This window comes from Sphingomonas sp. KRR8, from assembly GCF_023559245.1.
Classification (GTDB): domain Bacteria; phylum Pseudomonadota; class Alphaproteobacteria; order Sphingomonadales; family Sphingomonadaceae; genus Sphingomicrobium.
In genome coordinates this window covers 2,813,230-2,870,900 of the sequence record NZ_CP097462.1, presented here as the reverse complement: position 1 = coordinate 2,870,900, position 57,671 = coordinate 2,813,230, and the positions used below count along the sequence as shown (strand labels likewise).

Annotated in this window: 44 protein-coding genes, 2 tRNA genes and 1 pseudogene (2 of these 47 only partly in view); 28 read left to right on the top strand and 19 right to left on the bottom strand. The window is 66.9% G+C overall.

Going from position 1 to position 57,671, the window contains the following annotated elements; genetic code table 11:
• The 5 genes and pseudogenes from M8312_RS14380 to M8312_RS14360 all read right to left on the bottom strand — a co-directional run.
• Positions 1–283: pseudogene (locus tag M8312_RS14380) on the bottom strand (glycoside hydrolase family 97 N-terminal domain-containing protein); its annotated part reaches 845 nt to the left of the window's first position; the annotation flags it as partial.
• Complete coding sequence (locus M8312_RS14375) at positions 280–1,899, bottom strand: alpha-glucosidase (RefSeq protein ID WP_250118366.1); 1,620 nt, start codon at positions 1,897–1,899, stop codon at positions 280–282. The pseudogene M8312_RS14380 and the gene M8312_RS14375, both read right to left, overlap by 4 nt.
• A complete protein-coding gene (locus tag M8312_RS14370; RefSeq protein ID WP_502957463.1) occupies positions 1,886–3,703 on the bottom strand; it encodes an alpha-amylase family glycosyl hydrolase in 1,818 nt (605 codons plus the stop codon). The genes M8312_RS14375 and M8312_RS14370 overlap by 14 nt, the downstream gene beginning before the upstream one ends.
• Positions 3,703–5,211, bottom strand: coding sequence for a tryptophan halogenase family protein (locus M8312_RS14365; RefSeq protein WP_250118364.1), 1,509 nt, complete (start codon positions 5,209–5,211; stop codon positions 3,703–3,705). Before M8312_RS14365 ends, M8312_RS14370 begins: the two co-directional genes overlap by 1 nt.
• Before the next feature lie 63 nt (positions 5,212–5,274).
• Positions 5,275–8,043, bottom strand: a complete 2,769-nt coding sequence (locus M8312_RS14360; protein ID WP_250118363.1) for a TonB-dependent receptor — start codon at positions 8,041–8,043, stop codon at positions 5,275–5,277.
• Positions 8,044–8,208: 165 nt separating this feature from the next.
• Between M8312_RS14360 and M8312_RS14355 the strand changes: the two genes are divergently transcribed.
• On the top strand, positions 8,209–9,234 hold the full coding sequence (locus M8312_RS14355) for a LacI family DNA-binding transcriptional regulator (RefSeq protein ID WP_250118362.1): 1,026 nt from the start codon (positions 8,209–8,211) through the stop codon (positions 9,232–9,234).
• Here the strand turns inward: M8312_RS14355 and M8312_RS14350 are convergent.
• Positions 9,231–10,526, bottom strand: coding sequence for a sugar MFS transporter (locus tag M8312_RS14350; protein ID WP_250118361.1), 1,296 nt, complete (start codon positions 10,524–10,526; stop codon positions 9,231–9,233). The two genes, M8312_RS14355 and M8312_RS14350, sit on opposite strands and share 4 nt — an antisense overlap.
• Positions 10,527–10,692: 166 nt before the next feature.
• Between M8312_RS14350 and M8312_RS14345 the strand changes: the two genes are divergently transcribed.
• From M8312_RS14345 to M8312_RS14330, 4 genes are all read left to right on the top strand, one after another.
• A complete protein-coding gene (locus M8312_RS14345; protein ID WP_250119794.1) occupies positions 10,693–12,204 on the top strand; it encodes an MFS transporter in 1,512 nt (503 codons plus the stop codon).
• 193 nt (positions 12,205–12,397) lie between these two features.
• On the top strand, positions 12,398–13,678 hold the full coding sequence (locus M8312_RS14340) for an efflux RND transporter periplasmic adaptor subunit (protein ID WP_250118360.1): 1,281 nt from the start codon (positions 12,398–12,400) through the stop codon (positions 13,676–13,678).
• 3 nt (positions 13,679–13,681) lie between these two features.
• A complete protein-coding gene (locus tag M8312_RS14335; RefSeq protein WP_250118359.1) occupies positions 13,682–16,891 on the top strand; it encodes an efflux RND transporter permease subunit in 3,210 nt (1,069 codons plus the stop codon).
• A complete protein-coding gene (locus tag M8312_RS14330) occupies positions 16,888–18,279 on the top strand; it encodes an efflux transporter outer membrane subunit (protein ID WP_250118358.1) in 1,392 nt (463 codons plus the stop codon). Before M8312_RS14335 ends, M8312_RS14330 begins: the two co-directional genes overlap by 4 nt.
• Positions 18,280–18,291: 12 nt before the next feature.
• Here M8312_RS14330 and M8312_RS14325 read toward each other — a convergent pair whose 3' ends face one another.
• On the bottom strand, positions 18,292–20,007 hold the full coding sequence (locus tag M8312_RS14325) for a M28 family metallopeptidase (RefSeq protein ID WP_250118357.1): 1,716 nt from the start codon (positions 20,005–20,007) through the stop codon (positions 18,292–18,294).
• Between the two features lie 160 nt (positions 20,008–20,167).
• On the opposite strand from M8312_RS14325, the gene M8312_RS14320 reads away from it, so the two are divergent.
• A complete protein-coding gene (locus M8312_RS14320) occupies positions 20,168–20,281 on the top strand; it encodes a tryptophan 7-halogenase (protein WP_250118356.1) in 114 nt (37 codons plus the stop codon).
• A 109-nt stretch (positions 20,282–20,390) separates the two neighbouring features.
• On the opposite strand, the gene M8312_RS14315 is transcribed toward M8312_RS14320, so the two are convergent.
• A complete protein-coding gene (locus M8312_RS14315) occupies positions 20,391–22,850 on the bottom strand; it encodes a glycoside hydrolase family 31 protein (RefSeq protein WP_250118355.1) in 2,460 nt (819 codons plus the stop codon).
• A 15-nt stretch (positions 22,851–22,865) separates the two neighbouring features.
• Between M8312_RS14315 and M8312_RS14310 the strand changes: the two genes are divergently transcribed.
• The 4 genes from M8312_RS14310 to M8312_RS14300 all read left to right on the top strand — a co-directional run bounded on the left by M8312_RS14310 (position 22,866) and on the right by M8312_RS14300 (position 23,977).
• Entirely contained in the window at positions 22,866–23,276 is a 411-nt protein-coding gene (locus M8312_RS14310; protein ID WP_250118354.1) for a reverse transcriptase-like protein, read from the top strand.
• 218 nt (positions 23,277–23,494) lie between these two features.
• Positions 23,495–23,629 carry a hypothetical protein gene (locus M8312_RS14470; protein WP_284070184.1) on the top strand — a complete coding sequence of 45 codons (135 nt, stop codon included), beginning with the start codon at positions 23,495–23,497 and terminating at the stop codon, positions 23,627–23,629.
• Positions 23,622–23,804 carry a hypothetical protein gene (locus tag M8312_RS14305; protein ID WP_250118353.1) on the top strand — a complete coding sequence of 61 codons (183 nt, stop codon included), beginning with the start codon at positions 23,622–23,624 and terminating at the stop codon, positions 23,802–23,804. Before M8312_RS14470 ends, M8312_RS14305 begins: the two co-directional genes overlap by 8 nt.
• The gene (locus M8312_RS14300; RefSeq protein ID WP_250118352.1) at positions 23,801–23,977 is read left to right on the top strand and encodes a hypothetical protein; all 177 of its coding nucleotides are present in this window, start codon (positions 23,801–23,803) and stop codon (positions 23,975–23,977) included. Before M8312_RS14305 ends, M8312_RS14300 begins: the two co-directional genes overlap by 4 nt.
• Before the next feature lie 72 nt (positions 23,978–24,049).
• Here the strand turns inward: M8312_RS14300 and M8312_RS14295 are convergent.
• Positions 24,050–24,125 (bottom strand) — tRNA-Ala (locus tag M8312_RS14295).
• A 196-nt stretch (positions 24,126–24,321) separates the two neighbouring features.
• On the opposite strand from M8312_RS14295, the gene M8312_RS14290 reads away from it, so the two are divergent.
• The gene (locus M8312_RS14290; RefSeq protein ID WP_250118351.1) at positions 24,322–25,848 is read left to right on the top strand and encodes a DUF2171 domain-containing protein; all 1,527 of its coding nucleotides are present in this window, start codon (positions 24,322–24,324) and stop codon (positions 25,846–25,848) included.
• Positions 25,849–25,922: 74 nt separating this feature from the next.
• On the top strand, positions 25,923–26,915 hold the full coding sequence (locus M8312_RS14285) for an NADP-dependent oxidoreductase (protein WP_250118350.1): 993 nt from the start codon (positions 25,923–25,925) through the stop codon (positions 26,913–26,915).
• A gap of 40 nt (positions 26,916–26,955) precedes the next feature.
• On the opposite strand, the gene ypfJ is transcribed toward M8312_RS14285, so the two are convergent.
• Entirely contained in the window at positions 26,956–27,861 is a 906-nt protein-coding gene (ypfJ, locus tag M8312_RS14280; RefSeq protein WP_250118349.1) for a KPN_02809 family neutral zinc metallopeptidase, read from the bottom strand.
• A gap of 98 nt (positions 27,862–27,959) precedes the next feature.
• On the opposite strand from ypfJ, the gene M8312_RS14275 reads away from it, so the two are divergent.
• From M8312_RS14275 to prsR, 5 genes are all read left to right on the top strand, one after another.
• On the top strand, positions 27,960–28,745 hold the full coding sequence (locus tag M8312_RS14275; protein WP_250118348.1) for a 3-hydroxybutyrate dehydrogenase: 786 nt from the start codon (positions 27,960–27,962) through the stop codon (positions 28,743–28,745).
• A gap of 83 nt (positions 28,746–28,828) precedes the next feature.
• The gene (locus M8312_RS14270; protein WP_250118347.1) at positions 28,829–29,449 is read left to right on the top strand and encodes a DUF4893 domain-containing protein; all 621 of its coding nucleotides are present in this window, start codon (positions 28,829–28,831) and stop codon (positions 29,447–29,449) included.
• A gap of 75 nt (positions 29,450–29,524) precedes the next feature.
• Positions 29,525–30,841: an amidohydrolase gene (locus M8312_RS14265; RefSeq protein ID WP_250118346.1), complete on the top strand. Its 1,317-nt coding sequence runs from the start codon at positions 29,525–29,527 to the stop codon at positions 30,839–30,841.
• A gap of 94 nt (positions 30,842–30,935) precedes the next feature.
• Positions 30,936–32,999, top strand: coding sequence for an XrtA/PEP-CTERM system histidine kinase PrsK (prsK, locus tag M8312_RS14260; protein ID WP_250118345.1), 2,064 nt, complete (start codon positions 30,936–30,938; stop codon positions 32,997–32,999).
• Positions 32,996–34,372, top strand: coding sequence for a PEP-CTERM-box response regulator transcription factor (prsR, locus tag M8312_RS14255; protein ID WP_250118344.1), 1,377 nt, complete (start codon positions 32,996–32,998; stop codon positions 34,370–34,372). The genes prsK and prsR overlap by 4 nt, the downstream gene beginning before the upstream one ends.
• A 19-nt stretch (positions 34,373–34,391) precedes the next feature.
• On the opposite strand, the gene M8312_RS14250 is transcribed toward prsR, so the two are convergent.
• Positions 34,392–35,501 carry a phosphatase PAP2 family protein gene (locus tag M8312_RS14250; RefSeq protein WP_250118343.1) on the bottom strand — a complete coding sequence of 370 codons (1,110 nt, stop codon included), beginning with the start codon at positions 35,499–35,501 and terminating at the stop codon, positions 34,392–34,394.
• A 182-nt stretch (positions 35,502–35,683) separates the two neighbouring features.
• On the opposite strand from M8312_RS14250, the gene M8312_RS14245 reads away from it, so the two are divergent.
• Both M8312_RS14245 and M8312_RS14240 read left to right on the top strand, forming a co-directional pair.
• Positions 35,684–37,501: a DUF885 domain-containing protein gene (locus M8312_RS14245; RefSeq protein WP_250118342.1), complete on the top strand. Its 1,818-nt coding sequence runs from the start codon at positions 35,684–35,686 to the stop codon at positions 37,499–37,501.
• Positions 37,502–37,506: 5 nt separating this feature from the next.
• On the top strand, positions 37,507–39,279 hold the full coding sequence (locus M8312_RS14240) for a DUF885 domain-containing protein (RefSeq protein ID WP_250118341.1): 1,773 nt from the start codon (positions 37,507–37,509) through the stop codon (positions 39,277–39,279).
• Here the strand turns inward: M8312_RS14240 and M8312_RS14235 are convergent.
• Genes M8312_RS14235 through M8312_RS14225 form a run of 3 tightly spaced genes read right to left on the bottom strand, consistent with a single transcriptional unit; the run spans position 39,276 to position 43,644 of the window.
• Positions 39,276–40,058 carry a transporter gene (locus tag M8312_RS14235; protein ID WP_250118340.1) on the bottom strand — a complete coding sequence of 261 codons (783 nt, stop codon included), beginning with the start codon at positions 40,056–40,058 and terminating at the stop codon, positions 39,276–39,278. The genes M8312_RS14240 and M8312_RS14235 overlap by 4 nt on opposite strands.
• 54 nt (positions 40,059–40,112) lie before the next feature.
• Positions 40,113–41,795, bottom strand: coding sequence for a DEAD/DEAH box helicase (locus M8312_RS14230; protein WP_250118339.1), 1,683 nt, complete (start codon positions 41,793–41,795; stop codon positions 40,113–40,115).
• A 46-nt stretch (positions 41,796–41,841) separates the two neighbouring features.
• Positions 41,842–43,644, bottom strand: a complete 1,803-nt coding sequence (locus M8312_RS14225; protein WP_250118338.1) for an ABC-F family ATP-binding cassette domain-containing protein — start codon at positions 43,642–43,644, stop codon at positions 41,842–41,844.
• A gap of 117 nt (positions 43,645–43,761) precedes the next feature.
• Here M8312_RS14225 and M8312_RS14220 point away from each other — a divergent pair, with 117 nt between their 5' ends.
• The 5 genes from M8312_RS14220 (at position 43,762) to M8312_RS14200 (ending at position 49,447) form a co-directional block, all read left to right on the top strand.
• Positions 43,762–44,058: a hypothetical protein gene (locus tag M8312_RS14220; RefSeq protein ID WP_250118337.1), complete on the top strand. Its 297-nt coding sequence runs from the start codon at positions 43,762–43,764 to the stop codon at positions 44,056–44,058.
• Positions 44,059–44,196: 138 nt separating this feature from the next.
• The gene (locus M8312_RS14215; protein WP_114226766.1) at positions 44,197–44,862 is read left to right on the top strand and encodes a response regulator transcription factor; all 666 of its coding nucleotides are present in this window, start codon (positions 44,197–44,199) and stop codon (positions 44,860–44,862) included.
• Positions 44,863–44,924: 62 nt separating this feature from the next.
• Complete coding sequence (locus M8312_RS14210; RefSeq protein WP_250119793.1) at positions 44,925–46,262, top strand: sensor histidine kinase; 1,338 nt, start codon at positions 44,925–44,927, stop codon at positions 46,260–46,262.
• A gap of 91 nt (positions 46,263–46,353) precedes the next feature.
• On the top strand, positions 46,354–48,375 hold the full coding sequence (locus M8312_RS14205; protein WP_250118336.1) for a M13 family metallopeptidase: 2,022 nt from the start codon (positions 46,354–46,356) through the stop codon (positions 48,373–48,375).
• A gap of 58 nt (positions 48,376–48,433) precedes the next feature.
• Positions 48,434–49,447, top strand: coding sequence for a polyprenyl synthetase family protein (locus tag M8312_RS14200; protein WP_250118335.1), 1,014 nt, complete (start codon positions 48,434–48,436; stop codon positions 49,445–49,447).
• 23 nt (positions 49,448–49,470) lie between these two features.
• Here M8312_RS14200 and M8312_RS14195 read toward each other — a convergent pair whose 3' ends face one another.
• A complete protein-coding gene (locus tag M8312_RS14195) occupies positions 49,471–50,028 on the bottom strand; it encodes a hypothetical protein (RefSeq protein ID WP_250118334.1) in 558 nt (185 codons plus the stop codon).
• Between the two features lie 91 nt (positions 50,029–50,119).
• Here M8312_RS14195 and hrpB point away from each other — a divergent pair, with 91 nt between their 5' ends.
• Both hrpB and M8312_RS14185 read left to right on the top strand, forming a co-directional pair.
• Complete coding sequence (gene hrpB, locus M8312_RS14190; RefSeq protein ID WP_250118333.1) at positions 50,120–52,588, top strand: ATP-dependent helicase HrpB; 2,469 nt, start codon at positions 50,120–50,122, stop codon at positions 52,586–52,588.
• Positions 52,589–52,620: 32 nt separating this feature from the next.
• Complete coding sequence (locus M8312_RS14185) at positions 52,621–52,902, top strand: ETC complex I subunit (protein WP_250118332.1); 282 nt, start codon at positions 52,621–52,623, stop codon at positions 52,900–52,902.
• 3 nt (positions 52,903–52,905) lie between these two features.
• Here M8312_RS14185 and M8312_RS14180 read toward each other — a convergent pair whose 3' ends face one another.
• Positions 52,906–53,763: a phosphodiesterase gene (locus M8312_RS14180; RefSeq protein ID WP_250118331.1), complete on the bottom strand. Its 858-nt coding sequence runs from the start codon at positions 53,761–53,763 to the stop codon at positions 52,906–52,908.
• A gap of 155 nt (positions 53,764–53,918) precedes the next feature.
• On the opposite strand from M8312_RS14180, the gene wecB reads away from it, so the two are divergent.
• Together wecB and M8312_RS14170 are read left to right on the top strand one after the other, a co-directional pair.
• Positions 53,919–55,037 (top strand): non-hydrolyzing UDP-N-acetylglucosamine 2-epimerase, encoded by a 1,119-nt coding sequence (wecB, locus tag M8312_RS14175; protein ID WP_250118330.1) that lies wholly within the window; start codon positions 53,919–53,921, stop codon positions 55,035–55,037.
• A gap of 83 nt (positions 55,038–55,120) precedes the next feature.
• Positions 55,121–55,196: transfer RNA gene (locus tag M8312_RS14170), tRNA-Glu, on the top strand.
• Between the two features lie 51 nt (positions 55,197–55,247).
• Here M8312_RS14170 and M8312_RS14165 read toward each other — a convergent pair.
• The 3 genes in view from M8312_RS14165 to M8312_RS14155 are tightly spaced (at most 15 nt apart) and all read right to left on the bottom strand, a layout consistent with a single transcriptional unit that may run on beyond the window.
• Positions 55,248–56,303, bottom strand: a complete 1,056-nt coding sequence (locus tag M8312_RS14165; RefSeq protein WP_250118329.1) for a LacI family DNA-binding transcriptional regulator — start codon at positions 56,301–56,303, stop codon at positions 55,248–55,250.
• Positions 56,304–56,318: 15 nt separating this feature from the next.
• Positions 56,319–57,197, bottom strand: coding sequence for a glycoside hydrolase family 16 protein (locus tag M8312_RS14160; protein WP_250118328.1), 879 nt, complete (start codon positions 57,195–57,197; stop codon positions 56,319–56,321).
• On the bottom strand, positions 57,194–57,671 hold the final stretch of the coding sequence (locus M8312_RS14155; protein ID WP_250118327.1) for a tryptophan halogenase family protein. 1,028 nt of this gene lie beyond the right edge of the window; the window shows 478 of its 1,506 coding nt (coding positions 1,029–1,506); the start codon falls outside the window, past its right edge; its stop codon occupies positions 57,194–57,196. Before M8312_RS14155 ends, M8312_RS14160 begins: the two co-directional genes overlap by 4 nt.

Here is a 57,671-nt window from a genome sequence, read left to right as displayed (position 1 = left end):
CGTCCTTGCTGCCCTTTTCGGCGGAGACGAAGGTGAAGTTGCGCAGCATCTGCGGCGCGTCAGCGACGAGGAAACCGAGGTGACTTTCGGTGATCACCGGCTGGTCGCCGCGGGTGACCTGGTATCCGATCCGGCCTTCGCCGTTGAGCACCAGCTGGAGCTTGATGCGGCCGTCGGGCGAGCTTGCCTCGGCAACGGAGGCGTTCACGACGTGATCCTGCGCAACTTGCGCGGCAGCGGGAACGGCGAACAGGAGCGCAACCAGCGCCAGCCAAGACTTCATCGGATTTCCTCGATCAGGGCGGCGTATGGGCCGAGCGCGTCGGCCAGCACCGGGCCGGTTTCGATCATCGCGCCATCGTGGCGGCGGAGCGGGACCTCGTCCGGCGACAGGTTGAAGGTGCAGCGGAGACGCTGGCCGTCGTGGACCCGCTCGAAACACAAGGTTCGATCGTCGGCGGTGATGGGCACGAACTCACCCCAGCGCAGCGCGGGCGAACCGTTGCGGAGCGCGAGAACACTGCGGGTGAAGGCGAGCATGCTGGCGGGATCGCCGTTCTGCCGGTCAACCGCAAGCCCGGCATGGTCGGGACCGAGCGGAAGCCAGGGCTCGCCAGTCGAGAAGCCATTCGCGTCATTCGCTTCGGCCCGCCACGGCATGGGCGTGCGCGCGCCGTCCCGGCTGAGTGTCTGCGGCCAGTTGGCGATCGCTTCGGGATCGCGCAGCCGCTCAAACGGGACGTCGACCTGGGTCAGGCCAAGCTCCTCCCCCTGGTAGAGGATGATGGTGCCGCGCAGGGAGGCGAGCAGCAGCATCTTCAGCCGCGTGAACTGGTCGCGGTGGTCGGGTGCGACCCAGCGCGACACGGCGCGAGGCGCGTCGTGGTTCTCGAAGGCCCAGCTGGGCCAGCCCGTGTCGGGCGCGGCCGGCCAGGCGGCGGCCGTGGCGGCGACGAGGCCGGGAGTGAGCGCGGGGGCGTAGAGGAAGTCGAACCCGTAGGCACTGTGCAGCCGGTCATCGCCGACGGTATATTCGTGCATCTCCGCCGCGGCGCGCTCGCCGCCAACCTCCGCCAGGGCGAAGCGGTCGCCATAGCTGTCGATCAGGTCGCGCAGCCGCTCGATGAAGCCGATCAGCGCCGGGTGCGACTGGTTGTGGATGTGCTGCTGGAAATCGAACGGACGAGTGCGCTTGGCCGGATTGGGAACCGGCGGATTATCGGTGAGCGCCGGGTCGTGCATCGCGAAGTTGATCGCGTCGAAGCGGAAGCCGTCGACGCCGCGGTCGAGCCAGAAGCGGGTGACGTCCAGCAACGCCTGCTGAACCTCCGGCAGGTGGCAATTGAGCTGCGGCTGCTCCTTGAGGAAGCTGTGGTGATAATATTGCTCGCGACGAGCATCCCAGGTCCACGATGGTCCGCCGAACACCGACTGCCAGTTGTTGGGGGGCGAGCCATCGGCCTTGGCATCGGCCCAGACGTACCAGTCGGCCTTGGGATTGGTGCGGCTGGAGCGGCTTTCCCGGAACCAGGGATGCTCGTCGCTGCTGTGCGAATAGACCTGGTCGATGATGACCTTCAGGCCCAGCTGGTGCGCCCGGGCAAGCAGTGCGTCGAAGTCGGCGAGACTTCCGAACAGCGGATCGACGGCGCGGTAATCGGCGACGTCATAGCCATAGTCCTTCATCGGCGAGGTGAAGAAGGGCGAAATCCAGATGCAGTCGACGCCGAGGCTGGCGACATGGTCGAGGTGGGCGGTGATGCCCTTCAAGTCCCCTACCCCGTCGCCGTTCGTATCGGCGAAGCTGCGCGGGTAGATCTGATAGATGGACGCGCCCTTCCACCAAGGCTCGGCAGCCTTTGTCGCCACCTTGGGCGCGGCGAGGTCAGCGGTTCGCATGGCAGATCGCAAAGCCGAGCGCCGGCAGGGTGATGCGCGCGCTGCCCGGCGCCTGGACGGCAGCGGGGCACTCGCCGGCGAGCTTAGTGAAGCCGCGCGTGGCGGTATCAAGCGCGACATTCCGGGTGATCGGCTGGTTCGCAGTGTTGACGAGGACGAGCACCTCGTCGTTGCCCGCCACGCGCGAGAAAGCGAGCAGGCCGGGCTTGTCCTCGGTCGCGCGAACGACGGTGACGCCCCGGCGCAGCGCCGGCTCCGAGGTGCGGATGGCGCTGAGCTGCGCGATCAGGCGATAGAGCGGGTGATCCGGCAGGAAGTTCTCCTGTGCGGTGCTGCGGTTCGAGCCGAGCAGCTTGTCCTCATTGTAGGTCGCGACCTTGGAGGCGAACAGCGGCTGGCGTGAGTCCTGGTCGCCGCCCTTGCCGACAAAGCCCTGTTCATCGCCGTAGTAGATGGTCGGAACGCCGCGGGCGGTGAGCATCAGGACGTGGCCCAGCATCACGCGCTTGAGCAGCTCGGCGTCGCTTGCCTGCGGCAGGGCGCGCTTGATGAACATGGCGAAGCGGCCGGCATCGTGATTGCCGATGAAGGTCGGCAATTGCTGCGCGCTGACGGGGCCGCCGTCGTAGAGGATGTCTTCCGCGAAGAAGTCGCGCCAGGCCTCGGTCCCGGCGGCTCCGGAGAGGGTCTTCACCGCTGTCACCCCGAATGCGAAATCGAGCACGGCGGGGAGCTTGTCGTCGCGGGTGTAGCGGGCGAGGCGCCCGGGCTCGCCACGGTCGTCGGCCACTTCGCCGAAGATGTGAAAGTTGGGAATGCCACGGGCCTTCGCGCGGGCAATCATGGCCGGCACGAACTGCCGCCAGAACTCCGGATTCACATGGCGGGCGGTGTCGATGCGGAACCCGTCGATGTCATAGCGGTCGATCCACGCGCCATAGATGTCGATGAACCCGGCGACCACGCGCGGGTGCTCGGTCATCAGGTCGTCGAGCCCGACGAAATCGCCAAGCCGCGAGGACTCGCCGGTGAAGGTCGAATTGCCGCGATTGTGATAGTAGATGGGGTCGTTCAGCCAGGCCGGAACCTTGACGTTCTTCTCGGCGGCGGGGACTTCGACCGTGTAGGCGTAGTTGGGGTCGGTCAGGCGCGCAAAATTGGCGGCGCTGCCGTCCTCTGTGCCAGCGAAACCGGAATTGATGGCGGCACCGGAAGGTCCGCCGCGGCGCTGGTATGGAAAGTCAGCGACGCTTCGGTACGGGCATTCCTGCTTGCCCTGGCATTCCTTGAACTGGATCACGTCCGCCGTGTGGTTGGCGATGATGTCCATGTAGACCTTCATGCCCCGTGCGTGAGCGGCGGCGACCAGCTCGGCGAAGTCCTGATTGGTACCGAGGTGCGGGTCGACCCGGGTGAAGTCAGTGATCCAGTAACCGTGATAGCCCGCGCTCTCCTGGCCGGGACCGCCCTGCACTGGCTTGTTCTGGAAGATCGGGCCGACCCAGATGGCGGTGACGCCCATGCCCTTTATGTAGTCGAGCCGCCGGATCAATCCCTTGAGGTCCCCGCCTTCGTAAAAGCCCTTGGCGGACGGGTCGAAGCCGGTGTGCAGGCGGTCGCCCTTGAGCCCGCCACGGTCGTTCCGCGGATCGGCGTTGTCGAACCGGTCGGGCAGCAGGAAATAGATGATCTCATCCTGCGGCAGCCGCGCGCGATAGTCGGCGGCGGCGGGCGCGGCAGGCTGTGCCGCCTGGACACCCGTGGCGAGGAGAGCGGCGGCGGCGGCAAGAAGCGCGCGAAGGATCAAGAGGTCGTCTCCGATGTGGTGCCGAGCATCGCCTTGATGAAAGCGCCGTGCGGCGGAAGGGCTTGCGCCTTGACCCGAGCCGACTTGGCGATGCTGCCGAGAAAGGGGCCGATATCCTCGCCGGGCACGTTATCGGCGAGCGGGGACCAGCCCGACGGTTCGATGCCCTGCCCCAGCATCACCTGGCCCCAACTGTCGTCAAGGAAGAGGTCGTCGGCTTCGCGCATGACCAGGCCGGACTGGCGGAACAGCGCGATCTTCTCGGCCAGCGAGTCCGGGATGGCCATCGCTCGGCAGTGATCCCAGAAGGGCTCTCCGTGGCGTCCGTTGGCGACATAATGGAGGACGAGGAAATCGCGGATCTGCTGCCACTCGACGTTGGTCAGGCGGTTGAACATGGCGCGCGGGGTAGCAAGGTCGGAAAAGTCGTTCGGAAGCAGGTTGAGCAGGCGGCCAAGGCCTGACTGGACGAGGTGGATACTGGTGGACTCCAGCGGCTCCATGAAGCCGGCGGAGAGGCCGAGCGCGACACAATTGTGCGCCCATGGCTGGCGGCGGTGCCCGGTCGTGAAGCGGATCGGGCGCGGGTCGCCGAGCGCCTTGCCCTCGAGGTTGGCGAGCAGGAGGTCGGCGGCGTCGTCCTGGCCCATGAAGGCGGAGCAGAAGACGTGGCCGTTTCCGGTACGAGACTGCAGCGGAATGCGCCATTGCCAGCCGGCAGGCCGCGCGATCGACTGGGTGTAGGGACGCAATGTGGCGCCGTTCTCGCACGGCACGGCCAGAGCGCTGTCGCAGGGAAGCCAGTGCGACCAATCGTCGAACTCGACCGCGAGCGACTTGCCGAGCAGCAGGCTGACGAAGCCGGTGCAGTCGATGAACAGGTCGCCCGGGACGGTCCGCTCGTCGCTGATGCGGAGGGCATTGATGTCGCCGGTCTCGCCGTTACGGACGACCTCTTCGATCTTGCCTTCGACACGGGTGACGCCGCGTTCCTCGGCGTAGCGGCGGAGCAGCTTGGCCAGCAGGCTGGCGTCGAAATGGTAGGCGTAGGGGAGCGGTTCGGCCCGGTCGTTAGCCTGCGATAGCGAGAAGCCGCCAGAGCGCGCGGCCTGCACGTTGGCGCTGTAGGCGCCGAAGTCCTCCACTTGGCCAAGCGCCCTGCCGCGCAGCCACAGCTGTCGGAAGGGGATGAGGCCGACGCCGCGTCCGGTGGAGCCGAAGGAATGAATGTAGCTGTGCGCCGGATCGCGCCAGCCGACAAATTCGATCCCAAGCTTGAAGGAGGCGTTGGTTTCGCGAACGAACTCGGCCTGGTCGAGACCGAGGCCGACCAACAGATTGTGGATCTGCGGAATGGTGGCTTCGCCGACCCCGACCGTACCGATGGCGTCGGATTCGACCAGCGTGATCGAGCAGGCGTCACCAAGGAAGCGCGCGAAGGTCGCGGCCGCCATCCAGCCGGCCGTTCCCCCGCCGGCAATCACGATCTCGGCAGGTTTACGCACCGGCAAGTCCTCCAGCGTTCGACGGTCCCGGCCCGAGGATAGGCCGGGACCGTCGCTTAGCCATCAGAACTTGTACGTGAAACCGGCCAGGAACCGGCGCCCGTAGGTCTGATACTTGAGCCAGGCGTTGGGAACGGCAAGGCCGTTGATTTGCGCCAGGGTCGCCTGCCGCTCGTCCGTCAGGTTCTGGCCCTGCAGATAGAGCGAAAGGCCGTGCAGGCTCGAGTTCGCCGGGAAGTCATAGCCGACCTGCGCGTCATAGACGGTCTCCGCCAGCACCGCCTGACGATCGAGGCCACCGCTGAACAGCGAGAAGTCGCCCAGGAAGCTCGAGCGATAACGCATCGAGCCGCGGAGGTTGAAGCCGTACCGCTCATAGAAAGCGGTAAGGCTGCCGACCCACTTCGAGTAGCCCGGAATGGCCTGCTCCTGCCCAGCTGCGTTCATCGCCTTGGTCTTGGAATAACCAAGGCCGCCGGTGATGCCGAAGCCTTCCAGCGCCGGGGTGAAGACGTCGAACGGCAAGGTCGCCGCCAGCTCCGCACCCGCGATGTGACCACCCTTGGTGTTCACCGGGCCGCTGAACACGCCGATCGGCGAGCTCGGCACCAGACCCGGCGGCTTGGGGAAGCCCGAATAGTCGAAGTTGGTGACGTTGGCGCTCGGATCGATGTAGTCGATCAGGTGCTTGTAATAGAGCTGCAGGGCGACATAGCCCTTGGTCGCGAAATACTTCTCGAACGAGAGGTCAACCGCAGCGGCCTTGTAGGGGCGAAGCAGCGGGTTGCCGCCGCCGCCGGTGTAGATCGGCGGGTTGTAGGCCGGATTGTAGCTGAAACCGACGATGTTGTTCATGTCAGGCAGGCGCGGACGCATCATCTGCTCGGACGCCGCGAAGCGCACGACCAAGCCATCGGCCGAACGGAAGTTTAGGTTGAGGCTCGGCAGGACCATCCAGAAGCTGTTCTTGATGGTCGGGTTGATCGCGCCCTGCGAGGTGATTCCGGTGTGGATCGCCTGAACACCCAGGTTGCCGGTCAGCGTGTTGCCGTTGCCCAGGTCATGGTCGAAGTTCGCCATGGCGTAGGGCGACCAGACGTTCTCGCTGATGTTGTACGCCTGCGAGTTGCCGAAAGTGTTGGCGTTGTAGACCAGGATGCCGCCAGGCACGAGCGTGCGCGGATCGTAGGACAGGATCGGGCCAAAGCCGCGATCGAGCTGCACCGGGGTCAGCAGCAGGTTGCTTGGGATAGCGATCGAGCTGGCGCCATTGGGCGGCGACAAGACCGCTTCCTGCTGCGTCAGGTTCTTCTTGCGATAGGTGTGATCGACGCCGACCTTGATCGACCGGACGAAGCCGCCGATGTCCTGTTCGACCTCAGCGCGTGCTTCCTTGAGGTCGTCGCGGCTGCGGCGGATCTTGTCGTAGCCGGCCTGGATCGGGCTTCCGGACCACCCCTCCACGTCGGTCAGCACCAGCGCGGGGTTAGCGCCGTTGAAGCTGCTGGTGAACAGAAGGGCGTTATTGTCGGTGACGGTGTAGCCGAAGGTGCCGCCGTAGCTGGAGACGGGTAGCGGGTTGCCGGCCTGGTCCGTGGTCGGCAGGTTGCGGCCAAGACCGGCGGTAGTCTCAAGCCGGTCCTGATTACGGTCGGTGCGCGACCAGCTCAGGTCGATGAAGGCGCGGGTGCCGTGGAAATTGTCCCACTTGAGGTTGCCGGCCAGCGCATAGGTGTTGTTCTTGTTGTCGGTGGCGTAGTTCTCGATGAGCGGACGGCCTGTCCAGGTCGCCGAGGTGACGAGGCCGCCGGCGCCCGCCGCGCCGCCGCCAAGCGGCGTCGACTGGAAGCTGGTGACGGTCGATCCGCAGCACAGGATCGGCATCTCGAAGCCCTTCTGGTCGAGCTTCTCGTTGAAGTGCGAGTAGAAGCCGTCGACGGTCAGGGTGAGGTTGTCGGTGAACTTGGCCTGCACCGTGCCGTTAAGACCAAGGCGCTTCAGCCGCGAGGCTTCCGACCAGGTCTTGACGCCGCTGATGCCATAGTTGTTGCCGCCGTAACCGCCATACCCCCAGGCGTTCCAGTCGTGGGTTTGGTAAGGCTCGTCCGAGTAGGCCGCCGACAGCGCCACGCCGAGACGGTCCTGGGCGAACTGGTCAACGAAGGTGCCATAGACCCGATAGCCCTTGTCGGTGACGGTCGGGATGACCTTCTGGTCGACATAGGTACCGCGCGCGCCGACCGCGATCACCGGCTTGCGGTAGTCGAGCGGGCGGATGGTGCGAAGGTCGATCGAACCGACAAGGCCACCGGCCGTGTGATCGGCCTGCGCGGTCTTGTAGACGTCGACGCCGGCGAGGATCTCCGACGGGAACTGGTCAAATTCGACGGCGCGGCTGTCGTTGGTGGTCGTCTGCTCGCGCCCGTTCAGGGTGGTGGTCGAGAAGTCCGGACCAAAGCCGCGGATGGAGATGATGTTGGCGCGGCCGTTGCTGCGCTGGGCGGCGAGGCCCGGCAGGCGGGCGATCGACTCACCGATGGAGTTGTCGGGCAGCTTGCCGATGTCCTCGGCGCTGACGGATTCCACGACGGTCTCGGACCGCTTCTTCTTGGCGGTGGCGGACTGAAGGGCGGCGCGGAAGCCGCGAACCACGATGACCGAGCCTTCATCGGCGGGCGGCGGAGCGCCGGCAGTGTCCTGGCTGGCGGCACCGGTGATGGTGGGCGTCGCGTCCTGCGCGGCGGCGGGGCTTGCGGCCAGCGCCAGTGCGACGCCAAGCGCCAGCGGGCTCGCCGCGCTGCCAAAGCGCCGCAGATTCAGGTTGGATGTCACGTTTCTTCCCCTCCAGACGGCGCGCTCATGCAGGATTGCGGCCGGTAAGTTCCTCCAGGGCAGACCGATGGTCAGCCTCCAACCGTAACTTACCAGCCATATTCAGGAGCGAAACGGAGCGGCCGCGCTATACATACGTATTCAAGCGGCTACAGTGCGGCTTGGATGTCACAGCGGCGGCCAACTTCATTCGATATCGCGGCTTTGGCGGGTGTTTCCCAGCCAACCGTGTCGCGCGCCTTGTCCGGAAATCCGGCTGTCAGCGCCGAGACCCGCGCCCGAGTCTTCGCCGCCGCCGAAAAGCTCAACTACAAGGTCGACAAGAATGCCTCCGGCCTGCGGCGGCAGCAGGCGCGGACTCTGGCGGCGCTGTTCTTCGAGGACCCCACGCCCGACGAGACGCTGATCAATCCCTTCTACCTGTCGATGCTGGGATCGATGGTGCGGGCCTGCGCCGCGCACGGCTATGACCTGCTGATCAGCTTCCAGCAGCTGTCCGACGACTGGCACGTCGATTATGAGGACAGCCGCAAGGCCGACGGGCTGATCCTGCTGGGCTATGGCGACTATACGCTGCACCGCCCGCGGCTGGAGCAGCTGGTGCGGCACGGGACGCACTTCATCTGCTGGGGCAATCCGCGTGCGGCGGAGTTCGGCGCGGTGGTTGGCTGTGACAATGAGCAGGGTGGATTTGACGCGACGCGGCACCTGATCAAGGCTGGCCGGCGCCGGATCGCATTCATCGGCACGGCGACCGAGGCCTATCCGGAGTTCCTGGAGCGGCACCGCGGTTACGTCCGGGCGCACCAGGACGCCGGATTGCCGGTGGACGAACAGCTATGCGTTCCGGCCGGGCCGAGCGAGGCGGAAGGCCGGTCGGCGATGGCCGAGCTGCAGCGGCGTGGCGCCCTGCCCGACGGGCTGTTTGCCTCATCCGATCTGGCGGCGATCGGGGCGATGCACGCGCTTCAGGAACAGGGAGTGGTGGTTCCGCGCGATGTGTCGGTGGTGGGCTTCGACGATCTGGCGGCGGCGGGCTATGCCAACCCGCCGCTGACCACCGTCGCCCAGGACGCACGCGCGGCCGGCAAGGCGCTGGTCGAAGGACTGATCGCCAGCATCGATGAGCGCGGAATTACCAGCCAGCTGCTGCCCGGCACCCTCAAGGTACGGGGCAGCAGCCTGCCTTAGAAGGCTGCGCGGTGCCGGGCGCACCACATGCCGAAGCCAGCGATGACGAGGTAGCAGAGGGCCGGCAAGGTCAGCGCGGCGGCGAGACCGATCCTATCGGCCATGGCGCCGTAGATGGCGGGAATGATCGCCCCGCCGGCAATGGCGACGTTGATGATGCCCGACCCGTCCGCTGCCTTGGGCCCGAGCTCTTCGCAGGCAAGGCTAAAGATTGTCGGGAACATGATCGAGTTCATGAGGCCAATAGCAAGCAGGGTGTAGGCCGCGACATTGCCGCTCGTGTTGGCGCTGATCAGAATGAGGGTAATGGCGCCGATGGTATTGAAGGTTAGCACCTTGCCCGGGCTGACCACGCGCAGCACGGCGGAGCCGATGAAGCGGCCTATAAGCGCGCCGCCCCAATAAAGCGGGATGAGCTTGCCGGCCGAGAGGTCCGTCAGGCTGAGGACGCTAGGCTGCTTGAGATAGCTGACGATGAAGCTGCCGATGGCGACTTCGGCACCAACGTAGAGGAAGATGCAGGCCGCACCCCAACCGAAGCGGGTGCCCTTCAGAAGAGCCAGGCCGTCAGCAAGGCTGCTCGGCTCGTGCCGTTCACCCTTTAGGTGATTGCGGAACAGCCAGACGGCGCCGGCCACCACCGCGAGCGCGACGGCGAGGCCGAGATAGCCGCTGACGATCGCCTGCGTTTCGTTGGTCCGATAGGCGTCGAGCGCCGGGCCCGACAGTTCCTTGGCGCTGAGGCTCGCCAGGCCGCCCAGGATCAGGATCGAGCCGAAATAAGGGAAAATGGTGGTGCCAAGCGAGTTGAACGCCTGGGCAAAGGTAAGCCGGCTGCTGGTCGTTCGCGCCGGTCCAAGCAGGCTGATCAGCGGGTTGGCGACGATCTGCACCAGCACCACGCCTGCGGCGAGGATGAAGTAAGCGAACAGGAAAAGGGGGAACAGCGCTGAGCGGCTGGCCGGAATGAACAGAAGGCAGCCGACCAGCATGGTCACGAGCCCGGCGAGTGCACCGCGCATGTAGCCGATCCGCTTGACCAGGCGAGCGCCGGGAATGCCGACGACCGCGTAAGCAATGAAGAAGCAGAACTGGACCAGGCTGGCTTCGAAGAAGCTCAGCGTGAACAGCTCCTTCAGCTTGGGGATGATGACATCGTTGAGGCTGGTGATGCCGCCGAAGATGAAGAAAAGCGCAAAGACGAAATAGCGCAGTTCCGGCGCGTCGGTGTGGCCGCTCGCGGACGCTGAATCTTCCCCCGCCCCAATCGGCGATACGTGAGCCACGGCCATATTGAATTCCCCTCTCCTGCCGGACGCTAGGCGTTTCGCCCGCTTCCTGTCACCTGTGAATACCTATGCTGCTGCAATGCACAACTCACCTGCGCCCTTGGCAGTGGCGCGCTTCTTGGCCAGCGTATGACAGAAGAATGGCGGGAGGAAAGCGTCGGTGGATCAGATGACGGGTATGACGGAGAAGCCGCGGCTGAACTGGGCGGGGCTGTGGAACTTGTCGTTCGGCTTTTTCGGCATCCAGATCGGCTTCGCGCTGCAGAACGCGAATATGAGCCGGGTTTTCCAGTCGCTGGGCGCGAAGGTCGAGGAATTGCCGGCCTTGTGGGTCGCGGCGCCGCTGACCGGCCTGCTGGTTCAGCCGATCATTGGTTTCCTTTCCGACCGCACTTGGCTGGGCAGGTTCGGGCGGCGTCGACCCTATTTCGTGGGAGGTGCCTTGCTCGCCGCACTGAGCCTTGTCCTGATGCCCTTCAGCCATATTCTGCTGATGGCTGGCCTGCTGTTGTGGACGTTGGATGCGAGCCTCAACATCTCGATGGAGCCCTTCCGGGCGTTCGTTGGCGACGTACTCAGAAAGGATCAGCATACTGCCGGCTATGCCGTGCAGACCGCCTTCATCGGGGCCGGGGCAGTGGCGGGGTCAATCTTTCCCTACCTGCTCGAGCACCTGGGCGTCGCGAACGAGGCGCCCGGAGGCGGAGTGCCGCCGACGGTGCAGTGGAGCTTTTGGACAGGCGGTGCAGCACTACTGGTGGCGGTGATCTGGACCGTGTTGAGCACGCGGGAATATTCGCCCGACGAACTGCGAGAGTTCGGCGAGCCGGTTGGACACGAGGGCGGCGAGGACACGGTGCGCCTCCTTGCGAGCCGCAGCTTCGGCTGGTGTTTGGGCTGGATTGCGGCAGGAGCAGTGGTGATCTTCGGCACCCGTGAATTTGCGCTACAAAAAGAAGTCTACCTCCTGGGCGCTCTTCTGGCCGGTTATGGCATGCTCAGCGCTTTGGCGATCGGCCTGGTCCGACAGGGCCGCAGTGCAGGGATGCTCGCCAGCATCGTTGGTGACTTTTCCGGCATGCCTCCGGTCATGAAGAAGCTGGCACTGGTGCAGTTCTTCACCTGGTCGGCGCTGTTTATCATGTGGACATTCACGACACCGGTGGTCGCCCAATATTTCTTCGACACGACGGACAGCAACAGCAAGGCCTTCCAGGATGCGGGAAACTGGGTCGGCGTTCTTTCGGCGGTTTATAATGGCATCGCTGCTGTCGCGGCTCTGACCCTTTTACCATTTCTGTCGCGCAAAATTGGAAAGGTGCGGACTCACGTCTTCGGGCTGCTTTGCGGCGCAGCGGGGTTTGCCAGCCTTTTCATCCTGAGAACGCCGAACCAGCTTATTTTCGCCCAGATAGGGATCGGCATAGCATGGGCGTCATTGCTCGCCATGCCCTATGCGATCCTCGCCTCCAGCCTGCCGCAGCGGAAGCTTGGCATCTACATGGGGCTGTTCAACGTGTTCGTGGTGGTGCCGCAGCTGCTGGTGGCGACGGTAATGGGTTCGATCATGAAGGCGTTCTTCCCCGGGCAGCCGATTTGGACCATGGCGTTCGCGGCCGGGACGCTGGTGCTGGCTGCCTTGGCGACGCTGAGGGTGCGGGAGAATGCGCCCGCCGTGTGACAAAAGGTTCATGGCTGGACCAAGGTCCACCTGTGGAACTTTGTCGCGCAAGCGAACTTGAAGCGGGGCGCTCGACTGCGTAGCCCTTCGTCGAGCGTCGCCGCCCGTCCGCCGATCCGCAGGTTGGCGGACGAGGGGCTGACGCCCAAGTGCCCCCTCCCCTTCCGGTACGATCTTCTCCATGAATGAACGAATGACGGCACGGCCGCTGCGGCTTTCGGTCAAGGTGGCGGGCCACCCGACCCCAACGGCAGCGCTGGCGTGCTTGCTGATGTTTAGCGCGGCGCTGGCTGGCTGCGGCAATGCGTCCCGGCAGGCCGGTGGCGCGGGTGGGCGCGGCGGTCCTGGCGGGCCGGGCGGCGGGCCGAAGGAAGTTGGTTTTGTGGTCGTCCAGGCCGAGAATGTGCCGGTCGTGAACGAGCTTGGCGGGCGCACGGTCGCGTTCGAGACGTCGGAAGTGCGGCCGCAGGTGACCGGGCTGGTGCAGCGCCGGTTGTTCACCGAAGGCAGTTTCGTCCGGCAGGGACAGCCGCTCTACCAGATCGACGCGCGGCTTTACCGGGCTGCGGCCAATCAGCAGCAGGCCAATGTCGCCAACGCCGAGGCGGCGGCCGACGCGGCCCGGGCGCGCGCGGCGCGGTACAAACCGCTGGCGCAGATCGAGGCAGTCAGCCAGCAGGATTATACCGACGCGGCGGCGCAGGCGCGGCAAGCGGCGGCGCAGGTCCGGCAGAACCAGGCCGCGCTCCAGACGGCGCGGATCAACCTCAACTTCACCACCATCCGGGCGCCGATCAGCGGCAGGATCGGACGCAGTCTGTTCACGCAAGGTGCGCTGGTCAGCAACAGCCAGGCCGATCCGCTGGCGGTGATCCAGAAGGTCGACCCCATCTATGTCGATATCCAGCAATCGAGCGCGGCGCTGACCACCTTGAAGCGCGCGCTTGCGACCGGCGGCGCGACCCCCGGCAGCACGCAAGTGCGCCTGAAGCTCGAGGACGGCAGCGACTATGGCTACACCGGCACCGTCCAGTTCAGCGAAATGATGGTCAACGAAGCGACCGGCACGGTGACCTTACGGGCGCGTTTCCCCAATCCGCAGGGCACGCTGTTGCCGGGCATGTTCGTCCAGGCCAGCTTCATTCAGGCGGTGACCCCGAACGCCATCCTGGTGCCGCAGCAGGCGCTTCAGCGCGAGCTTGGCGGCGAGGCGTTCGTCTTTATCGTCGGACCCGGCAACAAGGCCGTGCGGCGGAGCGTCAAGGCCGAGCGGACCTACGCGAGCAGCTGGGTGGTGACCGGCGGACTGAACCCCGGCGACCGGATCATCACGCAAGGGCTCGCCAACCTGCGCGAAGGCGCGCCGCTGAAACCGGTGGCGGCAAGCACGCCCCAGAAGATTGCACCGCGCCCGCCTGGTCAGGGTGGCGGCGGCGCTGCCGGCGGGCGTGGCGGCGCGGGGGGCGGCCGCTAGGGCATGTCCAGGCTGTTCATCAACCGGCCGATCTTCGCCTGGGTGCTGGCGATCATCGTCATGCTGGCCGGCATCGGCTGCATTACCCTTCTGCCGGTCGCGCAATATCCGGACGTCGCCCCGCCCCAGGTCAACATCCGCGCGACCTACCCTGGCGCCAACGCCCAGACGGTCGAGAACAGCGTCACCCAGATTATCGAGCAGCAGCTGACCGGCCTCGATGGGCTGCTGTATTTCTCTTCCACCTCAAGCTCGCGCGGGTCGGTCAGCATCTCGGCCACTTTTGCCAAGGGGACCAATCCCGACACTGCGCAGGTGCAGGTCCAGAACCAGGTCCAGCAGGCGGTCAGCCGACTGCCCCAGCAGGTCCAGCAGCAGGGCATCCGGGTCACCAAATCGAACGCCGACTTTTTGTTGATTGTCGCGGTCTACGATCCGACCAACCGGCTGACCAACATCGACGTGTCCGACTATTTGACGTCCAACATTCAGGACCCGCTTTCGCGCATTCCGGGTGTGGGCGACGTCAACGTGTTCGGAAGCCCCCGCGCCATGCGCATCTGGCTCAATCCGGCGCGCCTGGCGGCGGTGTCGCTGATGCCGCAGGACGTGATCGCCGCCATCCAGAACCAGAACACCGAGGTGGCGGCCGGGGAGGTGGGCAGCCTTCCCACCGCCGGGTCGCAGCTGCTCAACGCCACGGTCACCGCCCAGTCCCGTCTGCAGACCCCGGAGCAGTTCGAGAACATCATCCTCAAGACCCAGCCGTCGGGTGCGACCGTGCGGATCGCCGATGTCGCGCGGGTGGAGCTTGGTGCCGAGAACTACAATGCGGTGATCCACGTCAACGGCCATCCCGGCGCGGGCATGGCGGTGAGCCTGGCGCCGGGCGCCGACGCGCTCAAGACCGCCGACCTGGTAAAGGCGCGGATGACCCAGCTGGCGACCGGTTTCCCCAGCAATCTGAAGCATACCTACGCCAACGACACGACGGCCTTCATCAAGCTGTCGGTCGACGAGGTGGTGAAGACGCTGCTCGAGGCGGTCGTGCTGGTCGTGATCGTCATGTTCGTGTTCCTGCAGAGCTGGCGGGCGACGCTGGTTCCCGCGATCGCGGTGCCGGTGGTGCTGCTGGGCACCTTTGCGATTTTCTACCTGGCTGGTTTCAGCATCAACACGCTGACCCTGTTCGGACTGGTGCTGGCGATCGGACTGCTGGTCGATGACGCCATCGTGGTGGTCGAGAATGTCGAACGCCTGATGGAAGAGAATCCGGGGATGAGCCCCAAGGATGCGACCATCGAATCGATGAAGGAGATCCAGGTAGCGCTGGTAGCGATCGCGGTGGTGCTGTCGGCGGTGTTCCTGCCGATGGCTTTCTTCGGCGGTTCTACGGGGGTCATCTACAAGCAATTCTCCCTGACCATCATCAGCTGCATGGTGCTGTCGGTGCTGGTGGCGCTGATCCTGTCGCCGGCCATCACCTCCACCCTTCTCAAGGCACGCAAGAAGCCGGAAGAGGAAGCCGCCGAGCGGCACGACGCCAACCGGTTCATGGCGCTGACCCACCGCTTCCAGGACTGGTTCAACCGCACCTTCAGCCGGGGGGTCGACCGCTACGAAGGGGCGGTGAAGGCGGTGATCGCGCGGCGGTGGCTCGCGTTGGGAGTCTATGGGATCGTTTGCGTGGTGCTGGTGGTGCTGTTCTTCCGGCTTCCGTCGAGCTTCCTCCCGACCGAGGACCAGGGTGCGGCGAGCATCCAGTTCCGCCTGCCCGCCGGCGCGACCCAGCAGCGGACGCTGGAAGTGCAGAAGGGCATTGAGGATTATCTCAACAAATATGAGGGCAAGAACCTCGCGACCGTCTTTACGGTCGCGGGCGGCGGTGGCGGCGGTGGCGCGACCGGCCAGAATACCGGCCAGGGCTATATCAACCTGGCGCCCTGGGATGAGCGCAAGGGCAAGGAGAATGGCGCGGACGCGATCGTCGCGCGCGCGTCGGGCGCTTTCCGCGGATTTCGCGATGCCCAGGTGTTCGCGCTGGTGCCCGGCGCCATCCGCGGACTTGGCCAGTCGAGCGGCTTCACCATGGAGCTGCAGAATTCGAGCGGGATGAGCCGCGACGCCTTTGCGGACGCGCGCGACCAGCTCCTCGCCGCCGCCAACGCCGACCCGAAACTGACGGGCGTGCGCCTGTCCGACCTGCCCGAAGTTGCCCAGCTGGACATCAACGTCGACCAGCAGAAGCTGACCGCACTCGGGCTCAACCAGGGGGACGTCAACAGCACGCTGGCGACGGCCTGGGGCGGGCGGTACGTTAATGACTTCATCGACAAGGGCCGGGTCAAGCGGGTCTACGTCCAGGGCGACGCACCCTATCGCAAGGACCCGTCGGACCTCAGCCAATGGTATGTCCGAGGGTCAGGCGGGCAGATGTCGCCCTTCTCCGCTTTCGCTGCAACCTCGTGGGACACCGGCCCTTCGAGCCTGTCGCGCTTCCAGGGAGTGCCCGCCGCCGAGTTCCAGGGCCAGGCCGCGCCCGGCGTCAGCTCGGGCGAGGCGATGGACCGGATGGCGCAGCTGGCGGCTCAGATACCGGGCACCAGCGTGGCCTGGGCCGGCGCTTCCTATCAGGAGCGGCTGTCGTCGGGACAGGCGCCGCTGCTGTACGGACTGTCGCTGCTGGTCGTCTTTCTGTGCCTGGCGGCGCTGTACGAGAGCTGGTCGATACCGGTCGCGGTGCTGCTGGTCATTCCGCTGGGGCTGGTCGGCGCGATCATCGCAGTAACCCTGCGCGGGCTGGAAAACGACGTCTACCTGCAGATCGGGCTGCTGACGACCATGGGATTGGCGGCCAAGAACGCCATCCTGATGATCGAGTTCGCCGAGCAGGCGGAGCGCGCGGGCAAGGACGTGATGACGGCAGCGCTGGAGGCGGCCCGGATCCGACTGCGTCCAATCCTGATGACCAGCTTTGCATTTATCTTCGGCGTGCTTCCGCTGGCAATCTCCACCGGCGCCGGTGCCAACAGCCGGATCGCGATCGGCACGGCGGTGATCGGCGGAATGCTGACCGCGACCCTGCTGGCATTGTTCTACATCCCCTTCTTCTTTGTGCTGGTCCGCGCCGGCGTAAAGGAAGGGCTGGGCAAGCTGCGCGAGCGCTGGCGGCAGCTGCGGCAGCCCGACAGCCCGCAAGAGGCCACGGCATGAACCGATTTGCGACGTTGATGACCGCTGGTGCGGTGCTGCTGAGTGGGTGCACATCGCTCGACCCTGCTTATGTGCGGCCCGCCGCTCCGGTGCCGGGCAGCTGGCCGACTGGCGATCCTTATGTGCAGGAAGCCCCTGCCCTGCCTGCCTTCGACCATCACACGGTGTTCCGCGACGCCCGGCTGCAGACGCTGATCGCGCAGGCGCTGGTCAACAACCGCGATCTGGCGATCGCCGCCGCCAACATCGCGGCGGCGCGTGCGCAGGTGCGGATCACCCGCGCGAACCAGCTGCCCTCCCTCGATGCGCAGGGCGGGATCCAGGCCACTCCCCGACGCAACGCCGATGGCGACATCCATGGGGTGCGGGTCGGCGGCAATCTGGGCGTGGTGCCGACCTTCGAGCTGGATCTGTTCGGCCGACTGGCGTCGCTCACCCGCGCCGATCAGCAACGGCTGCTGGCAACGGGTGCGGCTGCGCGGGCGACGCGAGTCAGCCTGATCGGCGATATCGCCAACACTTGGCTCAACTATGCGGCGGATTCGAGCCTGCTCGCCATCGCCGAGGACACCGTGCGAGTTGCCGAGCGCAGCCGCCAGCTGACCGATGCCCGTCGGCGCGGCGGGGTGGCGCCCAAGACCGACCTGTTGCAGGCCGAGCAGATATTGGAGACCGCCCGCAACGACCTGGCCGTGCAGCGGGCGCGGCGGGCGCAGGACCTCAACCTGTTGCAACTGCTAGTGGGTGCACCGGTTGACCCGAGTTTGCTGCCGGCCTCGATCGAGCGGGCTGCGCCGACCATCGCCGAGCTTCCGGCCGGGCTCGACAGCCGGATCCTGCTGCGCCGGCCGGATATCATTCAGGCCGAATATGAGCTGCGCGCCGCCAATGCCGAGATCGGCGCGGCGCGGGCGGCACTGTTCCCGCGGATCAGCCTGACGGGACTGCTGGGGCTGGCGAGCAGTGCGCTGACCAGTCTGTTCAGCGCCGGAGCGCTGACCTTCTCCGCCAGCTCGGCGGTGAACTACTCCATCTTCAACGGGGGCGCGGCGCGGGCGAATGTGCGGCTGCAGCAGGCCCGGCAGCAGGCGGCGGTCGCGACCTACGAACGCGCGATCCAGACAGGCTTTCGCGAGGTGGCGGACGCGCTGGCCGACCGCTCTACCCTGGTGGACCGGGTCGGCGCCAACCAGCGCAATGTGGCTGCAGCGAACGAGACACTGACCCTGGTAACCGCCCGCTACCGCGAAGGCATCGACCCGTTCCTGACCACGCTGGACGCGCAGCGGTCGGCCTACGCGGCGCAGCGCAACCTGGTGAACGCGCGGCTGGCGCAGGCGCAGAACGGGGTCGAGGTCTATCGCGCGCTGGGCGGCGATGGGATCTAGCGCGCCAGCAGCCTAGCGGCGGGCGGTGGCGCTCTCTTCCCGCACCTTGCGGAACTCGGACGACGGCGACCATTGCGGCCATGACCGGCTGTTCGCGAGGCGTTTGCCGATGTCGTAATAAAGCTCGGCCTCCTGCGCTGCGCCGGCCAAGTTCCAGGTCGGCGACCAGGCATCGCAGGTCTGGTGGTAGCATTGCGCGGTGTAGGCATCGAGCCAGCGTTCGCCGGCCGCGCGTCCGCCCTCCTGCAAGTCGTAGGCACCGGCAAGCGCCATGGTGAGCAGCACGGGCACGCCGCGCTTGGCGAGGGTGAAGTGGTCGGCACGGTAGAACAGTCCCCGTTCCGGATGGCCTTCCTCCGTGACGGAACGGCCCTGCGCCCGGGCGCCTTCCTCAAGGTAGCGGTCGAGTTCGCTCTGACCCTTGCCGACCAGCACCGTGTCGCGGGTCGCGCCAGCCCATTGCAGAGTATCCAGCGTCAGGTTCGCGGCCATGGTCGCGGCCGGATAGAGCGGGTGCTGGGCGTAGTATTCGGAGCCTAGCAGCCCCCGCTCCTCGCCCGTCCAGGCGGCGAACACCAGCGTCCGCTGGGGCCTCGGGCCGGCGGTGAACTTGCGGCCGATCTCGATCATGGCGGCGAGGCCGAGCGCATCGTCGGCAGCGCCCGGGCGGATGGTGCGGCCCTGCGCATCGGGTGCGCCGATGCCATAGGCGTCCCAGTGACCGCCGTAGCTGACCGTCTCGGCGGGAAAGCGGCTGCCGGTGAGCTTGGCGAGGACATTGTGGCTGGTGAGGTGGGCGAGATCGACCTTGGCGGTGGCCGACAGGGTCGTCTTGAGGTCAATGGGACGGAAGCTGGCCTTGCGGGACTGAGTCTTGAGCGTGGCATAGTCATAGCCCGCCCGCTTGAGCATCGCCTCGGCCACCGGCCGCTGCATCCAGCCCTGGAGCAGAACCGGCTGCTGAGCGCCGGGCGGAAGGACGATGTTGAAGTTTTCGCCACCGGCGCTCTCGACCACGTTCCAGCCGTAACCGGCGCCCTCGGTCTCGTGGATGATCAGGGCAGCCACCGCACCGCGGCGCGCCGCCTCGTCGAACTTGTATGTCCAGCGGCCGTAATAGGTCATGGTCTTGCCGCCGAACTTGCCGGCCACCGGCTCACCCGCCGCAGCCTCGAAATCGGGATCGTTGACCAGGAAGAGAGCAACCTTGCCCTTCAGGTCGACGCCCTTGAAGTCGTCCCAGCCGCGTTCCGGCGCCTTGGTGCCATAGCCGACGAACACCACCGGAGCGTTGACGATAGCGGCCGACGGTGTGTCGCGCACCGTGCTGACATAGATATCCTGCGGGAAGCGGAGCGGCGTGCTGCTTCCGCTTTGGCGCAGCGACAGGGTCGGCTGCTGAAGCTTGGTGCGGATCAGCGGCACGGTCTGGGTCCAGCCGCCATTCTCGCCGCCCGGCTCCAGCCCCGCGGCACGGAACTGCTCGATCAGGTAGGCGATCGTGCGCTCCTCCCCGACGCCGCCCATCGAACGGCCTTCGAACGCGTCGGAGGCGAGTGTGCGCGTGATGTCCGACATGCGCTGCTGGCTGGCCGGGCGATCGTCCGAGGCCGGGGCCGGGGCCGGGGCCGGGGCCGGGGCCGAAGGAGCAGGCGATACCGCCGCAGTCTGGCAAGCGCCGAGCAGCGCGGCCGCGGAAACGAGGAATGTCGTGCGAAGCTTGCTCATGACGGGCTCCCAGGAGGACCGGATACGCCGGCCCGGAACGCTTCGGGCCATTGCAGAGGCGACCCCCGGTGACTAGCGCCCTTGCTTGTAACCGGTTCCAAAAATCGGCAACATCGACGGTCTTGATGATGGGGACAGTCGGGTGAAGCCAGTCAGAAGCGTGACCATCGTGGGCGGAGGGACCGCCGGGTGGATGACCGCGGCCGTGCTGTCCCAGTGGCTGAGCAAGGTCGAGGTGCGGCTGATCGAGTCCGACGAGATCGCATCGGTGTAGTAGAACAACCGGAAGAGCATGACGCTCTGCCAGTAGAGGTTGAAGGCAAAGTCCCCGAAGGCGAACAGAAGCAGCCGGCCGCGCGTGACCCTCGGCGGGAGCGCCGGGGTCACTGGCGGCGGATCACGACCTCACCGCCACGCGACTGGTCCGGCAGGATGAACCGAAGCGCCTCCCCTGGCCCGTCGGCCGTGGCGGCGATCGGCCGGCCGGCGCCTTCGACCCGCGACGCGCCGGTCCAGCCGTGAACGGTGACGGCCAGCTCCCGCCACCACGGGCGGTAGCTACCGTCGCGCGGAGCGAAGGTCAGGCGGAGACCACTGGCGTCGGCGCTGCAGCGGATCGCTTGGCGGAGGAAAGCGCGGCGACGATAGTCGAGGCTGGTCCCATCGTCCCAGTAGAGCGTGCCCGCGCAGTCCGGGCCGGGGTAGACGTGCAGCTCGAGCGGGCCGCTCGGCACCTCGGCGGTGGACTGGGTCAGCGGCTGTCGCGGCAGGATGGCGCCAGGCCGGACAAATACCGGCAGCCGCTCCAGCGCAGGCGTTTCGCTGATCTTGTCGGCGGGCACGCGCTTGCCGGTCCAGTAATCATACCAGCCGCCGCCGGGCAGGCAGATGTCGTAGGCCTGCGGCGATTCCGGCTTGGGCGAGGCGGCAACCAGCAGATCGCGGCCAACCGTGAAGCTCATCGACTGATCGCAAGGTGCGGTCAGCGCTTTCGAGAAGTCATAGAACAGCGGGCGCATGACCGGGTCTCCGGTGCGGCTGTTCTGCTCCGCCACCGCATAGAAGTACGGCAGCAGCCGATAGCGTTCCTCGATGAAGCGGCGGCGAATGGCGAGTTGCTGCGGTCCGTCGAGCCACGGCTCGACGCGCGGGGTGTCCTTGGCGGAATGATTGCGGAAGATGGGCGTGAAGGCGCCGATCTGGGTGAAGCGGGTGAGGAGCTCGGGGCTCGGCCCCCCGGTGAAGCCGCCGATGTCGGCACCGGCCCAGCTGAAACCGGACAGGCCGAGGTTGAGCAGTTGCTGGACCATCAGTCGCAGGTGATCCCAGCTGGCGCTGTTGTCCCCCGTCCACGTCACGGCATAGCGCTGCCCACCGGCGTAGCTGGCGCGGGTCATGACGAAGGGACGACTATTGGGGCGGAGGCGCAGCAGGCCTTCATAGGTCGCCCGGCTGTTCTCCATTCCGTAGACGTTGTGGATCTCGGCATGGGTCGCGGTGCGGGCTGCGAAGTCGTCGCTGTCGATCCGATGGCGGGTGTCGAGCGGCATGGTCTTGGTCGGCGTGTCGAAGATCGCCGGCTCGTTCATGTCGTTCCAGAAGCCCGCGACGCCATCGTCCAGGAATGGCCGGTACAGGTCGCCCCACCAGCGGCGCGTGGAAGCCCGGGTGAAATCGGGGAAGACCGAGGGGCCGGGCCAGACGGGCGCGACATAGGTGCTGCCGTCGGGGTTCTTGAGGAAGTGATCGCCGGCCACCCCGCTGTCGTAGGGCGAATAGCTCTGGTTCGGCGCATGGGCGATGTGGAGGTCGGTGATGGTGATGAGCTTGAAGCCGTCCTTGCCCAGATCGGCGGTCAGCCGCTTCATATCCGGGAAAGTCGTGCGGTTGACGGTGAAAGGACGGTTGCGATCCTGAAAATCGATGTCCAGCCATAGGACATCGGTCGGGATGTGCTCCGAGCGGAGGCGGCCGGCGACGGTGCGCAGTTCAGCCTCGCTCATGTAGCTGTAGCGGGATTGCTGGTAGCCGAGCGCCCAGCGTGGTGGCAGCGGCGCCTTGCCGGTGAGGTCGGTATAGCGGCGGACCACGTCGGCGACGGTCGGCCCGGCGATGAGGTAGAGGTCCGCGGGGCCGGCGTCCGCGCCGATAGTGAGGACATTCTCCTCCCGGTGGCCGAAGTCGAACCAGCTGCGCTGGGGATCGTCGAGGAACACGCCATAGGCCGCGCCGTCCTTGCCGACGGCGATGAAGAAGGGGATCGACTTGTATATGGGATCGGTGGCGGTGCCGAAGCCGTACGCGTCGGTGTTCCAGTTGACGAAGCTCGACCCCCGGCGATCGAGGCCGCCGGTCTTGTCCCCGAGGCCGACGTAACGCTCGCCCGCCGGCATCGGCGCGCGCAGGGTGAAGACGGTTTGCCCGGCGGTGCGCTGGAGCGAGAGGCCGGCGAGGATGGTCCTGCTCGAGCGGTCGCGGAGGGTGAGCGCGCCGGTCTTCTGATCGATGGCGACCTGCAGCGCGTCGGTCGTGAAGCCGTCGGCGGTTGGGGTCACCGGCGCGCGCTGGGCGCGGACGGCCGCGCTGACCGCCCAGCTGGAATTCTCGGCGGACGGTCCCGGCGTAGCCAGCGGGATACGCAGGATGGTCGGGGTCAATGCCGTCACGTTGAGACCCTTCGCCGCCGCAGTACTTTGGGCGGACGAGGACGCGGCGACGAGCGCCAGCAGTGATGCGAGGGGGAGAAAGCGCGACATGGCGCGGGCATAGGGTGTGGTGCCCGCCTTTCGCAACAGCCCGACCGAAGCTGGCCGGGTCAGTGGGCGCGGGCTAAGCCGCCGCATGGTCAAGGATCCCGCATGAGCCGCCCTCCCCTCAAGATCTACTTCGATGGCGGCTGCCGGCCCAACCCCGGCAGGATGGAGGCGGCGGTGGTCGTGCGCGGGCAGGTCCACTTCTTCGACGATCTGGGCGTAGGCAGCAGCAGTGATGCCGAATGGCTGGCGCTGTGCCACGCGCTGGAGGTGGCCCAAGCCTCGGGCGAGCCGCTGTTCGACCTGGTGGGAGACAGCCGAGGCGTGATCGGGCAGGCGAGCGGCGCCATGCCGTGCCGGACCCCGGCCGCGCGCCTGCACCGGGGGCGTTTCCTGGCCGCCGCGTCAACTTTGCCGCCCCGGCGACTGCGCTGGATCCCGCGGCAGCAGAACCTCGCCGGGATCGCGCTCGCCCGACGGCGCGATCCTGGGCCGGTACGAAATGGATCGCTTTAGCCAGAGCAAGTTGGCGAAACGGAAAGGAGGCAGTCAGCCGAGGCAAGAACTCAGGGCAGTTGGGAAGATGCCCCGAATGTTGGTCCGTGGCTGCAAGACACGCGGCCCGCCTTGATCCGTTAATGATGGAGAAATGGCAGTTTCCCGCGGTTGGCACGCTTTGTGGATAGCTGTGAAAGGAATTGCACGGTGCAGTTCTTCACACAGGATGCCAGACAATGTTTCGCGCTTCGGTCAGCTCAACCCTCATCGCCCTGTGCGGCGCGCTCGTCATGAGCAGCGTGACGGTGGGTGCCGCCGTCGGGCCTGCCCAAGTCTCGCCGAGCACGGCATCGGCGGTGGCCGGTGCTTAAGTCTGCTGGCGCCCCTCGCCGGCTCAAGAACGGCAAGAGCCCAGCCCCGCCCAGGCCAAAGGCCAACGGGCTGATGCGACGGGTCTACGCGATCATGGGGCTGACGACCCTTGCGACGTTCGCGACGCTGGAAAGCGTCCATCGGCTGTTCTTCACACAGTCGGTGTTCGCATGACCGGGGACGCAGGCAGCGATCGCGCCAAACCCATCCGGACCTTTCTTCGGTCTGATCGCTTCACGCTGGCGACATTGGCGAACCGCTTGGCCGACCGGCCGTGGGCGCTCGCCTTCGCCAGCTTCGCCGTCACGGCCTTCCTGATACGACCGGACGACCTCGGCCTGTTGTGATGCGCTTACGGCGAGGACCGTCCCGCCCTTGGGAAGTGATTACCAGCGATAAGAAGAAATGGACGGCGCGGCTGGTGGAGCTGAGGGGAATCGAACCCCTGACCTCTGCAGTGCGATTGCAGCGCTCTCCCATCTGAGCTACAGCCCCGCGCCTTGGGTGAGCGCTCCTCTAGCGGCGCTTTTGCTGCCTTGCAACGCGCCTTTTCATCTCGTCCGCCAAGGCCTTCCCCCCGTCCCTTCGGAGCCGAGTTAATCGGAACGCCGGGCCCGACCGCTCGTTAACCTTGCACATGCGGCGGGCATCCCCCTGCCCGTCCGGCATGCTCTCTTCTGGAGGAGTTGCAATGGCTTACGATCGGTATGACCGAGGCGGCGGATATCGCGACGAGGATCGCTATTCGAACCGCAACAGCATGAACAATGACCGCGGCGGCGGCGGCAACCGGGGCGGCGACAACCGCGGCTTCTGGGATCGCGCGCGCGACGAGGTGCAGAGCTGGTTCGGCGACGAGGATTCCGGCGGCCGGCGCGACCGTGATGATCGCTCCTCGCACCCGGAAAGGAGCCGTTATGGCCAGCAGCGCAACGAGCGCGGCGCCATGTTCGGCGGCGGCCACGACCACGACCGCGATCGTCACCGCGAATTCGGCGGCAACCACGATCGTGATCGCAGCTCCAGCTTTGGCGGCGGACAGTCGAGCAGCTTCGGGCGCGGCCGCGACGAGGGCGACTATCGCAACCAATATGGTCGTGGAGGCGGTGAGAGCGGCGGCTTCGGCAGTGGCGATTATACCCGCCAGGACCGCTCGCCCTGGGGCAGCACCAACTACAGTGGCGACGACGACCGATCGGGCAGCAATCGCGGCTATCCCTCGGGCTATGGCCAGCGCGGTGGCGGAAGCTATTCTTCCTCCCCTCAGAGCCAGGGCTGGGACCGCGATCACCGCGACCATGATCGGTACAGCCAGGGCCATCAGGGCCAGGGCGGTGACCGTTATCGCCCGATGACCGGCGACTATGGCCGCTCGTCGGACGATGAAAGCCGCTTCCGCTCCGGCATGGGCGGGCAGGACTTCGCCCGCAGCCAATATGGCCGGCAAGACTTCAGCCAGGACCAGGGCAACGACCGGATGTTCGGTGGCGGGCAGCGCGACCATGACGACGATCGCAGCCGCAATCGCGGCGGGTTCGTCGGAGCGGTGTCCGGTGCCGCGGCCTCGATGCTCGGGCGCGGGGGCAACAGCCCGCACGACGAGCATTATTCGAGCTGGCGCCAGCGTCAGATCGACGAGCTGGACAATGATTATCATGCCTACCGGCAGGAGCATCAGAGCCGGTTCGAGAATGAGTTCTCGGGCTTCCGCCAGCAGCGCCAGACCAAGCGGCAGATGCTGCAGCAGATCCGCGAGCATTTCGAGGTCGTCGACCAGAATGGAGAGCGCATCGGTACGGTCGACAAGGTCCGTGGCGACCACGTCATCCTGACCAAGAACGACCCGGAAGCGAACGGCGTCCACCGCAGCTTCTCCTGCTCGCTGCTCGAAAAGGTCGAGGGCAACAAGGTGACGCTGAGCGGGACCAAGGACTCGATCCGTGGCCAGCTGCATGAAGAGCGCGGACAGGATGACCGTGGTTCTGGTTCAGGCGGCGGGTTCCTCGGTGGCCTGTTCGGCGGTGGCCGTGACGATCGCGACGATCGCGACCAGCGCGACCGGCAGAGCAGCATGAGCGGCCCGACGAGCTCAACCGGCGCCGCCGGCGCGGCTGGCACCGTCGGATCGACCGGCAGTACGGGCACTTCCAGCGAGGGTCCCCACATCCTCGACCGGAGCTTCTCCGGCACCTACGATGACGGCACCAAGAAGTCGTAAGACTTCGGTCTAGTTGACGCGAGGGCCCGGCCGCCGTCATGGCGGTCGGGCCCTTTCGCATCTGGAGACCTACGATGGCGCGCGCATGGAATCTGAAGAGCCGCCCGACCGGCATGCCGACAATGGACAATTTCGAGTTTGGGGAGACGCCATTGCCGGCGCTGGACGACGGCATGGTTCATGTCCGCAACCGCTGGCTGTCCGTCGACCCGTACATGCGCGGGCGGATGAACGACGTGAAGAGCTACGTTCCGCCGTTCCAGATCGGCGCTCCGCTGGAAGGCGGCGCGGTCGGTGAGGTGGTCGAGAGCAAGGACCCCAATTTCGTAGCCGGTGACTGGGTGCTGCACATGGCCGGCTGGCGCGACGAGGCGGTGGTGCCGGGCCAAGCGCTTAACAAGCTGCCGCAGATCCCCGGTGTCGAACCGCAGGCATTCCTCGGCAACCTCGGCCTGACCGGCGGGACAGCCTATTGGGGCCTGCTCGACGCGGCGCAGGCCAAGGCCGGGGACATCGTGTTCGTGTCCGCTGCCGCCGGCGCGGTTGGCTCCGCGGTGGTGCAGATCGCCAAGGCCAAGGGCATGATGGTGATCGGCTCGGCCGGCGGCGCGGAGAAGTGCGAGTTCGTGAAGTCGCTCGGGGCCGACGCCGTGGTCGACTACAAGTCCGGAACGCCGCTGGTGAAGGCTTTGGCCGAAGCCGCGCCGAAGGGCATCGACGTCTATTTCGACAATGTCGGGGGCGATCATCTCGACGCCGCCTTCGCGGTTGCCCGGCGAAACGCGCGCTTCGCGATCTGCGGCATGATCGACAGCTACAATTCGGGCGAGCCGGCGACCTTCCGCTACATCATGCGGGTGATCGCGATGCGCATCATGCTCAAGGGCTTCATCTACACCGATTATCTTGGCCGCAACGCCGAGTTCTACGGCGAGATGGGGCCTTGGGTCGCCGGTGGTCAGGTGAAGAGCCGCGACACGGTGGTCGAGGGGCTGGAAAAGACGCCCGAAGCGTTTCTGGGCCTCTTCAGCGGCAAGAACACCGGCAAAATGCTGGTGCGCCTCTAAGCATTGCAGCCCGCTCCGGGGGACCGGAGCGGGCGCTTACTCAGATGCGATTATAGTTGCACTGGCTGGGGTCGCCGGTGGTCAGGCCCTTGCGCAGCGCTTCCATTCGCTGGGCCGAGGTTCCGTGGGTGAAGGTTTCCGGACGAACGCGGCCGCCTGCCTCTTGCTGCAGGGTATCATCGCCGATCGCCTGGGCGGCGCGCAGGCCCTCTTCAGCGTCGCCCGCCTCGAGCACCTTGCTACCATCGGGGTTGCGGGCATTGGCGGCCCATACACCGGCATAGCAGTCCGCCTGAAGCTCGATCCCGACCTGTACCGCATTTCCGTCGGCCTCGCCGCTGCGGGCCTGCGCGGCGCTCGCCTTGTCCAGGGTACCTTCGAGGTCCTGGACATGGTGCCCGACCTCGTGCGCGATAACATAGGCCTGGGCGAAATCGCCCGGCGCGCCGAAGCGCTGCGACAGTTCGTTGAAGAAGCTCGGGTCGATGTAGATCTGCTTGTCGGTAGGGCAATAGAATGGGCCCATCGCCGACTGCGCCGCGCCGCACCCGCTTTGCGAATTGCTGCTGTAAGCGACGAGCCGCGTCGGGGTGTAGCGCGAGCCCGACTGCGAGAAGATCGAGCCCCAGACCGTCTCGGTCGAGCCAAGCACCCTGGTCATGAAGGTCTTGGTGGCTGGCGGCAGGCGCGAAGCGGCTGAACTGCCGCCCTGCGTCTGCTGCGTCGGCGCACCGCCACCAAGCATGCCGCCTCCGCCGCCAAGGCTCGACAGTGCGCAGTAGCCAAGCGCGAGAATGAGGATGCCGACGATCCCGAAACGGCCGAGCACCATCGGAATGAGGAAGCCGAGGATTCCTCCTCCCCCGCCCATGCCGCCAAGCGAGAAACCACCACCCTGACCGGTGCGATCCTCGAAGTTGCTGCTTTCCGGTCCGTTGAGGCGCATGATGTCTCCTTCGTTCACGCTGCAAATGCTTCGGGCAGCGTAACGGTTGCAATCATCCCGGCGGCACGCGACAGGCCGTGCAAACGGAGGATAAAGCCATGCTGCTGAAGGACAAGGTTGCGCTGGTCACGGGATCGACCTCGGGCATCGGGCTGGCGATCGCGCGGGCGCTTGCCGCCGAGGGCGCGCGGGTGATGCTGAACGGGTTCGGCGACAAGGCCGAGATCAAGCAGATCCGGGACGAGATCGCTGAGCTCAGCCAGGATCTCGCGAGCTATTCGGACGCGGACCTGAGCAAGCCGGCAGCGATCGACAAGATGATCGCCACTTGCACCGACGAACTCGGCAGCCCGTCGATCCTCATTAACAACGCCGGTGTCCAGCACGTGTCGCCGGTGGAGAGCTTCCCAGCGGACAAGTGGGACCTGATCATGGCGGTGAACCTGTCGGCGGTGTTCCACACCACGCGGCTGTGCCTTCCTTCGATGCGCCAGCGTGGATGGGGGCGGATCATCAACACCGCCAGCGCGCACAGCCTGGTCGCGAGCCCGAACAAGAGCGCCTATGTCGCCGCCAAGCATGGCGTTGCGGGCTTCACCAAGTCCGTCGCGCTGGAGGCGGCCCGCGACGGGGTAACGGTGAACTGCATCTCGCCCGGCTATGTCTGGACGACTCTGGTCGAGAACCAGATTCCCGACACGATGAAGGCGCGGGGCATGACCCGGGAGCAGGTGATGAACGACGTCCTGCTTTCCGCTCAGCCGACCAAGCGGTTCGTGGAGCCGGTCGAGGTCGCCAGCTTGGCGCTCTACCTGTGCCGGCCGGAAGCGGGCAGCATCACGGGCGCCAATCTGTCGATGGACGGAGGTTGGACGGCCCAGTGAGCTTGCTTCGTCATCGCATGGCCCGCACCGCCAAGGCGATCCGGTTTGACTTGAACGCAACGGATTGCTTCGCTGCGCCCGCGATGATGAAGACTGCCCTGCTGACCCTGGCCTGCGTAGCGCTTGCCGCATGCCAGACGATGGTGCCGAACACGGTCGTGGCGGAGCGCACCGCCGATTGGCAGCGCGTGGTCACCCCCGCCGACCGGGCGCGGCTGCGGGAGTGGCGGAGCGGGTGGATGGAGGGGCTTCGGCAGGCGACCGCCGCCGGACATGCCGCCGAGATCGCCCGCGAAGGTGTGCTGCTTCAGCCGGACGCCGCACTGGTCGGGCCGGGGATTCCGGATGGGGAGTATCGCTGCCGGACGATCAAGCTGGGCGCGAAGAGCTCCGGATTGCTGCCATTCGTGGCTTATTCGGCGTTCCGCTGCCGGGTCAGCGCCGACGGACGGGTGCAGAGCCTGGCCAAGGTTAGCGGATCGCAGCGGCCCGTGGGCGTCCTCTACCCGGCGGACCAGATACGATCGATGTTCCTGGGCACGCTGGTCCTTGGCGACGAGCGGCGGGCGCTGGTCTACGGCCAGGACCATGAGCGCGACGTCGTCGGCTTTGTCGAGCGGATTGGCGACCGGCGCTGGCGGCTGGTGATGCCCGCGCCCACGTTCGAGAGCCTGACGGATGTGCTGGAGCTCGTGCCGGCTTAGGCGCATCGCAATGGCGGGCGCAGCCAACCGATCCTGTTTGACTTAACGGCACTGGGTTGCTTCGCTGCGCCCACGATGACGAAAACAGCAATTCTCACCGCCCTGCTGGCCGGCGCCTTCGCCCTTCCCGCCCCCGCCGCCACGCTTCGCGAGAGCATCGCGAACGACCTGCCGCAGCTGATGACGCTGTACCGCGACCTTCACGCCAACCCCGAACTGTCGATGCAGGAGGTGCGATCGTCCGCCAAGCTGGCGGCCGAACTGCGCAAGCTCGGTTTCCAGGTGACCGAGCATGTGGGGAAGACCGGCGTGGTAGCCGTTCTTCGTAACGGGCCTGGCAAGACACTGCTGATCCGCGCCGACATGGACGCGCTTCCGGTGGTCGAGCAGACCGGATTGCCGTTCGCGTCCAAGGCGCGGGCAATGGCGAACTCAGGCGTCGAAAGCGGCGTGATGCACGCCTGCGGGCATGATACGCACATGACCGCGTTCCTGGGAACGGCCCGGCGGCTGATGGCCAGCAAGGCCGACTGGAGCGGCACGCTGGTGATGATCCTGCAGCCCGGCGAGGAGACCAGCCAGGGCGCCAAGGCGATGCTGGCCGACGGGCTGTTCACCCGCTTTCCCAAGCCGGATGTCGCCCTCGCCTTTCACGACAGCGCGAGCCTGCCGGCGGGGACGATCGGTCTTGGCAGCGGCTATGTCATGGCCAACGTCGACAGCGTCGATGTGCTGGTGAAGGGCGTCGGAAGCCATGGCGCCGCGCCGCAGAACAGCCGTGACCCGATCGTGCTGGCCAGCCGGATCGTGGGCAGCATGCAGACGCTGGTCAGCCGCGAGCGCAACCCGCTGGACCCCGCTGTGGTGACGGTCGGCAGCTTCCACGCGGGTGCGACGCACAACATCATCCCCGACGAGGCGCGGCTGCAGATCACGGTCCGGAGCTACACGCCCGAGGTTCGCAAGAGCCTGCTCGACGGGATCGCGCGGGTGGCGCGGGGCGAGGCGATTGCGGCCGGAATGCCCGACGACCGAATGCCGGTGGTGACGGTGGAGGACCGCTCCACGCCGTCAACGTTCAATACCGAGGCGCTGACCACGCGCACGGCAGCGCTGTTTACGCAGGAGTTCGGCGCCGACCGGGTCAAGACGATGCCGCCCGCGATGGTCGGTGAGGATTTCGGCCGGTACTGGCTGGCAGACAAAAGCAAGCAGAGCCTGATCTTCTGGGTCGGTGGCGTTCCCAAGGACAAATGGGCGGCAGCCGGCGGCGACACGACCAAGCTTCCGAGCCTTCATTCCCCTTACTGGGCGCCTGATGCGGAGGCTGTCATCGGCACCGCGGTAGAGGCAATGACGGTGGCGGCGACCGACGTGCTGAAGAAGGCCTAGCCGCCTCGGCGCCAAAGAGCTTGGTTGCGAACGGCTTAAGGCTTCCTTTGTAAATTTCTCCGACAGTGCATCGCATGTCGGTGGAGCTGACAGTTTGACCGGGCTGCTCCTGTTCTGGAGTCACGCGCTGGCCGCTTTCCTGTTCGCGACGCTGCTCATCTGGCAGCTTCGCGAAGGGGTGCGAAGCGATGTGCAGCGGAGCCTGCTTGGCGCGCTGCTGCTGACGTGCCTGTGGGCCTGGCTGACGGGCATCGCGCCCCACAGCGTGGTGGCCGCCCATGCGGAAACGGCGCGCAATCTGCTCTGGATCACCTTGCTTTACGCGCTGTCGGCCAGCGGGCGGGAGAGCGGGCGCCAGCTGCGGGGGGTGGGCTGGGTCTATGCCGCGGTGTCGGCCGTGTTCGTGCTCCAGTTCATCACCGACCAGCTGATCTTCGCCGACCCGGCGCGAGCTCAAGTGCTGGGCGATGCGGCGACCATGCTGCGAGCCACCGCCGCATCGGGAGCGCTGCTGCTGGTGCACAATCTCTATGGCCAAGCGTCACCGACCAGCCGCTCGTCGATCCGGCTGCTGATGATCGGGCTGGGCCTGGTCTGGCTGTACGATCTCAATCTCTACACCCTCAGCTACTGGCGGGCTTCGCCATCAGAGGCGCTGTACGATGCTCGAGGCGCAGCGCTGGCGCTGGCGACGCCGCTGTTCGCCCTGGGCGGACAGCAGCTGGATGGCTGGCGGCTGCGGTTGTCGCGCGCGGCGACCTTCCAGTCGCTGGGCCTGGTGGCGGTCTGTTCCTATTTCGCGATCATGGCGATCCTGGCCGCAGCGCTGCGGGGGACGGATTGGAGCATCGCCAAGTCCGCGGCGCTTGTCGTGCTGGCCGGCATGACGGTGGCCGCGGTGGCCATCCTGCCCTCTGCCCGGTTGCGGGGCTGGATCAAGATCACCGCCGCCAAGCATCTGTTCGAACATCGCTACGATTACCGCGCCGAGTGGCTGCGGGTGGCGGACACGCTGGGCCGCAGCGGCCCCGACGCGCCGCCCCTTCCCGAGCGCGTTATCCAAGCCCTCGCCGAGATCGTCGAGGCGCCGGGCGGCCTGCTGCTCGCCAGCGACGAGGGCGGGATCGGCTGGACCGGTAATTGGAACTGGATCGGGCGATTGCCGGCCAGCGGCAGCGCGGATGATCTGCGCGCCCTGTGGGAGGCGCTGGCGAATGGGCGAGTAATCGAGATCGACGGGCGCCGAGGCACGCGCGGCTCGGCGGCGGATCGCGCGCTGCCACTGCCCGCAGAATGGCTGGGTGAGCAGCGCTTGTGGGCGGGCGTTCCGCTGGTCCACCAGGAACGGGTGGTGGGGCTGGTGCTGCTGGCGCCTGCCCCGGTGCGCCGCCTGCTCGACTGGGAGGATTTCGACCTGCTCCGCACCGCGGCGCGGCAGGCGGCTTCGGCGCTGGCGGAGAGTCATGGACAGCGTGCGCTGACCACCGCCCGCGCCTTCGAGGATTTCAACCGGCGCTTCGCCTTCATCGTGCACGACGTGAAGAACCTGGTCAGCCAGTTGAGCCTGCTGACCCGCAATGCCGAGCGCCACGCCGAGAACCCCGAGTTCCGGGCGGACATGATCGCGACCCTGAAAAGCTCGGTCGGCAAGATGAATGAGCTTCTGGTCAAGCTGGCGCCCGCCACGCCGGCCAGCGGCGCGCCCGAACCGGTGCCGTTCGCCCTGCGCGGCGTGCTTGCCGCGGCAGTCGCGGGCAAGCGCGGCGCGCATGAAGTGCGGCTGCTCGGGCCCACGGGGCTGGTGGTCCGTGGTGACCCGGCAGGCCTCGAGCAGGCGGTCGGTCACCTGCTGCAGAACGCCTTGGATGCCAGCCCGGCGCACGAGCCTGTCACCGTCCACGTCACGGAGTCAGGCGTGCAGGTGACCATTGCCATCATCGACCGGGGCGCTGGAATGGACCCGGAGTTTGTCCGCCATCGCCTGTTCCAGCCCTTTGCTTCGACCAAGACCGGCGGCTTCGGCATTGGCGCCTATGAGGCACGCGCGCTGGTCACCGCCATGGGTGGCAGCCTCAGCGTCGAGAGCCGACCCGGCCACGGAACTCGCTTCACCATCGTCCTTCCCTATGTCGCCCAGCCCGAAAGCATCAGCGCATGACCGAACCCTCCGCCGAACTTCCCGTCCTGTTGATCGTCGAGGATGACGAGGGCCTGCAGCGGCAATTGAAGTGGGCCTATGACGGCTATCGCGTGGTCGCGGCCCACAACCGCGTGGAGGCGATTGAGGCACTGCGGCTGCATGAGCCGGCGGTCGTCACGCTGGACCTTGGCCTGCCGCCTGACCCGGACGGCACCACCGAAGGTTTCGCCTGCCTGACCGAGATCCTAGCCCTCAAGCCCGACGCCAAGGTCATCGTCGCCTCGGGACATGGCGCGCGGGAAAGTGCACTCAAGGCGGTCGCGCTTGGCGCCTATGACTTCTACCGCAAGCCCGTCGATATCGATGACCTCGGCCTGATCGTTGGCCGGGCGTTCCAGCTGCACGAACTCGAGACTGAGAACCGCCGGCTCGCCGACAGCCTCGACGGCGGCGCGACGGTCCTGGGCTCGATGATCTCGGGCGCGCCGGAAATGCTGAGCCTCGCGCGGACCATCGAGCGCGTCGCGACGGCGGACGTATCGGTGATGCTGCTGGGGGCGAGCGGGACCGGCAAGGAATTGCTCGCTCGCGCGGTTCACGAGAAGAGTCGCCGTGCAAAGGCCGGCTTCATCGCCATCAACTGCGCGGCCATCCCCGAAAACCTGCTCGAGGCCGAGCTGTTCGGCTATGAACGCGGGGCCTTCACCGGCGCGGTGAAGACCACGCCGGGCAAGATCGAGCTGGCGCAAGGCGGCACTCTGTTCCTCGACGAAATCGGCGACGTACCTTTGCCCCTGCAGGTCAAGCTGCTGCGCTTTCTGCAGGAGCGGGTGATCGAGCGGGTCGGCGGCCGCCAGCCGATCCCCGTCGACACCCGGATCGTCAGTGCGACTCATCAGGACCTGGATGCCATGACAGCCGACGGAAGGTTCCGCGAGGACCTCTACTACCGCTTGGCCGAGATCGTGGTGCGCATCCCCAGCCTCAAGGAGCGGACCGGCGATGCCGTGCTGCTGGCGCGGCACTTCGTCCAGCGTTTTGCCCGCGAACTGGGCCGTCCGGTGACCTCGCTTTCCGAGGATGCGGCGGCGGCGATCGATGCGCACGGCTGGCCGGGCAACGTCCGCGAACTGGAGAACCGGCTGAAACGCGCCGTGATCATGGCGGAGGGCAAGCAGGTCACCGCGGCCGACCTCGACCTTGGCGCCAGAGTGAGCGAGGACGGGCCGGCAGCGATCAACCTGCGCGCCGCGCGCGAGGCGGCCGACCGCCGGGCGATCCGTCAGGCGCTGACCCGGACCGAGAACAACATCTCGGGAGCCGCCAAGCTGCTGGGGATCAGCCGTCCGACGCTATATGACCTGTTGAAGCAGTATCGCTTGATGGCCTGAGCGGCCCGCGCCGCTCACATCAGGCGGCGAGGCGCTCGCCGTTGTCGACCAAGAGGATGAGCTGCGGGGCGGGCACGTCCGTCACCGCCCGCTCATAGCCCGACACCCGCAGATACCAGCCGCTCAGGCGCCAGATGCCGTACATGGACGCCCAGGCGACGATCCCGTCCGCCGTATAATGCCAGCCGAGGTGAACCGAGCCGATGAAGATCATCACGGCGAACGACCAGGCAAGCGTGCGGATCTTCCAGCCGAGCTTGCCGACGGCAAGCGCATAAAGCAGCGCCACCGCATTGTGCATCGACGGCATGGCCGAGATGCCGTTGCCGAACCCGAATTCCTTATTCTTGTAGGCCTGCCAAAGGTGGTCCTGAAAATAGACGGCCGAGAGATTGTAGCCGCTATCGTTGATGGCGTGCAGCCGCTGCATCAGCTCGGCATAGCGAGGGGCAGACTGGGTATGCAGCATGGCTGCGAAGCAGGGGCCGGCCGAGCTGAAGTAATAAGCGCCGACCACGCCGATCAGGATGAAGCCGAGCGCGAAGCTGAGGAAGAAGCGGGCGCGCAGCAGCGACGGCGCGGCAATGGCGACGACGGGCGTGACGAGGAACAGGATCGGGACCCAGGCCGCGTAGAGACGGTCCAGCACCAGCGTGCCGAGCGGGGACCCGAAGAAGTAATGGGTGACCCGCCACGGCGCCGTCCCGAAGAACAGGTAGGTCCCCAGGTCGGCGAAGGTGTCGTCCCAGCTGAACGGATTGTAGATGGGAATGAGCTGCTTCATCGTCCCGAACGCGCCCATCAGCAGTGGGGCTAGCAGGATCGGGCCGAGCACCGCCGGCAGGCTGCCGTCGCGGCGGAAGCGTTCGGCGAAGTAATTGGCCAGAGTTTCGAGCGGGCGCTGGTCGCCCCCCATCACCATGATCATCACGCCAATGGCCCCGCCGGCTACAAGCAGGACCGGCCCGAGCAGGAAGATTCGGCTGATATACAGGAAATAGACCTGGACGGCGTCGATCCCGGCCTGGTTGCCGAGAGTGAAGGCAGCGGCGGTGCACAGTCCGGTCATCACGAACAGGACCGAAAGCCAAAGGTGGTCGGGGGGATTGTCCAGGGGCCGCGTGGTCATTCGTCCGTCCGTTCCTTGATCCGCCAACGCGAACTGGACAGCGTTTGTGCAGCAACAGGGTTAACAAGCGGTGCAAGGCTACTTCCCGCTTCCGGGTTTTCGGCCATTTTCGGAACGGGACTTGTCCCGTCGCGGCGCACGGTTAGGGTCGGCGGCACTGAATTCGACAGGGAGTATCTGCCGTGGACCGTCGCGCTTTCTTGACCACCGCGGGAGCGGTCACCGCCACCGCCGCGCTCAGTGCGCGCGAGCGTGCAACGGCGGCGGTCGCCGGCAACGATGCGAAGTTGAACGGCCTTTTCCAGCGGATCTTCGACGAGCGGATCCAGAACGCTCCCGCGCTCGCCACGTCTCTGGGGCTCGACAAGGGTCCGAACGCCCGGCTGCGCAGCACCTTCGATCCGGAGCCGGCGCCGCAGGCGCGGGCCAAGGAGGTCGCGCGGATCCGCCGCTGGCAGGCGCAGGTGCAGGCCGTGCCCGTCGCCAGCCTGAGCCAGGCCGGACAGCTCAACCGGGAGATCGTGCTCTATGGTTTCCAGCGGAACCTGACCGCTCCGACCCGCTTCGACCTCGACAGCGTCCAGAGTCCCTACCTCATCACCCAGCAGGACGGGGCGTATTTTTCCATTCCCGATTTCCTCAACAGCCAGCACCCGATCGAGACCCGCGCCGACGCCGAGGCCTATCTTTCGCGTCTCGGCGAATTCGGGCGGATCCTCGATTTCGAAACCGCCGAGCAGAAGAGGCAGGCGGCGAAGGGCCGCGTCGCGCCGGCCTGGTCGCTCGACCTCGCACTGGGGCAGATGCGCAAGCTGCGCTCGCCCGGCGCGGCGGACAGCGGGATGGTTCGCTCCATCGCGGAGCGGACAAGGGCCAAGAACATCCCCGGCGACTGGGCAGCGCGGGCAGCCAAGATCGTCGAGAGTAGCGTCTACCCCGCACTCGATCGGCAGATGGCGCTGGTGGAGCAGCTGAAGCGCACCACCCAGCCGGGCGACGGGGCCGTGCGGATTCCCAATGGCGATGCGATTTATGCGGCTGCGCTGGCGGAGGCCACCACCACCACCATGACGCCCGACGAGGTCCACAAGCTCGGCCTGTCACAGGTCGCGGAATATACCGGCCTCCTTGACTCACTGCTCAAGCAGGCCGGCTACACGCATGGCACGGTGGGTGAGCGGCTGGCGGCGCTGAACAAGGATCCGAAGCAGCTCTATCCCGACTCGGATGCGGGTCGCGCCCAGCTCATTGCCGACCTCAATGCCGGCGTGAAGGCGATGACCGCTCGGCTGCCGCAGGCGTTCGCGACGCTGCCCAAGCAGCCGCTGGAGATCCGGCGCGTGCCGATCGACATCCAGGATGGCGCGTCCAACGGCTATTACAACAGCGCGTCGCTGGATGGTTCGCGTCCGGCGATCTACTGGATCAACCTGAAATCCACGGGCGACTGGCCGCGCTATTCGCTGCCGTCCCTGACCTATCACGAGGGCGTTCCGGGCCATCACCTGCAGATCAGCCTGGCGCAGGCGTCCAAGGACATCCCGATGCTGCGCAAGATCAGCTTCTTCAACAGCTATGTCGAAGGCTGGGCGCTCTATGCCGAGCAGCTGTCGGACGAGATCGGCGGCTACACGGGCATCGAGCGCGCGGGCTACCTGCAGAGCTTCCTATTCCGCTCGGCCCGGCTGGTGGTGGACACCGGCCTCAACCACCTGGGCTGGAGCCGCGAGCGGGCGGTCGACTACATGACCGCGACCACCGGTTTCCCCCGCCCCCGAGTGCAGCGCGAGGTGGAGCGTTACTGCGCCTCCATCGGTCAGGCATGCAGCTACAAGGTCGGGCATCTGGCGTGGCTGCGGGCGCGCGAGGCGGCCAAGGCGCAGCTCGGCGCGAAGTTCGACATCAGGCAGTTCCACGAGGTGCTGAAGGACGGCGCCATGCCGCTGACCATTCTCGAGCGGCGGGTGCGTGAGCGCGCAGCGGCGCAGGCCCGGGCGTGAGCGCGATGCGGAAGTTCGCGGCGGCGCTGGCGCTCGGCGCCGCGAGCATCGGGCTGACCGGTGCGGTCGCCCCTGCCCGCTCCGTCGCGGTCAGCGAAGACGCGCGATTCACATCGTTCAGCAACCGGGTGGTCGACCAGTTTCTACGTCTGAACCCCATCTATGCGACGACACTGGGGGACCACCGCTTCGACGGGCAGATGACCGACGTGTCGGAGGCCGGCCGCGAGGCCCAACGCAGATTCGCGCAAGCGGCAAAGGCCGAGCTGGCGCGGTTCGATCCCGCCAAGCTCAGCCGTGAGCATCAGGTCGATGCCATCCTGCTGCGCGACCAGCTCGACTATGCGCTGTTCAGCGACGGGCGGCTGCAGGACTGGGCGTGGGACCCCCTGACCTACACCGGTCCAGCAGGGACGGCACTGTTCGGCCTGTCCTCCCGCCAGTTCGCGCCGCTCCCCGTGCGGCTCCGGTCCGCGACGCAGCGGCTGGAGGCGCTACCCCGCTTCCTGGCGCAAATGCGACAGGCGCTGGTGCCCGCGCGCGTGCCGCGCATCCATGTCGAAACCGCGGCCAAGCAGAATGCCGGGCTGGCAAGTCTCGTCGACGACATCATCAAACAGCAGGCTGCCCTCCCCGGTCCGGAACGGGCGCGATTGGTGCGGGCAGGCGCGGCGGCAAAGGCGGCGATCGCCGCGCAGCAAGGCTGGTTCGACAAGACACTCATCCCGCAGGCCAAGGGCAATGAGCGGATCGGCGCGGCTCTGTACGACGAGAAGCTCCGCCTGGCCCTCAATTCGACGCTGAGCCGGCAAGAGATCCGCGCCCGGGCCGAGGCCGAAATCGCGCGGCTTCGGGCCGAGATGTACACTGTGGCGGCGGGAATGCTGCGTGGGCATGCGGGGGCGCCGCCGGCGCCGCCCAATCCGACCCCTGACCAGCAGCAGGCGGTGATCCAGGCAGGGCTTGCGATCGTCACTGCCGACGTGCCGGCCAAGGACCAGGTGATCCCCTTCACCAAGGGCACGCTGCAGGAAGCGATCGCCTTCGCCAAGGCGAAGGACCTGATCAGCTTCCCGACGCAGAGCTTCAACGTGATCGAAATGCCCGAATATGCGCGCGGAGTGGCGGCCGCTTATGCCGACATGCCGGGCGCGTTCGAGAAGGACCAGCGCGGCTACTATGCGGTGACGCCGATCCCGCCCGAGTGGACTCCGGCGCAGGCCGCGTCGTTCCTGCGGGAATATAACAAGTGGACGCTGCACGAGCTGACGCTGCACGAGGGCGTGCCGGGGCACCTGCTGCAGCTGGCGCACGCCAACCAGTACAAGTCGCGGCTGCGGGCGCTGCTGCAGTCCGGCTCCATGGTGGAGGGTTGGGCCTGCTACAGCCAGGACGTCATGGCGGACGCGGGCTTCCTGAACCGCGATCCGCGCTACCTGCTGGCGCACTACAAATTCGCCATGCGGCCGCCGGTCAACGCCATCCTGGACCAGGACTTCCACACCGGGAACATGACCCGTGAGGCGGCGATGACGCTGATGACCAGGACCGCCTTCCAGGAGGAGCGGGAGGCCGCCGGCAAGTGGGTCCGAATGCAGCTGAGCAGTGCCCAGCTACCGACCTATTGGGTCGGCTATTCGGAGTGGAAGGACTTCCGCGCCGCCGCCGAGCAGCGGCCGGGCTTCAACCTCAAGCGGTTCCATGATGCCGCGCTCAGCCACGGATCACCGCCGGTCCGGTTCATCAGGCAGCTGACCTTCGGCGAGCCGATCCGCTAGAAGCGGACGGCGACCCCGGTGATCAGCTGAAGGTCGGGCGACGAGCGGGCGAAGCCGGTATCGACCTCGACGTCGAGCTGGAGGTTCTTGCCCGCCTGATAACCGGCGGCCAGCCCCAATTGTGCCTCGCGCTTGTGATCGTCACCTTCTCGTTCGCGTGCGACCAGCGCGTCGAGCTCGATGTTCAATTTGTCTGAGACCGCATAAGCGATCTCGCCCGCCAGCGCCCCGCGCCAGTGATAGCCGGGGCCGTCGCTGTCGGGATTGCGCTCGGCCTCGGGCGTCAGCGTCCACGACCATTTGTCGCTGACGTTGCCGGTCAGCGACACCAGCATGCCCTCGGACACCCGCCCCTGCGTGAAGTCGCGCGACCCCACGGGCAGGGTCAGGAACGGCAGCGCCGTCACCACCACCTTGGCGTCGGCGGGGGTCAGCCGGCGCTTGATCCCAACGGTAAGATCGCCCGCGCCGTGGGTGCGCTCGGTGACGCCGTCGCTGGTCAGTTTCGACCGCAGCAACGGCGCAAAGGCGAAGTTGACCTCGGTCGCCTGGTCGAGCCCGATCCTGAGCTCCGCCGGCAACCACGACCAGTCGCGCTCGGTCCCGTCGCTGTTATGCGTCCGACTATATTCGCCGAGCGAAAATTCGACCTGCACATGCCCGCCCGGCACCACGCATGTGCCGGTAGCGATGCCCGGCCGGTCGGCACAGAAATCGTTATCCCCCGCCCACGCAGGCGTGGCGAAAGCGAGCAGGAGGATGAGCAGCGCCGTCTTCATGCGGCACCTGTTATGCCGAAACGCAACCTTCGCGAAGTGAACTGCGGGACAGACTCAGCGGCCGGCCCGCACCGGACGCGGAGTGCGCACCGGGCGTCCCTTGTGGCGTGGCGGCCCGACCGGCCGCGCCGCCGCCTCGACATCGCGCGGGGGCGCCACCTCGATCAGCATGCCTTCGTCCTCGGGCGCCACCGGCGTGCGCTTCAGCGCATTGACGAAGTTCGGAACGCTGCGCGCGGCGATCTCGAAGAAGCTTTCGCTCTGCGCGACCCGGATGGCGCCGATGTCCTGCCGACCGACATGGCCGTAGCGGCAGATCAGCGGCAGCAGCCAGCGCGGGTCGGCATTGTGGCGGCGGCCGGCGTTGATCTTGAACCAGGTCGAGCCCTCGAAACCGGCGCGGTTCGGCGATTCACCGCGGGTCGCCGGATCGGCCGAAAGGATGTCTTCGGGCGCCGGCATCTCCGTGCGCAGGGTGCGAACCAGCGCGGTCGCAATCGCCTCGGGCGATAGCTCGGCCATCAGCGTCGTGGCGAGCGCTTGATCTTCCTCGTCCGGCTCGGTCGGGGCGCGGAGGCGCTCCAGCAGCCGCTCGCGGTCCTTGGTCCGGATGTCCTCGGCGGTCGGTGGGCTGATCCACTCGGCCTGGATGCTTGCACCGCGCAGCATGGACTCGACCTGGCGGCGGCGGCGGAACGGCACGATCAGCACGGCCACGCCCTTGCGCCCGGCTCGACCGGTGCGCCCGGAACGGTGCTGCAGCGCCTCGGCGTCGCGCGGCAACTCGACATGGATGACGAGTGTGACGGTGGGAAGGTCGATGCCGCGCGCGGCGACGTCGGTCGCGACGAGCACCCGGGCGCGCTGGTCGCGGAGGGACTGAAGCGCATTGTTGCGCTCGTTCTGGCTATGCTCACCGCTGAGGGCCACCGCCTGGAATCCGCGCTCCGTCAGGCTGGCGTGGAGGCGGCGGACCGCCTCGCGGGTGGCGCAGAAGAGGATGGCGGTCTCGGCCTCGTGGAGGCGGAGGAGGTTGACGACGACATGCTCGATGTCGGTCGGCGAAGTGGTCACCGCCTGATAAGCGATGTCGGCGTGCGCCTCTCGCTCGCTCATCGTCTCGATCCGCAACGCATCCTTCTGGTAGCGCTTGGCGAGCGCGACGATCGGGCGCGGCATGGTGGCGGAGAACAGCAGAGTGCGCCGCTCGGCCGGCGTGGCGTCGAGGATCTCTTCGAGCTCCTCGCGGAAGCCCATGTCGAGCATCTCGTCCGCCTCGTCGAGGACGACCGCGCGCATGGCCGAGAGGTCGAGTGCGCCGCGTTCAAGATGGTCGCGCAGGCGTCCGGGAGTGCCAACGACGATGTGAGCGCCGCCCTGAAGGGCGCGGCGTTCGCGCATCGGGTCCATGCCGCCGACGCAGGTGACCACGCGCGCGCCAGTCTCGGCGTAGAGCCAATCAAGCTCCTTGCTGACCTGCAGCGCGAGTTCGCGGGTCGGGGCGATGACCAGCGCAAGAGGCTCACGCGTCCAGGGCGCACGATCGGCTTCGATCAGCTGGGCGGCGATCGCAAGGCCGAAGGCGACGGTCTTGCCCGACCCGGTCTTGGCGGAGACGATCAGGTCGCGGCCGGCGGCCTCTGGCTCGACGACGGCGGTCTGGACGGCGGTGAGCGTGTCATACCCGCGCGCGGCAAGAGCCGCGGCGAGCACGGGATGAATATGATCATGTTGCATGTGCGAAGGTCCTTAGCGCAGATCGCGCCCGAATGACAGGGCGGTGTCAGGCCAGGCTGTCGGCCAACTCCGCCACTTCAAGCCAGCGCAGTTCGGCTGCTTCCTTGTCGGCCCGCAGGCTGGCGATCTGGTCCATGAGTGCTTGGAAGCGCTTGGGATCGCGGGTGTAGAGGTCGGGATCCGCAAGAACCGCTTCGGCGGTGGCGATCTTGGCCTCGATCTGCTCGATCTCTCCAGGCAGCCGGTCGAAGTCGCGCTGGTCCTTGTAGGACAGCTTCCTAGGCGGCGTGGCGGGCACCGCCGCAGGTGTCGGTACGGATGATTTCGGCTTGGGCTGGGGCCGCGCCGCTTCTTCGCGCCTTTTGGCCCAATCGTCATAGCCGCCGGCGACGATGTCCACCTTGCCGGAGCCGTCGAGACCCAGCGTGATGGTCACCGTCCGGTCGAGGAAATCGCGGTCGTGGCTGACGATCAGGACCGTTCCGTCATAGTCGGCGATGACTTCCTGAAGGAGATCCAGCGTTTCGAGGTCCAGGTCGTTGGTCGGCTCGTCGAGCACTAGCAGGTTGGACGCGCGAGCGAATTCACGCGCCAGCAGCAGGCGCGACCGCTCACCGCCCGAAAGGCTTCCGACCGGCGCATCAATCATCTCCGGATTGAAGAGATATTCCTTGAGATAGCCCTTGATGTGCTTCTTGGTCCCGCGCACGTCGATCCAGTCGCCGCCCTCGGCCAGCACGTCGCGGACGCGCTTTTCGGGTGACATGAGCTTTCGCTGCTGGTCGATGACGATGCCGGACAGGGTCCTCGCCAGCGTGACCTTGCCCTCGTCGGGCGCCAGTTCGCCGGTGAGCAGCTTCAGCAACGTCGTCTTGCCCGTGCCGTTGGCACCGACCACGCCAATCCGGTCGCCGCGCTGGATGCGCAGGGAGAAATCACGGATGATCGTCCGACGCTCGCCCTGATCATTCTCGAATGACTTCCACACCTTGTCGGCCTCGATCACCGACTTGGTCTTGGTATCGTCCCGCGCCAGCCCCAGCTTGGCGGCGCCGCTCGGCCCCAGGATGGCCGCGCGCTGCGCCCGCATTTCGCCCAGCTTGGCCAGCCGGCCCTGGTTGCGCCGGCGGCGCGCGGTGACCCCGCGCTGAAGCCAGTGGAGCTCGATCGCCAGCTTGGCGTCGAGCTTCTCGGCGGCGCGCTCTTCCTCGGCATAGACCTTCTCGGTCCAGGCATCGAAGCCGCCGAACCCGATCTCCGCACGACGGATCTGGCCGCGATCCAGCCACAGACAGCTCTTGGTGAGGCGCGTCAGAAAGGTGCGGTCGTGGCTGATGACGACGAACGCGCCGGTGAAGCGGCCCAGCCAATCCTCCAGCCAGTCGATGGCCGCGAGGTCGAGATGGTTGGTGGGCTCGTCGAGCAGGAGCACGTCGGGCTCCTGCGCCAGCGCGCGCACGATGGCGGCGCGGCGGCGTTCACCCCCGCTGGCGGTCGCTGTCGAGCGGCTGAGGTCGATGCCGAGCTGGTCGGCGATGGCGGCGGCTTCGTGCGCGGGCGGGGCATCGGTTCCGGCCAGCACCCAGTCTTCCAGCGTTGCATGACCGACCATCACCGGGTCCTGCTCCAGCAGCACGACCCTGGTGCCCGGAACGATGGTGCGGCGGCCCTCGTCCGTGTCGATGGTGCCCGCCAGGCACTTCAGCAGCGTGGTCTTGCCGGCACCGTTGCGCCCGATCAGCGCCAGCCGGTCGCGCGGACCGACATAGATGTCGAGCTCGCGAAACAGCCAGCCGTCGCCCTGGACCAGCCCGAGGTTCTCAAAAGAAAGGATAGGAGGCGCGGCCATGTGGGCGCCTTTAGCCAGCGTGCGCGCCCGCGTCACCCATGCCCATGGACTTTGCTGACAGCGCTGTTCACAACCTATTCAATGGCTTCTGGTAGGAACGGCCTCACGAGATTCGCCATGAGCCTGACCCGTTTCATCCTTGCCGCGCTTGCCGCGAGCCTTGCCGCCAGCCCGGTGCTGGCCGACCCGCCGCGCGGCCGCGATCAGGACCGCGTATTCGAAGCCTTTCGCGAGGGTCGCTCCATGCCCCTTCCCTCGATCGAGCGGCGGGTGATCCCCTTCATGGGCGGCGCCGATTATCTCGGGCCTGAATTCAACGGTGACACCTACCGGCTGAAATTCATGCGGGGCGGCCGGGTGATCTGGGTCGATGTCGACGCGCAGAGCGGTCGAATCATCGGGCGGTCGCGCTAGGCTTTCACCCGCTTCGGACCTGCTGTTCGTGCCGACGAAGCGTGAGTCCCTCCCCCTTCCCGTTCATTCCGTCTAAGCAACCGTTCAGCTTGGCGCGGGTTAGACGCGGTCAAGCAGACGTTTGATAGGACGAAGACCATGCGCGTGCTGATCGTCGAGGACGAACCGAACCTGGGGCGGCAGCTCCGATCCACGCTGGAGGGCGCGGGCTATGCCGTTGATCTCGCCACCGACGGCGAGGACGGCCATTATCTGGGCCAGACCGAAAATTATGACGCGGTGGTGCTCGACCTCGGCTTGCCCGAGGTGGACGGGCTGACCGTGCTCGACCGCTGGCGCAAGGAAGGCAAGAAGATGCCCGTCCTGGTGCTGACCGCGCGCGACAGCTGGTCGGACAAGGTGGCGGGTCTGGATGCTGGCGCCGACGACTATCTCGCCAAGCCGTTCCAGACCGAGGAACTGATCGCCCGTCTGCGCGCCCTCATCCGCCGCTCGAGCGGCAATGCATCGAGCGAGCTTATCGCCGGCGACATCCGCCTCGACACCCGGTCGGGCAAGGTGACCAAGGCCGGCGAGCCGGTGAAGCTCACGGCGCAGGAATATAAGCTCCTGTCCTACCTGCTCCATCACAAGGGCAAGGTGGTCAGCCGGACCGAGCTCATCGAGCATATCTACGACCAGGATTTCGACCGCGACTCGAACACCATCGAAGTGTTCGTGACCCGCATCCGGAAGAAGCTGGGCCCTGATGTCATCACCACCATCCGCGGCCTCGGCTACAGCCTGGAGGAGCCGGCGGCGTGAGCGTCGAGGCTCCGGCCGCCGCAAACGGCACGGAGCGCTACTCCGGGTCGCTGACCCGCCGGATGATCGTCATTGCGACGATCTGGATCTCGATCCTGCTGTTTGCCGGCGGGTTCGCGCTAGATCGGGTGCTGACCGGCAGCCTGGTCCGCAGCTTCGACACGCAGCTCGACTATGTGCTGAAAGGGATGATCGCCTCGTCCGAGGTGGGTCCGCTGGGCGAAGTGCGCTTCACCCGCCTTCCCGCCGACCAGCGCTTCATCGAGACCTATTCGGGCCTGTACTTCCAGATCACGGACGTGCCGTTCGACCACTGCCGTCTCAAGTCCGAGAACCCCTACTGCTTCGCATCGCGCTCCCTGTGGGACCGGCGACTTCGGATCACCGACCGCTATTTCCACCTGCAGTCGCATTTCTACGATTCGAACGAATTCGCGGACGAGCCGCTGCGGGTGGTAGAACGCGACGTCATTCTCCCGGGCTCCAAGGTCCGCTGGCGCTTCCAGGTGGCGCAGAGCCGCGAGGACCTCGACCTACAACTCAGGGACCTGCGGCGCACTCTGATCTGGAGCTTCGTTCTCCTGGGCTTGGGTCTGGTGGTGCTTGCCGCCTTGCAGACCGTCTATGGCCTGTGGCCATTGCGGCGGGTCCGGCGCGAGGTGGCGGCGATCCGCTCCGGCACCAAGTCGCGGGTGACCGACAATTTCCCGGTCGAGCTTCAGCCGCTGACCGACGAGATCAACCAACTGCTGGCGCATGGCGAGGCACAGGCCGAGGAGGCCCGCACCCATGCCGGCAACCTTGCCCATGCGCTGAAAACTCCGCTGACCGTCATCACCAATGCCGCCACCGCCCGTGATCCGGACCTGTCGGACTTGGTCTGCCGCGAGGCGACCACCATGCGGCGGCAGGTGGACCACCATCTGGCCCGGGCGAGGGCGATCGGCCGCCGCGCCTCGACCCAGGCCCGCTCCCGCGTGTGGGACAGCCTGGACGCGGTGCAGCGGGCGGTCGACCGGATGTACGAGAAGGTCACCGTGGACATCGCCGGAGACCGCGAGGCCGAGGTTCGGGTGGAGCGGCAGGACCTCGACGAGATGCTCGGGAATCTGGTCGAGAATGCCGCCAAATATGGCAACGGACGAGTGTTCGTCACCGTCGAGGCCGGTGCTGACAAGGTGGACGTGCTGGTCGAGGACGACGGGCCCGGCATCCCGGCAGAGCAGCGCAGCGAGCTGTTCACCCGCGGCGTGCGGCTGGACACCACCGGCAAGCCTGGCACGGGGCTTGGCCTTGCGATCGTTCGGGACGTGGCGGAGATCTATGGCGGATCGGTCGCGCTCGAAGAGAGCGAAGACCTGGGCGGATTGCTGGTAAGGCTGACGCTTCCGCGCGGCTAGTTGCCGCCATGGCGGCGTTGGTCGAAAACCTTGTTGCGTGCCGCACTGGCCCGGCTACGCTCCCGGTAACCCAACTGATCAGGAAAAATCGATGCGTTTTCGCCATCTGGCCCTGGCCGGCATGCTTGCCACGGCCCTTCCCGCTGCACTCCTCGCCGGCACTCCGCGCTACGGCAACTGGGGCGTCGACATGGGTGACATGGACACCAAGGTGAAGCCGGGGGACAGCCTGTTCGAATTCGCCGAGGGCAGCTGGCTGCGCAACCATCCCATTCCGGCCGACAAGACGGGCGCCGGATACAATTTTGAACTGCCGGACGAGATCGAGCAGCAGGTCAAGGCAATGGTCGAGAACGTCACGGCCAATCCGACCTCGCCGGTCGCGCGCAAGATCGGCGATGCCTACGCGGCGTGGATGGACGAGGCCGGCATTGAGCAGCGCGGCTTGTCGCCGCTCAAGCCATACCTGGCGAAGATCGACAATGTTTCCAGCCGCAGCCAGCTGGTTCAGCTGATGATGGAGCCGGGCTTCGCAAGCCCCATCAACATCGGCATCGGTGCCGATCAGGATAATCCGACCCGCTATGCGGCGCAGGCAGGGCAGGCCCGCCTCGGCCTTCCCACCCGCGACTACTATCTGCTGAAAGGCCAGAAGTACGACAGCATTCGGGCCAGCTACCGCACCTACATCGCCGACCTGAACCGCCTCGCGGGACTGTCCGATCCCGAAGGACGCGCGGATCGGATCCTGGCGCTCGAGACCAGGATTGCGCAGGACCAGTGGACCCCCGAACGCCGCCGTGATCCGGTCGCCACCCATAACCCGATGACCGCTGCCCAGCTGATGAAGCTGGCGCCGCAGTTCAACTGGACGGAGACCCTGCATGGCATGGGTCTGGGCGCTGCGACCACGGTCGATGTGGCGGAGCCCAGCGCGGTGACCGCCGCCGGCCAGCGCATCGCCGACGTGCCGCTCAGCACCTGGAAGGAATATCTCACCTTCCGGTTCATCAGCGACCACGCAAGCAACCTGCCGAAGGCGTTCGATGACCGTCGCTTCGCCTTCTACGGCAAGACGATGAACGACGTTCCAGAGCAGCGCGCCCGATGGAAGCGCGGCATGCAGATGCTCGACGACAGTCTCGGCGAGGCGGTGGGCCAGCTTTACGTCGCCAAATACTGGCCGGACCAGACGGCCAGGCAGGCGCAGGAACTGGTCGATGACGTACGCGCCGCTTACCGGGAAAAGATCACGAACGCGGCTTGGATGGATTCGGCGACGCGGCAGAAGGCGCTGGAAAAGCTGGCGTCCTTCGACCCGCGGATCGGCCATCCGGTCAAGTTCATCGACTATTCGGACCTTGCGGTCAGCCGCACCGACCCGCTCGCGAATGCGATCGCGACCGAGGATTTCCAGTGGAAGCTGCAGCTCAAGCGGTTCCCGCACCCGGTCGATCGGACGCTGTGGGAAATGACCCCGCAGACGGTGAACGCTTATTACGATCCGACCATGAACCAGATCACGGTGCCCGCAGCGATCCTGCAACCGCCCTTCTTCGACGCGAACGCCGATCCGGCGGTGAACTATGCCGAAACCGGTGCCACGACCGTTGGCCACGAAATGGGTCACGGGTTCGACGACCAGGGCCGTCAGTATGACGCCAAGGGGCGCCTGCGTGACTGGTGGACGCCTGCAACCGCCGCCAAGTACAAGGTCAAGGCCGAGCGCTTGGCCGCCCAGTTTGACCAATACGAACCGATCCCGGGCGTTCACATCAAGGGCCATCTGACGCTTGGCGAGAACTTGGCCGACCTGGGCGGCCTCGAGACGGCCTACGCCGCCTACCGCCGATATGTCGCACGGCACGGCGAGCCGCCGGTGATCAACGGCTACACCGGCGATCAGCGCTTCTTCATTGCCTACGCGCAGGCCTGGCAGGGCAAGCGCCGCGAAGGCGCCGAGCGGCAGCAGCTGTTGAGCGATCCGCACAGCCCGGAGAAGTATCGCGTCGACGGCATCGTCCGGAACTTCGACCCCTTCTACAAGGCGTTCAACGTGCAGCCGGGCGACAAGCTCTACCTCGCGCCCGCCGAGCGCGTTCACGTCTGGTAGGGTCCTGCGGCGGCGACGAGCCTTGCCCGTCGCCGCCGACCATCCTAACCGCGCTCCCGTGACTGCCTCTCTCCACGACCTCCGACCCACCGCCTCGCCCAGCCTCGAGCCGCTGGTCCAGCTGACCGCCGCCGACATGAATGCGGTCAATCAGGTGATCCTGTCGCGGATGCAGTCGCAGGTTCCGCTCATCCCGGAGCTGGCCGGTCATCTGATCGCCGGCGGCGGCAAGCGGATGCGGCCGATGCTGACCTGCGCGTCGGCGGCGCTGTGCGACTATACGGGTAGCCGGCACCACAAGCTGGCGGCGGCGGTGGAGTTCATCCACACCGCCACCCTGCTGCACGACGATGTGGTCGACGGTTCGGGCATGCGGCGCGGCAAGCGCACCGCCAACCTCATCTGGGGCAATCCGTCGAGCGTTCTGGTCGGCGATTTCCTGTTCAGCCGCGCCTTTGAGCTGATGGTCGAGGACGGGTCGCTCAAGGTCCTCAAGATCCTCAGCCACGCCAGCGCCGTCATCGCGGAAGGCGAAGTGGCGCAGCTGACGGCGCAACGCCAGATCGCGACCAACGAGGACACCTACCTCCACATCATCGAGGCCAAGACAGCCGCGCTCTTTTCCGCCGCTTGCAAGATTGCCCCAGTGGTTGCCGAAGCCGGCGACGACGCCGAACAGGCGCTGGAAGCATTCGGCCGGAACCTTGGCATCGCCTTCCAGCTGGTCGACGACGCCATCGACTACACCAGCGAAGAAGCGACCAGCGGCAAGAGCCTGGGCGACGACTTCCGCGAGGGCAAAATGACCTTGCCGATCATCCTCGCCTACGCCCGCGGACAGGAAGCCGACCGGGCCTTCTGGCGCGAGGCCGTGAGCGGCGACCGGGTCAGCGACGACGACCTGGCGCATGCGATCCGCCTGCTGCGCGACACGCAGGCGATCAGCGACACGCTGGAGCGCGCGCGACTCTACGCCCGCCGCGCGCTGGACGCGATTGCGGGCTTCTCCAACGGCAAGGCCCGCGCCGCGCTGACCGAAGCCGTCGAGTTCGCGGTGGCGCGCGCCTACTAGGCAGAGCGCCTGCTTGCCGGTTGCTAGCGGACCGGGATCATGACGTGCGCATAGGGCGTGCCGCCCCACATGACGTAGGGCTTGGTCGTGTCCGGATTGGCCCCGCTGGGATATTGCGCGTTGAGCGCGGGCGAACCGACCAGCATCAGGTGCGGACCGGTAACCACCCATTTTCCGTCGGCGGGCGGCTTGGCATAGGGATCCGTGTTGCTGGCGTCGGTGCCGCCGGCCAGCATGTAGATGACCCCGACCGCATCGGCTGGAGGAGTCTGCTTGCTCATCCAGGCACCCGCCCAGCGCATCGCGTTCCGGTCCAGACACATCGGGTCGACGCCCGGTGTGCTTGGGTCGTCGGGCATGCAGGTGAAGCCGTTAGTCCCGGGGCGCAGCTCGCGCATTCCGGTGGCACCCATCGTCACCACCTTGGCGCCCTCCGCGATCGCCTTCGGCCCGGCGCTGAGCGCGTTCTGGATGAGGCTGGCGTCGGATGCGGGCGGCGGAGCTGCAGCACCGGGCGAGGCCGCCGGCAAGGTCATGAGGGCGATACAGCCGCCCCAACGCAAGAGCATCTTCGGGGTCATGACATCCTCCTTCAGGTGGATGCCCTTCCCATACCGCAACCGCAACGATCCACCTAATGAACTTGGAGCCCGCTTGCCCTAAGGCGCGCCTGTGACCCTGCCGATCCATGCTGTCCTGCCCGACCTGCTCGCTGCGCTCCGGAGCCGTCCGCGCGCGCTGCTGATCGCGCCGCCGGGTGCGGGCAAGACCACCCAAGTGGCGCCAACACTGCTGACTGAACCGTGGTGCGGCGGGCAGATACTGCTGCTCGTGCCCCGGCGGCTGGCGGCACGGGCGGCGGCGGAGTTCGTGGCGCGGCAACTGGGCGAGGAACCCGGCGGCACCATCGGCTACCAGACGCGGCTCGACAGCCGGGTCGGCAAGGCCACCCGCGTGATCGCGATGACGCACGGCGTCTATCTGTCGCGGATCCAGGCCGATCCCGAGCTATCTGGCGTGTCGGCGGTGCTATTCGACGAGGTGCACGAGCGCAGCCTCGACAGCGATCTCGCGCTCGCCCTGACGCTCGACGCGGCGGGCGCGCTGCGGGAGGACCTCAGGATCCTGGCGATGTCCGCGACGCTCGACGGCGAGCGCTTCGGGGCGCTGCTAAGCGATCCACCCCGCATCGAGAGCGAGGGCCGAAGCCATCCCCTCACCCTGCAGCACATTGGCCGCGATTCGGCCTTGCGGATCGAGCCGCAGGTCGCCGCCGCCTGCCGCCGCGCCTTGGCCGAGATCGACGGTTCGCTGCTCGCCTTCCTGCCCGGCGTCGCCGAGATCGAGCGGACCGCGGAGGCGCTAGGCGTCCTGCCGCCGAACGTCGTACTCCATCGCCTGCACGGCCAGGTCGACCCACGGGACCAGCGCGCCGCACTGGCCAGGCCCGAGCCAGGCACCCGCAAGCTGGTGCTGGCGACCAGCATCGCCGAAACCAGCGTGACGATCGAGGACGTGCGGATCGTGGTGGACAGCGGGCTTGCCCGGCGACCGCGCTATGACCGCGAGGCCGGGCTGACGCGGCTGGTGACCGAGCGGGCGAGCAGGGCGGCGGTGACGCAGCGCGCCGGCCGCGCCGCGCGACAGGCGCCGGGCGTGGCGATCCGCTTGTGGGAGGAAGCGGCGACCAACGCCCTGCCCGCGCATGACCCGCCCGAAATCCTCGAGGCGGACCTGACCAGCCTGCTGCTGACCACTTTGCTGTGGGGCGAGCCGGATCCGCAGCGCCTGCCCTTCCTGGACCCGCCGCCGGCGGCCGCACTGGCGGAGGCACGCCGGCGGCTGATGAGCCTTGATGCCATCGACGCGGACGGGCGGGTGACCGAACATGGCCGGCAGATTGCCCGTCTGCCGCTGGAGCCCCGCCTGGCGCACATGCTGATCGAGGGCGCCGCGCGAGGGTTCGGCAGCGTCGCAGCCGAGGCTGCGTTACTGCTGACCGAGCGCGGGTTGGGCGGGAATGAGCCGGACCTGGAGCGGCGCTCGCAACGCTGGCGTGGTGATCGCGGCAAGCGCGCGGATGCGGCGCGTGGCTTGGCACGGCGGTGGGAACGACAGCTTCCTCCTTCCCGAGCTGATGGCGGCGATCGGCCGGCCCCGGACGTGAGCCGCGGCGAAGCACTCGCCATGTCCATCGCCCTCGCCTTCCCCGACCGTCTTTCTCGCCGCCGCGACGGGTCGGGCGAGCGCTGGCAGTCCGTCGGGGGACGCGGGTTCCGGCTCGACCCTTCTTCGTCCCTGTCATCCGCCAGCTGGCTTGCCGTCGCCGAAGTGGCGGGAAGCGCGGCGGGCGCGCGCATCCTGTCGGCCGCTGCACTGGACGAGGAGGCGGTCTTGGCGCTGTTCGGCGACCGCGTCGTGACGGGCCACGATGGCGTCTTCGATCCGGCCACGGGGGCGGTCACCCCGACCCGGTCACGTCGGCTGGGAAGCATCCGCCTGTCGAGCGGGCCCGACCCCAGACCAGACCCCGAAGCCATCGCCGCCGCTCTGGTCGAGGGCGTCAGGACGTACGGCCTCCACCTCCTGTCATGGGGAGAGACCGCGACCGCGCTGCGACACCGCGCCGCCTTCGCCGCGGCGCACGACCCCACCGTCCCGGCGCTCGACGACAGCACCTTGCTGCAGCGGCTCGATGAGTGGCTGCCGCCGCTCGTCGCGGGCAAGCGGCGGCTGTCCGATATCGGAGATGCCACCCTGCGCCAGGCGTTCGAGGGGCTGCTCGGTTACGAGGGCAAGCGCCACGTCGACCGGCTTGCACCGGTGGATTTCGTGTCGCCAGCCGGGAGCCACCACGCCATCGATTATGGCGCCGCGGGCGGGCCCGCCGTCGAGGTTCGGGCGCAGGCGCTGTACGGCCTCAGAAATCACCCGACGGTGGCTGGTGGACGAGTGCCGCTGACACTGGCGATCACCTCACCCGCGGGTCGTCCGATCCAGACCAGCCGCGACCTGCCGAGCTTCTGGGTGGGAAGCTGGCGCGAGGTCGCGAAGGAGATGCGCGGGCGCTATCCCCGCCATCCCTGGCCCGACGATCCGGCCAGCGCCGCGCCGACGCTCCGGGCCAAGCCGCGTTCTTGATTTCACTGCCTCTTTCGGCCACCTCCCCGCGCATGACCACCGCACGCATCATTGAGCAGGATCGCAAGACGACCCAGTCGGGCCGGGCCAAGAGCGGCAAGTGGAGCCTGGAATTCGAAAGCGGGCGGGCGCAGGCGCATGACCCGCTGACCGGCTGGGTCGGCGCGGCCGACACGCGGACTCAGGTCCGGCTGGCCTTCGACAGCAAGGAAGCGGCGATCGCCTACTGCGACAAGCATGGCCTGAACTATCATGTGGTGCCCGCGCCGCCGGTAAAGCTCAAGCTTCAGGCATACGCGGACAACTTTCGCTAGGGCTCACCCCGTTCCTCGCTCCTTGAGGAACTCACGCATCATCGGCTGCAGGTTGGAGTTGTAGCTCGCCAGCACATTGCGCGGGCCGGCAATCTCGAAGTGCGTGAGCAAGCGCTCGCCATCCCAGTCGTGGAGCGCAAAGGCGGGCGGGTCGGCGATGATCAGCGCCCGGCCGTCAGGGTGCTTCGGATCGACGTCGTCCATGTCCAGCGCCACCTGCGGTGCGGTGGAGGGCGCGACCACCAGATGCTTGCCCGCGAAGGTGGCGGCAATCGGCCGATGGACGTGGCCGCAGATCATGCCGACGATCTGGTTAGCCGGCTCCACCACGGCGCGCAGCCGCTCGACCCAACCTTCGTGAGGCAGTGCGCTCATCCACGGAATGCCGGTGTCGAGCGGCGGATGATGAAGCACCAGCAGCGTGGGCATGTCTGGCGCCTCGGCCAGCCGCTCGGCCAGCCACTCGGCGCGCGCCTCGCAGAAGGTGCCGCCGTGCCGCCCCTCGTCCAGCGTATCGAGCATGATGATCCGCAGACCATTCTGCTCTGACACATATTGGACGAACCCATCGCCCATCCGCTCGACCATGGGGAATTCGGCGGCAAAGGCGGCGCGGCCGTCGTGATTGCCAACCCCCAGCAGCATCGGCCCTTCCCAGCGGCCAAGCAGCGCATGCACATGGTCATAGGCGTGGGTGTCATCGCCATGCTCGACCAGGTCGCCGCTGACAATCAGCAGGTCGGGCCTTGGCTGAAGCGCGTTCAACTGATCGATGACCAGGTTGAGGCGGCGGACGTTGAGCTCGTACACGTTGCCACGGTCGAAACCGAGGTGGATGTCGGTGACCTGGGCGATCAGCATCGCCCGACCCTCGTCGCAACCCTCATTGGCTCCCCCTCTTCGCCCCTCGCAACGATCTATAATGCGTCTCGGGGCGGATGCCAGCTTGCCTCGCCCGCCAAATCACGCCACACACCCGACTGCCGGATCGAATAGTCTCGTGGAGACATTCTTCCGTGTCGATTCACCATATTGCGCTTGTGCTCGGGACTCGTCCCGAGGCGATCAAGGTCGCGCCGCTTGCGCTCGCACTCGAAGCGCGCGGCTGTCGTCCGCACCTGTTCCTGTCGGGCCAGCATCCAAGGCTCGACCTGGCCGGACTCGGCGTCGGGCATCTGCCGGCCGACCAATTGCGCTGTGTCCCCGACCCGGATCCGTTCGCGTTCGCGCGAACCGTCGCGGTCGCGCTTGCCCCGCGGATCGGCCGGAGCGACCTGGTCATGGTTCAGGGCGATACTTCGTCGGCACTCGGCGGCGCGCTTGCCGCGCACGACGCCGACGTTCCGCTCGCCCATGTCGAGGCGGGCCTGCGCAGCTTTGATCCGGCGCTGCCCTGGCCAGAGGAAGAGAACCGGGTCACCATCGACCGGCTGTCGAGCCTGCTGTTTGCTCCGACAAAGGACAATGCCGAAAATCTCGCGCGCGAACAGTTGGCGGGCGAAGTGCACATCACAGGCAACACGGGGATCGACGCATTGCGGCGGCTCGTTGGATCGCTGCCCAAGCGAACCGGACCACCGGTCGGCGGTCTGCCGCGGCTGCTGGTGACCTGCCATCGGCGCGAGAATTGGGGACTGTCCTTCGTGCCCGTCGCGCTTGCGCTGCTCGCGCTCGCCCGGTCGCCGTGGATTGCGATCGACGTGGTACTTCACCCCAACAAGGCGATGGCCGACACCGTGCGTGAGCTGCTGGCCGGACGACCGCGGATCAACCTGCTGCCACCGCTCGACTATCGCGCGATGGTGATGGCCATGCGCCGCTCCTCCATCATCCTGAGCGACAGCGGTGGCGTCCAGGAAGAAGCGCCGGCACTGGGCGTGCCTCTGTTGATCCTGCGTAGCAAGACCGAACGGCCCGAAGGCATCCGAAGCGGCAACAGCAAGCTGGTCGGGACCGACACCAGGCTGATCATCGAGGAGGTCGAGCGGTTACTGGAGGACAGCGACGCGCATGCGGCGATGGCCTTGCCGGCCTTGCCCTATGGCGATGGCCATGCCGCCGAACGGATCGCCGATGCGAGCCTGGCCTGGCTCGACCGCCGGAAACGTGTGGAGCGGCCAAGGCTGATCGCGTGACACGGATGCGCCTGGCGAGCGGCCGCACAGCCGATTGACGAAGCGCGCCCACGCCGCCATATGCGCGCCTCGCCACGGCATGTGGCCCCTTCGTCTAGCGGTCTAGGACGTCGCCCTCTCACGGCGAAAACACGGGTTCGAGTCCCGTAGGGGTCACCACCTTCTCAGATCAGCGTTCGTCACCCAGAAGCGCTATGGCGTGCTGGCTGATCAGGCTCCTGCAGGCGGCTGCGTGGAGCCGCGGACGACGAGGCCTGCCTCCAGCACATAGGGTGCTTCCGGGTGCAGCGCGTTTCGCTGATCGATGACAATCAGCTCAACGGCCTTGGCCGCGAGTTCGGCGATAGGCTGGTCGATGGCGGTCAGCGGCGGCTGGACGAAGCGCACCAGGGGAGTGTTGTCGAAACTGATCAGCGAGAGCTGGTCGGGAACCGTTATTCCCCGCCGCTTGGCGACGGCCATCGTCGCCAGTGTCATCTGGTCGCTGCTCGCGATGATGGCCGTCGGCTGGTTGGCAAGCGCAAGCAGGGCTTCCGCTGCCCGCTCGCCGGAAGCGTAGCTGAAGTCACCTTCGGCAAGCAGCTCACCGTCGCCAACCCCGGCTTCTGCCATGGCCTTGCGCCACCCCTCGACCCGCCAGCCGCTGAGCGAATACTCCGGCGAGCCGGCGATAAAGGCGATGCGGCGGTGGCCGAGGCCGAGCAGGTGGCGCGTGGCCATGGCGGCCGCGCCTTCCTCGTCCATCAGCAGCGATAGGCCGACGTCGGTCTCCCGCGAACCGATCCTCGCGAAGCTGATCTTCTGCTCGGCCAGCAGGCTGGTGATCAGCGGGTTGTCGCTGTGCGGCGGGGTGAGGATCACCCCGTCTGGCTGAAGCGCCGCGATGGTCGAGCGCAGCTCACGTTCCACATGATCGCTATGGGTGTCGACCAGTTCCAGCATCAGGCGGTAGCCAGCAGCGGCGGCCGTCGTCATGCCGCCCAGCAGCATCTGGTCGACCCAGTCGACGCCCTCGCGGCTGCGCCAGTCGGCGATGGTGCGGTCGCGGTCGTTCAGTGCCAGGATGAGGTAGGAGCGCGATCCGCTCATCCGTTGTGCGGCAATCGAGGGCACGTAATGGAGGCGATCGATCGCCTCCTGCACCCGTTGCTTCATCTCGGGGCGAACCCCGGGCTCGTTATTGATGACTCGGCTGACTGTCTGCAGCGACACCCCCGCGTCGGCCGCCACATGCTTGATCGTTACTGCCTGGCGCCGCCTCCCCATCGCGCGTTACCCGCCTCAGCTCGCCGGACGTTGCCAGACGCGGACCCAGTCGACCTGCATGGTCCTCGGGAAACCGCCGGATACGCCCTTGAGGTTGCGGCCCTCGGGCAGATGTCCGCCGATCGCCAGGTTGAGGATGAGGTGAAAGGGCCGGTCGAACGGCGCGTGGGGCTCACTGGACGCGGGAGTCGACCATTCGCCGAGCGCCCTGTGCGCATAGTGGCGGCCGTCGACGAACCAGTCGATCGTCTGGGGCGTCCAGTCGACACGGTAGGTGTGGAACCCGTCGACCGCGCCGTCGAGCTCGGTGTTGGTCGAGAGATACTTGTTGCCCGGTGGACGGGCGCCGAAGTGGATGGTGCCCAGCACATGGTTCTCGCGACCTCCGCGGCATTCGGCGCATGGGGTGCCGAGGTTGACCGCTTCCATGATGTCGATCTCGCCCGACAGCGGCCAGGGACCGTAATGCCATTCCTCCGGCAGCATCCAGATTGCGGGCCAGCTGCCCTGCCCCAGCGGCAGCCGGGCGCGGACCTCGACCCGGCCGTAGCGCCATGCCGCCTTCCCGCGAGTGACCAGGCGCGCCGAGGTATACTCCTTGGTGGCCAGGCGCGGCGGCGAGCCATCCGACTGGCCAGCCATGCTCGCCCGGCCGGTCGAGCGCTCGCGCCGGGCGGTTATGGTCAGCAGCCCGTTGCGGACCGACGCATTGACGGGGCGAGCGGTGTAGCACTGCCGCTCCTCATTGCCGCCGCCGGCGCAGTCGACATCAAAGTCCCACTTGCTGCGATCCACCGTCGACCCGGCGAATTCATCGAACCAGACCAGCCGGTAGCCGTCGTCGGCGGGAGCGGCCACGGGTGCCGCAGCGGCAAGCAGCAGCGCGGTGATCACGCGGCGTTCGCCTGCGCCGCGCCACAATAATGCGCGACATAGTCGGCGTGGGGCGGGAGCCCCGCCACCGTGCGGGCGACGGTGCCGCCGATGTTGTCGAACAAACCCTGCATCTCGCGGTCCTCGAGCTTGGTTGCGATCGGATGCCAGCTCCTCGGCACGATGCCCTGGCCGAGCATCACCTGCACCCAGCTGTTCTCGGCGAACAATTCCTCATTCTTGCGGAAGACGCGCCCGGTCTCGCGGAACAGCTCCATCTTCTGCTCGAGGCTGTCGGGGATCGGCATCTCCGCACACTGGCGCCAGAAGGCGCTGTCGCGCCGATCGGTGGCCTTGTAATGGAGGATCAGGAAGTCGCGAATCTGCAGCATGTCGGTCATCTGCTGCTCATTGAACTCCGCGACGTCGCGCGGGCTGACCTCACCCATCGGAAGCATCCGCAGGAAACGCAGAACCGCGCGCTGAATAAGGTGA

What these genes read in the sequence shown, in the direction of transcription:
- M8312_RS14285 (WP_250118350.1), top strand. Translation starts at nt 25,923, where the DNA reads ATGGCGCGCGCATGGAATCTGAAGAGCCGCCCGACCGGCATGCCGACA.
- ypfJ (WP_250118349.1), bottom strand. Translation starts at nt 27,861, where the DNA reads ATGCGCCTCAACGGACCGGAAAGCAGCAACTTCGAGGATCGCACCGGT.
- M8312_RS14290 (WP_250118351.1), top strand. Translation starts at nt 24,322, where the DNA reads ATGGCTTACGATCGGTATGACCGAGGCGGCGGATATCGCGACGAGGAT.
- M8312_RS14215 (WP_114226766.1), top strand. Translation starts at nt 44,197, where the DNA reads ATGCGCGTGCTGATCGTCGAGGACGAACCGAACCTGGGGCGGCAGCTC.
- M8312_RS14220 (WP_250118337.1), top strand. Translation starts at nt 43,762, where the DNA reads ATGAGCCTGACCCGTTTCATCCTTGCCGCGCTTGCCGCGAGCCTTGCC.
- M8312_RS14310 (WP_250118354.1), top strand. Translation starts at nt 22,866, where the DNA reads ATGAGCCGCCCTCCCCTCAAGATCTACTTCGATGGCGGCTGCCGGCCC.
- M8312_RS14230 (WP_250118339.1), bottom strand. Translation starts at nt 41,795, where the DNA reads ATGCAACATGATCATATTCATCCCGTGCTCGCCGCGGCTCTTGCCGCG.
- M8312_RS14345 (WP_250119794.1), top strand. Translation starts at nt 10,693, where the DNA reads ATGACGGGTATGACGGAGAAGCCGCGGCTGAACTGGGCGGGGCTGTGG.
- M8312_RS14330 (WP_250118358.1), top strand. Translation starts at nt 16,888, where the DNA reads ATGAACCGATTTGCGACGTTGATGACCGCTGGTGCGGTGCTGCTGAGT.
- M8312_RS14205 (WP_250118336.1), top strand. Translation starts at nt 46,354, where the DNA reads ATGCGTTTTCGCCATCTGGCCCTGGCCGGCATGCTTGCCACGGCCCTT.
- M8312_RS14350 (WP_250118361.1), bottom strand. Translation starts at nt 10,526, where the DNA reads ATGGCCGTGGCTCACGTATCGCCGATTGGGGCGGGGGAAGATTCAGCG.
- prsR (WP_250118344.1), top strand. Translation starts at nt 32,996, where the DNA reads ATGACCGAACCCTCCGCCGAACTTCCCGTCCTGTTGATCGTCGAGGAT.
- M8312_RS14185 (WP_250118332.1), top strand. Translation starts at nt 52,621, where the DNA reads ATGACCACCGCACGCATCATTGAGCAGGATCGCAAGACGACCCAGTCG.
- M8312_RS14210 (WP_250119793.1), top strand. Translation starts at nt 44,925, where the DNA reads ATGATCGTCATTGCGACGATCTGGATCTCGATCCTGCTGTTTGCCGGC.
- M8312_RS14300 (WP_250118352.1), top strand. Translation starts at nt 23,801, where the DNA reads ATGACCGGGGACGCAGGCAGCGATCGCGCCAAACCCATCCGGACCTTT.
- M8312_RS14275 (WP_250118348.1), top strand. Translation starts at nt 27,960, where the DNA reads ATGCTGCTGAAGGACAAGGTTGCGCTGGTCACGGGATCGACCTCGGGC.
- M8312_RS14270 (WP_250118347.1), top strand. Translation starts at nt 28,829, where the DNA reads ATGATGAAGACTGCCCTGCTGACCCTGGCCTGCGTAGCGCTTGCCGCA.
- M8312_RS14355 (WP_250118362.1), top strand. Translation starts at nt 8,209, where the DNA reads ATGTCACAGCGGCGGCCAACTTCATTCGATATCGCGGCTTTGGCGGGT.
- M8312_RS14240 (WP_250118341.1), top strand. Translation starts at nt 37,507, where the DNA reads ATGCGGAAGTTCGCGGCGGCGCTGGCGCTCGGCGCCGCGAGCATCGGG.
- M8312_RS14180 (WP_250118331.1), bottom strand. Translation starts at nt 53,763, where the DNA reads ATGCTGATCGCCCAGGTCACCGACATCCACCTCGGTTTCGACCGTGGC.
- M8312_RS14195 (WP_250118334.1), bottom strand. Translation starts at nt 50,028, where the DNA reads ATGACCCCGAAGATGCTCTTGCGTTGGGGCGGCTGTATCGCCCTCATG.
- M8312_RS14325 (WP_250118357.1), bottom strand. Translation starts at nt 20,007, where the DNA reads ATGAGCAAGCTTCGCACGACATTCCTCGTTTCCGCGGCCGCGCTGCTC.
- M8312_RS14250 (WP_250118343.1), bottom strand. Translation starts at nt 35,501, where the DNA reads ATGACCACGCGGCCCCTGGACAATCCCCCCGACCACCTTTGGCTTTCG.
- M8312_RS14165 (WP_250118329.1), bottom strand. Translation starts at nt 56,303, where the DNA reads ATGGGGAGGCGGCGCCAGGCAGTAACGATCAAGCATGTGGCGGCCGAC.
- M8312_RS14265 (WP_250118346.1), top strand. Translation starts at nt 29,525, where the DNA reads ATGACGAAAACAGCAATTCTCACCGCCCTGCTGGCCGGCGCCTTCGCC.
- M8312_RS14315 (WP_250118355.1), bottom strand. Translation starts at nt 22,850, where the DNA reads ATGCGGCGGCTTAGCCCGCGCCCACTGACCCGGCCAGCTTCGGTCGGG.
- M8312_RS14470 (WP_284070184.1), top strand. Translation starts at nt 23,495, where the DNA reads ATGTTTCGCGCTTCGGTCAGCTCAACCCTCATCGCCCTGTGCGGCGCG.
- M8312_RS14375 (WP_250118366.1), bottom strand. Translation starts at nt 1,899, where the DNA reads ATGCGAACCGCTGACCTCGCCGCGCCCAAGGTGGCGACAAAGGCTGCC.
- M8312_RS14235 (WP_250118340.1), bottom strand. Translation starts at nt 40,058, where the DNA reads ATGAAGACGGCGCTGCTCATCCTCCTGCTCGCTTTCGCCACGCCTGCG.
- M8312_RS14335 (WP_250118359.1), top strand. Translation starts at nt 13,682, where the DNA reads ATGTCCAGGCTGTTCATCAACCGGCCGATCTTCGCCTGGGTGCTGGCG.
- M8312_RS14340 (WP_250118360.1), top strand. Translation starts at nt 12,398, where the DNA reads ATGACGGCACGGCCGCTGCGGCTTTCGGTCAAGGTGGCGGGCCACCCG.
- M8312_RS14225 (WP_250118338.1), bottom strand. Translation starts at nt 43,644, where the DNA reads ATGGCCGCGCCTCCTATCCTTTCTTTTGAGAACCTCGGGCTGGTCCAG.